Here is a 57,671-nt window from a genome sequence, read left to right on the forward strand (position 1 = left end):
TTCATAATCGGCGATTTGATCACGATATAGCTGAAGTACTTATCGATGCCGATTTGCGCATCCAGCATCTTCTCAATCACTTCCTGGTAGTGCTCAATGCTGCGGGTAATAAAGCGCAGCAAATAGTCGTAGCCGCCGGTAATCAAGTGGCACTCCATCAGCTCATCCACATCGCGTACCGCATTTTCAAATTTCATAAAATCTTCGCGGCGATGGCCAGAGAGCGTCACTTCAGTAAACACGGTGACGGAATCGGTAATTTTGGTCAGATTGATGTGGGCTTCATATCCGGTAATAAATCCAGCCTGCTCCAGGCGCTTCACCCGTTGCAAACAAGGGCTGGGCGAAAGTCCAACGGCATCGGCGAGATTGACGTTGCTGATACGGCCATCTTTTTGTAGTTGCACCAGGATGTTGATGTCGATGCGGTCGAGTTTCATTAAGCCGTTCATAGCACCCCTCATTGTTGACCAATCGCGCAGGCTGATACGATGGTATATCACGCTTTGACGTGACGGCGCCAGCGACTTCCGCACGTCACGTCATTCATTGGTCGAGTCAATAATTCCAGAGATATCAATGAGGAAGCCGGATTTATCCCAGGCGACCACTGGCGCGGGCCAGCGCAATATCAAAGATATGTAACGCTTCTTCCAACTGAGAATCTGTGGTCACCAGTGGCGCGAGGAAGCGCACCACGTTGCGATGCAGGCCGCATTTGATCAGCAGCAGACCTTCCTGGCAGGCGCAGTCGAGGATTTTCTGCGTCATCGCTGCGTCAGGGCGTTTGGTTTCGAAGTCGATGATCTCCACCGCCTGCATAAAGCCCACACCGCGCACTTCGCCAATACAGGCATACTTCTCCGCCAGCTGTTGCAGACGCGCGTTGAGCTGTTCACCCAGCTGATTGCTGCGCGCCAGCAGATTGTCATTTTCCAGCAGATCCAGCACCGCCAGCGCCGCCGCACAGCCCAGAGCGTTACCGCCATAGGTGCCGCCGAGACCGCCAGGCAATGGCGCATCCATGATGGCCGCTTTGCCGACTACGCCGGAAATCGGCAGACCGCCACCCAGACTCTTCGCCACTGTCACCAGATCCGGCGTAATGCCCAGTTGCTCGAAGGCAAACAGCGTACCGGTACGACCAAATCCGGTCTGCACTTCATCGAGAATCAGCACGATGCCGTGTTTTTCGGTAATGCGACGCAGCGCTTGCATAAAGTTCGCACCCGCTGGCAGGAAGCCACCGTCACCCTGAACAGGCTCGATGATGATTGCCGCCACTCGCTCCGGCAGGATCTGCACGGCGAACAACTGTTCCAATGCTTGCAGGCAGTCATCATCACTGACGCCATGGAAGGCATTAGGATAAGGCAGGCGATACACTTCTGAGGCGAACGGGCCGAAGTTCTGTTTATACGGCTGGCTCATCCCCGTCAGGGTGCAGCCCAGTAAGGTACGGCCATGGAAGGCACCGTCAAACGCGATAATGCCGCTGCGATTGGTGTGCGCACGGGCAATTTTCACCGCATTTTCTACCGCCTCCGCGCCGCTGGTGAAGAACACGCTTTTGAAATCTTCACCTTTACCCACCAGCGCATTCAGGCGCTGCGCCAGTTCGATATAACCCGGATAGGCAACAACCTGGAAACAGGCGTGTGACACCAGTCCAAGCTGTTTTGTCACCGCATTCACCACTGCCGGATGGTTATGACCCACGTTGAGTACCCCAATCCCGCCGACAAAATCGAGATAGCGATTGCCCTCAACATCCCACACTTCACTCCCTTTTGCCCGTTCAATCACCAACGGATGCGCGGTGACCACACCACGTGGCACATTCTGCTCACGTGCATCCAGTAACAGGCCGTTATCGCTATACGCTTGCTGCTCCGCCATGACATTCTGCATTTTCAAAATCCTCATCCACGTAACGTTCGGTTGGCTCAAGTATCGCAACCCGTTGGTTTCTCACGCTGCCGTAATCAGCAAAGCAGCGGCATTTCGTTTCAAAATCTTCTGCCAATCAGCAGGGAAATTCTGCACGCAGCGCGTGGCGGGCGATGGCCGTCAAAGTCTGAATACCGTGCGGGATCAGTGCGTCGTTAAAGTCGTAAGAGGAATGGTGTAAGGGCTGGCTGGGTGCCGACCCGATCCACAAATAGGCGCCCGGTTTTGCCTGCAACATAAAGGCAAAATCTTCTGACGTCAGTGCCGGTTGCCTGGCTTGTTCCGCAGGGATGCCCGCCTCGCGCAATGCCTCAAGCGCCACTTGTGCAGCCCCCGCATGATTGACCGTGGCCGGGTAATAGCGCAGATAGCTCACCTCTGCCTGCAGGCCGTGCGCCGCCGTGACATGTTGCGCCATTTCACGCAAACGACTTTCAATGATGTCCTGCGCCGCTGGGCTGAATGTACGCACTGTGCCGGTGATACTGGCTTCCGCTGGAATCATGTTGTGGGAGAAACCGCCCTGCATGCGCGTCACCGTGAGCAATCCCGGCTCGCAGGGATCAAGTGCACGCGCCACCAGCGTATTAAGTTGCACCACCAGCTCGCTGGTCGCCAGCAGCGTGTCGCGCGTCAGGTGCGGCTGTGCGGCATGGCCGCCACCACCTTTTACCGTGATATCAAAGCGATCCGCCGCCGCCATGATGGCGCCCGGTCGCGTCTGCACGTCGCCCAGCGGCAGTTCGGGCCAGTTATGCAGGGCAAATACCGCATCGCAAGGAAATCGCTGGAACAGTCCGTCTTCGATCATCGCTTTCGCGCCGGCAAGTCCCTCTTCTGCCGGCTGAAAGATAAACACCAGCGTGCCGTCAAAATCACGCTGTTGCGCCAGTTGGATAGCCGCACCTAATAGCATCACCGTATGGCCATCGTGACCGCAGGCATGGCAGACATTGGCATGCACACTTTTCCACGCCTGGGTGCCGTTATCCTGCATCGGCAGCGCATCCATATCAGCGCGCAGGCCAATGATGCGCGTGCCGTTGCCACGCTTCAGCACGCCCACAACACCGGTTTTTCCCATGCCACGGTGCACTTCAATTCCATGTTCTTGCAGCACCTGCGCCACAATGTCGCTGGTGCGTGTTTCCTGATACCCCAGCTCGGGATGGGCGTGCAGATCCCGTCGCAGAGCGACTAATTGTTCCAGTTCCATCTCAGTATCCCCGTTTGCGATCGATAAGACCGACCATCGGTTCGCCGCGTTGGTAGCGGCGCAGGTTGTCGAGCAGCGCCGCCACTGCGCTATCGGTTTGCGTCTGGCTGGCAATATGCGGCGTGAGCCAGATGGCAGGATGCTGCCAGAAAGGGTGTTCCGGCGGTAAAGGTTCGGGATCGGTCACATCGAGCACGGCTGCGCTCACTTGTCCGCTGGCCAGCGCCGTGAGCAGATCGTCATGATTTAACTGCGGGCCACGCCCCACCTGTACCAGTGCGGCTCCGGCAGGTAACTGCGCAAACAGTTCAGCGTTGAGCAAACCGCGAGTGCTGTCAGTCAACGGCAGCAAACACACCAGAATGTCGCTGTGTGCCAGAAACTCAGCCAGTTGCTCAGCGCCATGCCAGCAGCGCACGCCCTCGAGTTCACGCGGTGTTCGGCTCCAGCCCGCACAGTCAAATCCTAATGACACCAGCTGCTGCAAAGATGCCTGGCCGAGTTCGCCTAAGCCCATGACCCCCACCCGCCGCTGATGGGCGGTACGAATAGGGTGCGTTTGCCACGTTGCTGCGCGCTGCTGTTGGAAATAGCGCGGCATATCACGATGCAACCCCAGCACGGCAAAGGTGACGTACTCCACCATGCCTTGCGTCAGGCCGGGTTCGATCATGCGCACCACCGGCAAATGGGGTGGTAGTTGACTAAGGTCGAACTGATCGGCCCCCGCGCCCACCGACAGTAGCGCTTTGAGATTAGGGAACGTTGCCATGACATCTTCTGGCGGTTGCCAGGCCACCAGCAGTTCAACCTGTTCTGCGTCACCCACATCCGGCCAGATATGCATCTGCACATCCGGTGCATGTTCAGCCAGCCAGCGCTGCCAGTGGGCTCCGCGCGTGGCCTCCGATTTATAAACGATATGCATCAGGCCATCGCCTGGGTCATCAACCCAAACGCCTGCATCTCACCGGCTTGCGGTGACCACGGCGTTCCCAGATACATGGTGGTGGGCGCATCAACCTTGACCAGCCCCCGTTTTTCCAGCCAGCTCGCCAGCGGTAAAGCCGCATCGGTATCGATGCGCACGAACTCGCCGCGCAACCCCTGCATCAGCGCGGCAATTAACGCCTGTGCCGTCTCGATATCGCGCGCAATCACCGGGCCAATTGCCCAGCCGTGACCAAAGCGGCGCAGACTGGCAAACCCTTGCACCCGCTGCTGCGCATCCTGCAGCAATACCGTTTGATGATCAGCGATCAGCGTTTGCATCAACTGTGGACGCCACATACCGTGAGCCTGATGGTCTAATTCGGTAAGTAGATCGACGTCATTCGCCTCGACATTACGCAGCGTCAGACCGGTGGGGATACTCACCGCAGGCACGGCTGCCAGCTCACGTGTCTGGTGCTGCTGGATGCTGCCCGTCACCTTAAAGCCGAGCTTCTCATACAACCCCTGCCCCATTTCCGTCGCATGTAAACGAATCACGGCGTCCGGGAATTTTTCCATCACGGCCAGCATCAGTTGCTTACCAATGCCGCGCCCCTGGCAGGTGGGATTCACCACCACCAGACCAATGGTGGCGGCGTGTTCACCCCAACGCCAGCCAAAGGCGCTGCCGACAAATTTGCCCTGTTCTTCAGCGACCACGCCTTCACCCAATGCCAACGCCTGCTGCCAGTCTTCACGACGATGCGGCCACTTGAGCTGTTGGGTGATGGCATAGCCGTATTCAATATCGTCCTGCGTCATGGCGCGTAATGTGATCATCTGCTGCTCCTTTCTTGTAAAACGCCCCCGCGACGTAGCGGCGCAATCTGCTGCGCGAGCGGTTTCGCCATTGAGATGTGCGATTTATCGCATCGCTACGAATGCCGTGATGTTTATTCTGCTTTAAGCACTTCTTCGTGCTCATCCAGCCAACCCTGTCGCAGCTCCGGCACCGCCCGTTTAAGGCGCTCGAAGTACAGCTCACTGGTCGGCTTATCATAATCAGCGCGGGAAATTTGCGTGACGATACGGCCTGATTTCATCACCACGATATCATCGCAAACGGCGCGGACCGCATGCATATCATGACTGATAAACAGCACCGACAGCCCCAACTCACGACGCAGTTCGCTGATCAGATCCAGTACGGCGGCGGCGACCACCGTATCTAATGCCGATGTCACTTCATCGCACAGAATCAGATCCGGCTCCGCCGCAAGGGCTCGCGCCAGATTCACACGCTGCTTCTGCCCACCGGACAGCGCCCATGGGCGGCGCCACAACACTGAACGCGGTAGTTTGACCAGGTCGAGTAACTGATGCAGACGACGCTCAAGATCGGCCCCTTTCAGACCGTGGAACAGCACGAGCGGCCGAGTCAGAATACGTTCCACGCTGTGTGCCGGGTTCAGCGCGGTATCCGCCATCTGGAACACATACTGGATCCGCCGCAGTTCGTTATCCGGGCGTTTATGCATGTCGCCATTGATGTAGTGACCATTAAACAGAATATGACCGTGACTCGGGGCATTCAGGCCGGCAATCGCATGTGCCAACGTGGTTTTACCCGAACCCGACTCGCCGATAATGCCAATCGCTTGCCCTTTACACAGCTTAAGATTGATATCTTGCAGAATCAGCGTTTTCGGTTTGCCCTCACTATCACGTGGGCCATATCCGGCACTGAGATCGCGCACTTCCATCAGCGGCTGCACATCAGCCTCTGCGCAGGTCCAGCTGCTTTCTCGCTCTTTCTGGCGTGCAGCATCCATTAATAGTTGGGTATATTCGGCCTGCGGCGCACCAATCAACCGCTCAGTGGTGCCATATTCCGCCATTTTCCCGCGCAGCAGCACCAGAATGCGATCCGCCATCTGCGCCACCACCGCCAGATCGTGACTGACGTAAATCGCGGTCACACCGCGCTGTGCCACCACACGGCGAAACGCTTTCAGTACTTCAACCTGAGTAGTGACATCCAGTGCCGTGGTCGGCTCGTCGAGGATCACCACATCCGGATCGCCAATCAGTGCCATGGCCGTCATCAGACGTTGCAGCTGTCCGCCTGAGACCTGATGCGGGAAACGGTCGCCAATGGTGTCAGGATTCGGCAATGCCAGCTCGCGAAACAGCGTGATCGCCTTCTCTTTGGCGGCTTTGCGTTTCATGGTGCCATGGATCACCACCGGCTCGATAACCTGATCGAGAATACGCATCCCTGGGTTGAAGGAAGCAGCCGCACTTTGGGCGATGTAGGCCACTTTGTTGCCGCGAAATTCGCGCAGCTGGCCGGGCGACAGACTACGCACGTCGGTGCCCGCCAGATGAATGTTGCCCTCGGCGATGCGGCAGCCGTGGCGCGCATAGCCCATCAGCGCCATGGCGATGGTGGTTTTACCCGAACCGGATTCGCCGATCAGCGCCAGCACTTCGCCTTTTTGTACGGTAAAACGGATATCTGAAACCAGATCGATCTCTTCGCCCTTATCCGTCTCGGCGGTGACACGCAGGTTTTCAACGGAGATCACGGGCATGGCTGTATGGGGTGTCACGTTCATGCTCCCTCCTTCGCCAGCGTCAGCGGACGCATCTGCTGCAGGCTGTCAATAAACAGGTTGGCGCCGATGGTTAAACTGGCAATCGCCACTGCCGGCATCAATACCGCAGGTGAGCCGTTAAACAGGCCCTGCAGATTTTCACGTACCAACGTGCCCCAATCAGCATAAGGTGGTTGCACGCCTAAGCCCAGGAAGCTCAATCCGCTGAGTAACAGCACGATATAGACAAAACGCAGGCCAAAATCGGTGAGCATCGGATGCACCATATTCGGCAGAATGTCATGGATGGCCACATACCAGCGGCTTTCGCCACGCAGTCGTGAAGCACGGACGTAATCCATATTGCGCAAACTGCTGGCCATGGCGAACGCGATACGGAACGCACCGGGCCAGTAAGTGAAGACGGCAGTCAGAATCAGCATCGGTAGCGACGAACCAAACACGGCCACAATCATCAGCGACAGCACTTTGCCTGGCAGCACCAACATGGCATCGTTAATACGGCCCAGCAACTCCTCGAGCCAGCGTCCGGCCACAGCGGCCAACAGCGCCAGCAAGGTGCCGATCAGACTAGCACCCAGCGCAGCGGTCAACGCCAGACCGATGGAGAATTTCGCACCGTATAAGATGCGGCTGAGGATGTCGCGACCGAGATAATCGGTGCCCAGCAGGTTGTCAGCGGTCATCCCTCCTAGCATCGGGCCACCACCGATATCCTCTACGCTATGCGGCGCCAGTTGATTGCCGAAAAGCGCCATCAGTACCCAAAACAGAGAGATCGCCAGGCCAATGCGACCGGAGATCGACAGCGACTGAAAAATTCGTACAGGAAGCAGCAAGCTATTCATCAGCTCCTCCATTTTGGGTTAAAGGCGATAGTCAGGATGTCAGCAATCAGCAGCAGCACCAGATAACAGGCGGCGAACATCATCACGCACAACTGCACCACCGGCAGATCGCGGTTACTCACGGCATCCACCAGCGCACTGGCGAGACCGGGGTAGCTGAAGATCGACTCAATAATGATCACCCCACCAAACAGGTAAGACAGGCTGAGCGAAATGGCGTTGGCAATCGGTCCCACCGCATTCGGCAGCGCATGACGCAACACGGCACGCAGCGGCGAGACACCTTTCAGCAACGCCATCTCCAGATACGGGCTGTCGAGCTGATTAATGATCGCCGAACGCGTCATCCGTGCCATCTGCGCCACTAATACGCAGCACAACGTCAGCACCGGCAGTGCGTAAGCTTTCAGATAACTGACGAGATCCATATCGGGGCTGCCAAACGACATCGCCGAGACCCAATGCAGTTTGACCGCGAAGATCAACACTGCCACGGTGGCCACCAGAAACTCCGGTACCGCCACCGTCGCCATGGTGGCGATCACCAGAAAGCGATCCAGTGCTGAACCGCGATTCATGGCGGCCAGAATGCCGATCACCAGCGCCAGCGGGACGCAGATTACCGTGGTGATGCCCGCCAGTTCCAGCGTGGCAGGAATACGCTGTCCCACCAGTTGCGTCACCGGCAGATGGCTGGCAAACGAGGTACCAAAATCACCGTGCAGCATTCCGCCGAGCCAGCTGAAGTAACGCATCAACAATGGCTGATCCAGACCCAGCTGCTGGCGTAACGCCGCCACCGTTTCCGGCGTGGCGTTTTGCCCCAGGATCATCTGCGCGGCGTCGCCAGGCAGCAGGCTGGTGATAAAAAACACCACCGCCGAGACGATAAGCAAGGTCAGGATGCCCGCACCTGCGCGCCGGGCAATCAGAAACAACATGTATCGATTCATCGGCGTTCTCCTCTGACGGATGACGAATTAGGCTTTCAGCCAGGCGAACTCATGGAAGCGGTAACCCATCATCATGCCGCTTGGCCAGGCTTCGACGCCGCCCACTTTTTTACTGTACCCGTCGAGGGTACTGATAAAGGTGGGGATGATGGTGCCGCAGTGGTCATAGATCAGCTTTTGCATATCGCCATACATCTGTTTGCGCTTGCCCTGATCGCGCTCACCGCGTGCGGCGACCACCAACTGGTCAAACTGATCGTTCTTCCAGCCAGATTCATTGTTGGCCGCGCTCGACATATAGAACTGAGAGAACAGCATATCCAGCGTTGGACGCGGGTTGATCGAGCCATAGCCCACCGGATCTTTGGTCCAGTGCGTTGACCAGTAGCCGTCATACGGCACGCGACGTACCTTAACGTTCAGCCCGGTGTTACGTGCCACTTGCTGGATTAACTGGCCCCCTTCCACCGCACCTTCTATGTTGGGAGTGGTGATGATCTCCACCGTTGCCCCTTTCATGCCGGCTTTTTCGATGTGGAATTTGGCTTTTTCGGCATCCAGTGGACGCGGTTTGAGATCGGCGTTAAACAGCGGATGCCACGGCGGCACGGGTGTATCGTTACTGATATCGCCATAACCCTGTAACACGGTTTTCAGCACAATTTCACGCGGCTGTAGATACTTCATCGCCAGCACGAAATCTTCACTGCTACCCGGCTTCATGTCGGTGCGGATGATCAGGTTGGTGTACATGCCCGCCTTACTTTCCAGCACCGCGAAGTCTTGCGTGGCTTTCAAACGATTACTGTCGGCTGCGCTCAGGGTCGATACGATATGCAAGTCACCCGACATTAGCGCATTGACGCGTGCCGCCTGGTCGGTGACGCCCAGCAGTTCGATTTCGTCGAGATGTGGCAGGCCGGGCTTGTAGTAGTTCGGGTTCTTCACGCCAACAGAGCGTACGCCCGGCGTGAACTCTTTCAATTTGAACGGACCCGTGCCAATACCTTTGCTGAAGTCTTTGGTGCCATCCTGCACAATCAGGAACGGGGCACTGGCGAGCATATAAGGCAAATCAAAGTTGGCGCTGCTCAGTTCCAGTGTGACTTCGTTATCGTTCACCGCCGTGAAGGTTTTGAACTGATCGGCCAGCTTAAAGGCATTGGAAGCCACGGCGGGATCTTTGTGGCGGCTGAGTGAGTAAATGACGTCTTTCGCGGTGAGGGCTTTACCGTCGTGGAACGTGACCCCTTTGCGCAATTTAATGTGCCAGGTGACACCATCCGAAGACTCCACGGATTCCGCCAGCCCCGGTTGAATCGCCAACTTTTGGTCGAGTTCGGTCAGGCCGCTATAGACCATAAACTGGCGGGTGTAGTCACCGCTGTTATTACCTTTGGCAGGATCGAGTGTATCGGTAGCGGAGGCGTTGGACATGGCTGCACGCATCTTGCCGCCTTTCACCGGTGTTTCAGCCGCAAAGCTCATCTGCGGAAAACCTATCAAGCCACTGCTCATGACTGCACCAGCAGACAACAACTTCATCAGGCCACGACGTGACAGAGATCCCTCAGTCAGCATGCGTGTCAGGGCCGGATTTACAGCGTCAGACTCTTTATCGAATTTACTCATCTGCACACCCTCAATATGAAAAGTTGTTTGTTTTGATAATCGAGCGTCAATCACATCGCCATCAATGTGGCCCCGACCAGACCGGATAGCGCCCGCATGAATGCCAAATCAATGACACCTTAGGATGTGCATTTATGCGCCCCCTCGAGAGAGTCCCCCCGGCGCGCATCAGTAGCGACCTGAAGAATCCCATCGTAGAGTGCACATTGATGCGCACCAGACTAACTATCAGGAGAGCCGATCCTTAGCCTTGTAATACAGCCCCGCGAGAGGCAAAAACCAGGGTTTCCCGTGGTAACCTGGCAGCGCAGGCCATGCATCGCGCTGCCAGGGGTTTTCGTTACGTTTTTCTGCCAGTAAATCCGCCATCACCCGCCCCATCCACACCGACATCTGTGTGCCATGGCCGCTGTAACCCAGTGAATAGAACACGCCATCGTGCTCACCCGCATGCGGCAGGCGATCGGACGTCATATCCACCATGCCGCCCCAGCAGTAATCGATGCGCGATTTGCCCAGCTGCGGGAACAGCGCGGTCATCGCGGCGCGCAACACTTCGCCGCTGCGCGTATCCGAGGTCGGATTGCTGACGGCAAAACGTGCGCGCCCCCCAAACACCAGGCGACGATCGGCAGTGGTACGGAAGTAGTTGCCGATGTTCAGCGAGGTGACGTAGGTGCGATCTTTGGGCAGCACTTGTTCAATCAGCGCATCACCCAGCGGTTCAGTCACCACGATAAAGCTGCCTACCGGCACGATGCGGCGCTGGAACCACGGGAATGGCCCTTCATTCGATACGCCGGTGGCCATCATGACTTTTTCCGCGATGATCTCGCCCCTGGCGGTGGTGACGCGATGACGGTAGCCATCCAGACGCGTCAAGCCGGTCACCGCGTGATGCGGAAAGATCTTCGCTCCCGCGCGGGCCGCCGCATTGGCGAGACCCATGCCGAACTTGCCCATATGCATCTGGCCACCACGTTTTTGCAGTAAGCCACCGTGAAAGGCATCGCTGCCCACTTCACGGCGAATCTCATCTTTACTGATCAACTCGATTTCCGGGTCAACGGTGTCACGCATCAGTTGCCATGCGCTGCGCAGCCCGGGGAAGTGCGACGCTTTGCTGGCGAGCTTGAGCTTGCCGCACAGGCGAAAATCACAATCAATCTGCTCTTCCCGCACCAGTTGCTGGACATAACTCACGGCGTCGTCAAAAGCACGGTAGAAGCGACTGGCTTGTTCGATCCCCTGGCTGGCCACCAACGAAGCAAAGTTTTGCGACACGCCGGTATTGCAGTGCCCACCGTTACGCGCGGAGGCCTGACTCATCACGTTGCCACTTTCCAGCACCACCACGTTGATACCCTGTCGTGCGAGATTCAGCGCGGTTGAGATGCCGGTAAATCCGCCGCCAATCACCACCACATCCGCAACCGTCGGCAGTGCGCCGCTCGCTGCGCCGGTAAATTCCGGTGCGGTGGCTTGCCAGAATGATTCGAGTTTCATCGCCGCCTCCGGGCTTAGAGTCCAACCACAGCGGGCAGACCGCCGATGTCTTTAATCTCGGTGTATTCATACGCTGGGTTGGCCGGATCGTGACCGCGATTGACCCACACTTTGTTTTTGATGCCCATGTCGTAGCAGGTCATCAGGTCATAGCGCAGGCTCGACGAAACGTGCAGGATCTCTTCTGGACCACAATTCAACTTGTCCAGCATGTACTCGAAGCCTTTCATCTGTGGCTTATACGCACCCACTTCTTCCGCGGTGATGGTCATGTGGATCGGTGCACCGAGACGCGGCACATGGTGCGGAATCAAATCGTTCATAGAGTTGGTGAGCAACACCAGCGGAAACTCTTTCGCCACTTTTGCCAGCCCAGCCGGCACATCGGGGTGCGGTCCCCAGGAGGCGCAATCGGTGTAGATAAAATCACTGTCTGCCTGGCTCCACTGCACGCCCCATTTTTTGCAGGTGCGCTGCAATGCATCACTCACCACATCGTAGTAAGGCTTCCACGCTCCCAGCACCTCATCGCGGCGATAGATGGCGAAATCGGTGGTGAATGCGAGCATCTCCTGCGGGGATACACGATCCTTAAAGCAGCGTTCAGCCGCTCCCGCCATGTCAAAGTTAATCAGGGTGCCGTAGCAATCAAAGGTGATGAATTTCGGTTTAAACAGTGCCATGACGCGACCTCGTCGTTGTCTAATACGTGAATTTAAAAATCGATTAATACACTCTTCTGGCGCTGACAGGCCTGAAATGCCTGACGTCCCAGATCCTTGCCAATACCAGAGCCAAGGAAGCCTCCAGTAGGAATAATAAAATCACCGGAGCGGCCATAACGGTTGATCCATACGGTGCCAGATTCGATGGCACGCATCGCTCGCATGGCACGCGGCAGGCTCAGCGTATGCACGCCCGCACACAATCCGTAAGTCTCATGCGCGGCCAGCGCCAGACCTTCCTCTTCGCTGTCGAACTCCTGCACGGTCAGCACCGGGCCAAAAATCTCTTGCTGCACGGCTGGGTTGTCTGCCGCCACACCACACAGCAAGGTCGGTTGCCAGAACCACCCGCCATCGGTGTCGGCAAAACGCTCACCGCCCACTAACACTTCCGCGCCCTGCGCTTTGGCTTCAGCAATCACTGATGCCACCTTGTTGCCCTGCCGCTCATCGATCAGCGGCGCATAACGGCTGCTGTCTTGCCAGGTGACACCTGGCTGCGGCTGCTGACACAGCGCCACCAGGCGATCCAGCAGCGGTTGAGCGATGCCACGTTGCACAATTAGGCGAGTACCCGCGACGCATGCCTGTCCACCGTTGGCGGTGAAACCGCGCAGGATGCGCTGTGCCAGCACATCGATATCGCCCGCATCATCGAACACCAACTGTGGGCTTTTACCCCCTAACTCCAGCGTGACAGGCTTCATGCCATGCTGTGCTGCGTCACTCATGATGCGAGCGCCCGTCATAGTGGAACCGGTAAACGAGACTTTGCGCACCAGCGGATGGGTGACAAGGGCGCTGCCGGTCACTGCGCCACTGCCCTGCACAATATTCAGAATGCCCGCCGGTAAACCGGCCTGTACCGCCAGTTCTGCCATGCGCACCGTAGAGAAAGGTGTCAGCTCCGAAGGTTTCAGCACCACGGCATTACCCGCTGCCAGTGCTGGACCGCATTTCCATGACGCCATCGACAGCGGGAAATTCCACGGGGTAATCGCGCCAATCACGCCGTACGGCTCCGAAATCAGCATGCCGAGGCTGCTTTCTTGCGTCGGGAACAGATCGCCACTGTATTTGTCTGCACACTCGGCATAGAAACGGATAGCTTCTGCAGTGAACGGAATTTCATGCTGTACCACATCGCTGATCGGCCGCGTCGACCCCAACGCTTCGAGCTGAGCCAGTAACGGATCGCTTTCAATCAGATCCGCCCAGCGGCGTAACACTTTGCCACGTTGCCGTGGTGGGCAGCTGCGCCAGCCACTGGTTTTTAGCGCTTCATGAGCCAGGGTGACAGCCCGATCAACATCACTGGCCTGGGCTTCGCTCAGCTCGGCATAGACTTTGCCATCAGACGGCCGTTTTACGGCGAAACGTGCGCCCTGGGTGGTGACATGCTGGCCACCAATATAATGGCCAATGGGGAGAGAAACTTTTTCAGGGTCGAAACTTAACATGGAAAATTCCTTATTTGTTACACCCATCACATGTGCGCCAATTAACGATTTGCACTGCATTTATCTGTCACGTTAATAAGCTAATGCAGAAAGTATGCCAGCCCAGTAAAAAATAAAAATGCGTAAAAAACAGTCCAGAAAAATTTTCTGCCGTATTGGAGAGGGAAAATTTGCGGAATTGCCGAAGGAATAAACAGATGATTTACTTCACAAAATTCGTGCATCCCTACGGTGCAGCTCGCACAAAACTTGCACTAAAACGGTGATGAGCCGGAAAATTATGACGGTGCGCACAAAATAAAACAGCGCCGGGAACCTGAGGCCGCCGGCGCTGATTATGAAATTGATGATGAAAGTCATTATGCGCAATAAATTGCACGGCTACCTATTTGTAGCGGCACGATTTAACGCGCATTGCTGTATTTATAAACTGCCCATATGAAACGTTTTCTGCTCAAGATACTCTTCAATACCATAGCGAGAACCTTCACGTCCTAATCCTGATAATTTAATTCCGCCAAAGGGGGCCGCATCTAATGAAATCGCACCGGTATTAAAACCGACCATGCCAAACTCTAATGATTCCGCCACGCGCCAGGCTCGGCGTATATTCTCCGTAAAGAAATAAGCGCCCAATCCATAAGGTGTGTCATTCGCCATGCGTATCGCTTCCTCTTCCGTATCGAAGACAAAAAGCGGTGCGACCGGGCCGAAGGTTTCTTCATGCGCAATACGCATACTGCTGGTGACATTACCCAACACGGTCGGTTCAACAAAGGTGCCATTCGCTGCACTGATCCCGCCACGCAGTAAGGTGGCGCCCTGGCTAAGCGCATCATCAATATGGCTGTTCACTTTCTCAACAGCGCGATCGTTAATCAGTGGCCCAATCGTGCTACTGGGTTCAAATCCATCCCCCACTTTAAGGGTTGCCACTGCCTCAAGCAGTTTCTCGCTGAAACGATCATAGATGCCGCGTTGCACCAAAATGCGGTTGGCACAGACGCAGGTTTGTCCGGCATTACGGAATTTACTCGCCATCACACCAGGGATGGTGACATCGAGATCGGCATCATCAAACACTATCAAGGGGGCGTTACCGCCCAGTTCAAGGCTCAGACGCTTGATGCTGTCGGCACTTTGTTGCATCAGCAACTGGCCAACACGTGTGGATCCGGTAAAGGAGATTTTGCGTACCGTGCGGCTGGCGGTCAGTGTGCTGCCGATCTCGGTCGGCAATCCGGTGAGCACCTGGAGAACGCCAGAGGGAAAACCTGCCCGCTCTGCCAGCACCGCCAGTGCCAGGGCCGACAGCGGTGTCAGTTCAGAAGGTTTCACGATGATCGGGCAACCGGCGGCCAGCGCAGGTGCCACTTTGCGGGTAATCATCGCAATCGGGAAATTCCACGGTGTGATCGCGGCGGCCACACCAACGGGCTGTTTCAGAACCAGAATGCGGCGGTCTTCGCTGGGCGCCGGAATGGTATCGCCATAGATGCGGCGAGCCTCTTCAGCGAACCACTTCACAAAGCTGGCGCCGTATAACACCTCGCCTTTCGCTTCTGCCAGCGGCTTGCCTTGCTCGGCGGTCATGATGATCGCCAGATCGTCCGCATTATCGAGAATCAGCTGATGCCACTTATCCAACAGCGCGGCGCGCGATGCATTCGGGGTTTTGCCCCAGCTGACACGCACCGACTCAGCATAATCTATCGCCTGTTCAGTTTCGGCTGCACCCAGTGCCGGAATAGTCGCAATCTGCTGTTGAGTGGAGGGATCGATGACCGGCAACGTGGCGCCCGCGTGAGCGTCTTGCCAGCGTCCACCAAACAGCGCCTGTTGGCGCAACAGCTCTGCATCTTTTAATTGTATCCGCGACATTTTCATCCCCTTTATCCTGTTCATTTCACTGTAACGTGGCGCAGCAGTGCAGGATGTTTTTCTACGGGGTGGAAACTGGGCTGGGATGCGTTTTAAGGCGACAAAAGAAATTTTATGCTGCACCGAATGCGTCATCAATTACGGTGCGATTTGTGGCCAGGTGCGCATGAATGCGTCGTCGTTTACGGTGAGGTTTGTGGCCAGGTGCGCATGAATGCGCACCCTACGGGGAATGTTGGGTCACCCTTCATGGCGACCTGTGGCTTAAATCTGGAAATCGATAGCGGGTTCAGACTCCGTTTCATAAGAGAGCGCCTGACGCTTAATCTCTTCCAGCGACAGATTGGCATTACACAGTTCCAGAAACTGCCAGACGTAATTGCGTTGCAGCTGGCCACGCTTCAATCCCAGCCAGACGGTGTTGGCATCAAACAGATGATGAGTGTCAATTTTCACCAAATCCTCACCCTCATAGATGTCACATGCCTGATCAGCCAGAATGCCGACGCCGAGACCCAGCTCAACATAGGTTTTCACGACATCAGAATCCTGCGCGCTAAGCACGATATCCGGCTTGATGCCCGCCGCCTGGAACGCGCGGTCAACACGTGAGCGACCCGTGATCCCCTGACGATAGGTGATCAATGGATGGCGGCTCAGGCTAGCCAGCGTGATCGGCTGATGCTGTAACAGTTCATGGTCGTGTGGCACCAATAACGAGTGGTGCCAGCTAAACCACGGGAATGCCGCGAGGCTGCTGTTGTTCACCAGTTGCTCGGAGGCAATACCAATATCAGCTTCACCCGCCAGCAGCATGGCCACAATTTCCTGCGGCGAACCCTGATTGAGTTCAAGACGAACATTAGGATAGAGCTGTCGGAATGCTTTAATCACACGCGGCAGACTATAGCGGGCCTGCGTATGCGTGGTGGCAATCGTCAGCACGCCGCTGGTTTCATTGGTAAACACATCCGCCAGGCGACGCACTTTGCCTGCTTCATCAAGAATGCGTTCAGCAATGGTTAACAGCGCCTTGCCCGGTTCAGTCATGCCCAGCAATCGCTTGCCGCGACGAATGAAGATCTCGACGCCGAGTTCATCTTCCAGATCGCGAATATGGCGGCTGACCCCAGATTGTGAGGTAAACAGCGTGTTCGCCACTTCTGTCAGGTTGAATTCGCAACGTGCTGCTTCACGTATAATTTTAAGTTGCTGGAAATTCACACCCTTTTCTCCTGTTCCCTGCCCTGTTTCGTCCATGTTATGAAGTTGGTGTCATTGCAGGAAATAATAAAAAACGGTGTGTTATGCAGAATAGTAATAAGGGGGGTGTGATATCCCGACGCGTTTGCGGGTGTTTAACCGTGAAGGCTTTACCCCAGCCGGAGATAGCTGGGGTAAAGAAGAAGGGATTAACCGACCAACATCAACTCGCGTTCTTCCGTCATCGGCTTATTCAGCAGTGACAGCAGGATGTTTTTCACTGCCTGCGCGGAAGGTGACAGTGGCAGGCGCGCAGAGATATTCAGTGAGAGCGGCAGATTCAGCGATGGGCTATTAATACGTGCCATCCACGCGTGAGTTGAACTCACCAGGGCGCGAGCCGCTGATTCCGGCAGAACGGTCACCCCCATGCCGCTGGAAACTGCGGCGGTCAGGGTTGAAATTGACTCGATTTCGCCGATGATTTTTGCGCTCAGACGACGCAGAGAGAAAGCTTCATCAACACGTTTGCGCACCGCGCTGTAGTCACGCGGCAAGAACAGATTCATCTGCGCGACATCAGCGAGATCAACGGTAGCGCCCGGGCATGCGGTCGCACCGACCAGATACAACTCTTCTTTCATCAATGGAATGCTGTTAATGCCAGCTGTCGGAGCACGGTCATACAGCACCGCCATATCCAACTGACCGTTCATCACTTTTTCATTTAAAGAGGTGCCGCTGTTCTCATGCAGATACACCAGCACATCCGGGAATTGTTCACGTACCGTTTGCAGCAGTGGCATTGTCAGCGAAGAAGCGGCGGTGCCCGGTGCCAGACCAATTGATACCTGGCCATTTAACGCCTGACCCGCGTTGATGACGGCTGTTTGCGCCTGTTCGCACTGGCGCAGAATAGTACGAGCATGAGCATAAAGAATTTTGCCCGCCTCGGTTGGCGTTACGCCACGTTTGGTGCGAATCAGCAACTGCTGATCGAGTTCGTTTTCCAGCGTCGCAACTTGCTGGCTAAGCGCAGGCTGCGCGATGTGCAGCACTTCTGCTGCCTGAGTCAGGCTGCCGATATCGACGATTTTTACAAAGTACTTCAGTCGTCTTAAATTCATATTGCCTCCGTCAATCCCCGAATAACCCGTTTGGGTGTCTCAGCCTGCTGGCTTGTGTTCATGAAGTTGCAATATGCAGGCCAGGTTTATTCGAAGCGTGAAAAAGCAGTGCCAGAATATTCCTAACGGCACGGAAAATAAGCCTTTCTGATTACCTCTTAAGAGTTAATAAGCTGAGCGCATGACGCAGAGTGATTAAAAACGAATCAGAATGCACCACCATGGTGCGTAAATTGCGTGGCAGGTGTGCAAAAAAGTGATGACCCAAAGCGTTGTAGTGGTGCAGAAGTCGCAGAAAGTGACCTAAAACGGTCAGAACGAAAGCAAACGCGGGGAAAGGAACAGGATCAACCAGTGGGAAAACTTATTGTGAGGCAAGGCAGCTAAAGCGTGACAGGACTCAAGAAGCGGAGTTTTGATTCCAGCACGTTCAAGGCGATATGTTCACTCATTCGCGCTGTAAAACTGAAAAGGCCGTTCAGCCTGGGGTATATAGATAACGGAGGGAGATGAACGTAAAAATGAATTGTTTTACACCCTGCTCAAAGCAGATACGCTAAGTCATTCGCGCTGTAACAAGGCTGGCAGGCCGTTTAGATCTGAGAGCACAGATAACCGCTGAACATGTCATCCATGAAAAAATAAAAAGTTTACAACCCACCCGGAGCAGATACGCTAAGTCATTCGCGCTGTAACAAGGCGGCAAGATTGTTCATCCCCGGGAGCATAGGCCACTATGTGACCGGGGTGAACAAGCGTAGCCAACGCAGTTACAGCGCGAAGGACGACGCGTATCAGCGTTTTTTGCGGTTGCGGTGCATATCGATGGAAACTGCGGCAACAATAATGATGCCTTTAATGATGTCCTGCACGTAAGCATCCACACCGACGAAGGTGAATCCACTCTTAATCAGACCCAGAATCACCGCACCAATCAGCGTGCCGGTAATACGGCCCACGCCACCCATCAGGCTGCTACCGCCGATAACGGCTGCGGCAATCGCATCCAGCTCGTACGCCATACCCATACTTGACTGGCCGCTACTGACGCGCGCCGCCAGCACCACACCCGCCAGACCAGAGAGCGCACCGGCAATGGTATAGACGATGATCAGGTATTTATTAACGTTAATCCCTGACACTTTGGCCGAGGTCATGTTGCCGCCAATGGCATACACATACTTACCGTAACGCGTATGCTTCAGAGCGATATGGAACAGGAAGGCCACCACCAGGAAGATAATCACCGGCATTGCACCCTGGCCGATGGAGGTAAAGCCATCTGACAGGAAGCTGATCGGGTTACCTTGCGTGTAGTACTGCGCCAGACCACGCGCCGACACCATCATGCCCAGTGTCGCGATAAATGGCGGGATACCGGTTTTGGTAATCAGGAAACCATTCATCACCCCACACAGCAAGCCGACACCAATACCCGCCACAATCGGAATGACTGCGGGCAGGTTGACCAGAGAAGGATACATCGGTGTCAGACTGTCAGAGGTTTGTGCCAGGCTGGCCGCCACCACCGCGGTCAGTGCAATCACCGAACCAGACGACAGGTCAATCCCCGTGGTGATGATGACTTGCGTCACACCCACCGCGATAATGCCGATGATCGCCACCTGTAACACAATTAAAACCAGACGGTTGGTGTTGAGCAGGAAAGATTGGTCACGTACGTACCAGCCTGCAATTTCAAAGATTAGGGCAATACCTAACATCACCACAAAGATGCCGGTATCTTTCGGCAGCTTATGGCGCAGATTGCCAAAGAAGGATGTCGATTCCGCGGCCTGCGGGGCCGTAATTTTTACGTTGCTCATAGATGTCTCGCGCCTCACTCGGATGCCAACGACAAAATGGTTTCCTGATTGGCCTCTTCTTTATCGAGGATGCCAGTTATACGTCCGCCGTGCATAACCATCACGCGGTCGCTCATGCCCAGAATTTCCGGCAACTCAGACGAGACCATAATGATGGCCACGCCACGGTTCGCCAGTTCGCTGATTAAGCGGTAAATCTCGGCTTTTGCCCCGACGTCAATACCGCGCGTCGGTTCATCGAGGATCAGAATCTTCGGTTGTGCCAGCAGCCAGCGCGCAATCAACACCTTCTGCTGATTACCGCCACTGAGGTTGTTGATGATCTGATCCATGGTCGGCGTTTTAATATTGAGCTTGCGGATCTGCTCCATGCAGTCCTGCGCCATCTTCATGTGGCTAACGAAACCGGCTTTACTGACATAATCCGGCATGTTGACGATGCTCATGTTCTCCATCACCGACAACACCAGGAATAAGCCGGACTTTTTACGGTCCTCGGTCAGGAACGCCATGCCCTTCTCTATCGCCGTGGAAGGCGAATCAATTTTGACCGGTACGCCATCGATCAGCACTTCACCGCTGTCGAAGCTTTCCATACCGAACAAACTTTCCATTACCTCACTGCGACCCGCTCCGACCAGGCCGGCAACGCCGAGGATTTCACCCTTGCGTACCGTGAAGTTGATATCGGTGAAACGGTCTTTACAGGTGAGGTTGCGCACCGTCAGCACTTCTTCGCCGATCTCACCATTGAATTTCGGGAACAGCTGCGTCAGTTCACGGCCCACCATCTGGGTAATTAATGACTGACGAGTAAATTCAGAGGTGCTGTTGCTGCCCACCCATGTTCCGTCACGGAAGATGCTGATCTCATCGGTGATGGTAAAGATTTCATCCATCTTGTGGCTGATATAGATGATGGCTTTACCCTGTGCACGCAGGTCGCGGATAATGGTGAACAGATGCGCCACTTCGGTTTCCGTCAGTGCCGAGGTCGGTTCGTCCATAATCACAATGTCGGAGTTCCACGACACCGCTTTGGCAATTTCCACCATCTGCTGAGCAGCGATACTCAGCTCGCCAACCATACGATCGGCCTTTAAACGGATATTAAGTTTGTTGAGTAATTCCTGCGTTTGCTTGTTCAGCAACGCGTGGTCAACAAAGCCGTACTTCATCGGTTCGCGACCGAGCCAGATGTTCTCAGCCACAGTCATGTAAGGCACCAGATTCAGTTCCTGGTGGATCATGGAAATGCCAGAACGCAGCGCATCCATGGTGTCCTGAAACTGCACCGGCTCCCCTTTAATGCGAATGGTGCCCTTATCGGGACGATACATCCCGATAAGGCATTTCATTAAAGTGGATTTGCCCGCGCCATTTTCACCCATCAGGGCATGTACCGACCCCGGTTTAATGCGTAGTGAGACATTGTCGAGTGCCTTCACTCCGGGGAAGAACTTGCTGATGCCTTCGGCTTCAAGCGCAAAAGCGGTCATACATCACCTCCGTACGGCTGAGTCGGGAACGATTATTTCTGGTTACGAGATTCGAACTGCGCCATGTTGTCTTTGGTGATCAGCTGGTAAGGAATGTTAATCACCTTCTCCACTTTCTCGCCTTTCGCCAGTTTCACAGCAGCCTGTACGGCGCCTTCACCCTGACCTTTAGCATCCTGGAATACTGTGGCGACCATCTTGCCGTTCTTCAGCATCTGCAACGCATCCGGCGTACCATCCACGCCCGCAATCAGGATGTGGTTCGGGTTTTTGCCCAGCGCCTGCAGCGCACCGATCGCCATTTCATCGTTGTTAGACGCAATCGCCTGAATGTCATCGCCTGCGGTCATCCAGTTGCTCACGACGTCCACCGCGTCGTTACGGGTGAATTTCGCGGTCTGTTTCTGAACCACTTTGATGCCCGGGTATTTAGCCACTACCGCTTCAACACCTTTGGTGCGGTCACGGGTGGATTCGTTAGCCAGATCGCCCATCAAAATGGCGACGTTGCCTTTACCGTTCATCGCTTTTGCCAGTGCTTCCATTTGCAGACGGCCCGCCAGCTCGGAGTCAGAGCCGACGTAAGCCATTTTGTCGGTCAATTCACCTGCCGGTTTGCGGTTAACGAAGATCAGTGGCACCCCCGCTTTAGAAGCCGCATCCATCAGCGGTTTAACCGCATTGGTATCCACCGGGTTAACGATGATGGCGTCAACGCCCTGACCGATGAAGTTCTGAATTTGTTGCAGCTGCTGGGAAACGTCGCCTTTCGCATCTTCGACCTGACCCTTAACGCCATCTTTGGTCATCTCTTTCTGCATCGCGGTGCGCAGAATGGTGAGGAAGTTATCGTCAAATAGCGCCATAGAGACGCCCACCTGAAGGTCTTTTGCCATAACAGCGGCAGGTAACATGCAAGCTAACAGGGAAGTCACTAACGCTTTTTTGAATTTCATAGGTAACCCTTCTTATTCGTTAACATGCTCAGTTGGGCTGATACGACGAATGAAAAATATTTTTTACATTCACTCAACGGCACTGGCGTTATTTATCTGGTTGTAGAGGTAAGGCTTCTGGTCTAACGCTATCGTTTCGGTACTGCTCTTTCCTGCAACTATCTACTTATCAAAAGGTTATTTTCAAAATGCTGTTTCAGACTTCAAAACTGATTTCACCCGTGATGATAAGCAGTTCATTTGTTTCATCTGATCAGCATTTGAAATTTTCATCATAAAAGCACTGAAATGATTGTTTTAAAATCGGCAAATAACAAAACTTTGACATGCATCTAACATCTCAAAGGAAATGCGCTTAAAGTGAGATCTTGCTGGCAGTTTGAAATCTGAACGTTCAAGGCAGAAAAACAGCATTCCGCTGCTTTTACGCGCACTTAAACCAGAAGTGTGCGATAGGGCTTTGACAACAGGGATCGGCATCGCTAATATGCGCCTCGTTCACACGATTCCTCTGTAGTTCAGTCGGTAGAACGGCGGACTGTTAATCCGTATGTCACTGGTTCGAGTCCAGTCAGAGGAGCCAAATTTAGAGAAGCCCGCTCAGGGAAACCTGAGCGGGCTTTTTGTTTTCAAGATGTGTTAATGACAATTGATGCCGCCCCTCATTAACTCTTCGACCTACACCCTCATTGCTTAATGCCATGTTGCAGAACGGTCAAAACGAAAAGGCTGCTCAAATTTCCCTGAGCAGCCTTTCCATTTATGTTTTGTACCTTCTTTATATTACCGCGCCAGCGAAGCCGCCTGGCTCAGCGTCATGTTGCGCGTTTCCGGTGCCAGCCACACTGAAACCAGCAGGCCAATAAAGGAAACCATCGCGGCAGCATACATGGTGTATTCGATACCCAGATTTTGCAGGGAGATCGGCACCAGCCAGGTCCCGGCCGCAGAACCGATGCGTGACATGGATGAGCCCATACCGACGGCAAAGGCACGCACTTCTGTTGGGAAGAGTTCGTTGGGATACACCAGTTCCAGCACCTGCGCGCCGCCGATAAACACCGCGTAAGCACCAAACATCACCAGTACCAGCATTTCAGAACCGTGCGAGAACATGCCTAACGCCAGCAGTGCCAGGCTTGACCACAAGAAGCTGTGAATGATCAAACGGCGGCGGCCCATGCTGTCAATCAAGCGGGTAGCGACAATACAGCCCACCACAAACAGTAAAGTGATAGCGATCGAACCCAGTGATGCCCATTCGCCGTCCAGATTCAGCGCTTTCAATACCACCGGTGCGAAGGAATACACCGCAAACATCGGCACGACAGCAGCACTCCAGAACACCGAGACAAATAACATACGTTTGCCGTAGCCAGAGCGAACCAGATCCTTCAGCGTAACTTTGGCTTCCACCGACTCAGCTGGCATATTTTTCAGCGAGAATTCTGGTCCGTAGACTTTCTTGATGATCTGCTCGGCTTCATTAAAACGACCTTTGCTGACTAACCAGCGTGGCGATTCCGGCGTGCCAATTCGCAGAGCGAACAGGAGTACCCCCAGCACTGCCGGGCTGGCCAGTACCAGACGCCATGCTGAATCTCCGCCAATCGAGAGGATCAGGTTACCCACAATGTAAGCTAACGCCGCACCAGCGAACCAGAGAATGGTTAAACCCGCCAAACGTTTACCACGGTGTTTCTGCGGCAGGAATTCAGTGAGCAGTGACCCGGCAACCGGATATTCCAACCCCACTCCGACACCCACCAGGAAACGCAGGATAAACAGCGTGAGTGCTGATTCCGCCCAGAAAGTGCCCACCGACCCCAGAATAAACAGGATGGGTCCGACGAAGAACAAACGACGACGACCCACAATATCGGTCAACCATCCGCCGAGGAAACCGCTACAGAAAGTACCGAGCATCGCTGAAGCCGCCACCATGCCCTGCCAGAAGGTATCAAGTTGCAGGTGCTGTGAAAACTGCACGATCGCCACGCCGATGATACTCAGCACATAGCCATCCAGGATCCAACCGCCACCCGCGCGCAGTGACATTAACTGGTGAAAATTATTAAGGGGAACATCTTCAATGGATAAATTGGTGTTGCTCATAACAGGGTCTCTCCTGAATTATTCATTTCTCTGCAGGCGCAGCGATCTGTCCAAATCAAAAATGATTTGGCGGAACGTTAAAGAAACAGAAAAAACATCATTAATTGATTGAGGTATTTCCTTTAAAAAGAAACTGATCTTGAAATTGAAAAACCCTGCGTTTAATCCCTGAACATAAATAATGAAATTAAGCATGACCCACTTGAAGGGTGTCTATCTTCATCATTGATTAGCGGTGTACTGACCCAATACGCATTTGTTCGCTTTTGTCTGTTAATCACAGGTTAACTCCATGTTCAAACTATGCTGAATTTCAGGTGGTGTAAACATGTCCAGGACACCCAAAACTTGAGATTGTGATCATCTCCAAAATTCATCATGAAAAATAATTCGAAAAAGTTATGAATATAAATATATGATATGTATGATTTTATTTTTTAATGTCGGTAAAATTTTACTACTTTACTGTATTTCCTTTGTATTTTTCATGTATGCAAAAAGTTACGTGCTGGGATGAGTTTTTGCGGAATGGAATGCAAGGGTGACAGAGAGAACAGATGCACAAGCGCGTGAAAAACAGTGCGCGAGAACGCACTGTTTTTCACGGATGGAGGGTTAAAAATGGGGTTTAAACGACAAACTCGTAATGCGAGCCATCGGGAAGCTCAATGTTAAGGCGGAGTTTTCCTCCTGTAGCTTCAACATAACGCTTAAGCGTCGAGAGTTTTAAATCCCGGCCGGGTTTCTCCATTCCTGCAACCGTAGGCTGTTTAATATTTAATTGTTGCGCGATCTCCACTTGAGTTTTTTTTACTCTTTCACGCAATTCAGCAAGGTGGATATTCAGTAATACTTCTTCAGCCATGGCGTTAGCTTCAGCCACCACTTCCGGCCTCTCAGCTGCAAGAATTTGTTCAAGTGTTCTGCCCATACCGTTACTCCTTTCTCTCTTCGCGTTGAAGATGATGCGTGAATTCTTTATCTGCGAGCGGGATCAGCCCGGCATAAAAACGCTTTTCATTGCCACTCTTATGACCTGCGCAAAGCACTACACCGCTGCGCCAGGGATCAAATGCGTAAAAAGCCCGGATAGGAACACCTTTGCTTCGAATACGAAGCTCTTTCATATTGCTAAAACGAGAGCCTTTTAGGGTGTCAGCGTAAGGCCTGCATAACGCTGGGCCTGCTTGCTGCAATACGATTAATGCAGACAAGACGCATGCTCGGTCAGTGTCATCTTGCGCCACCAGCCAATCATCAAAAGTGTCCGTTGTTACTCTCTGCCACAGGATACGCTCCTGTCGATATAGGTCAAATGCTATATAGGTTAAAGGCGATAATCAGTGTGGCGAAGTATGCCGAATCAGGCACTTTATCTGTAATGACCTGTCGATAGAGATTCCAAAAAAATGCCCGCTCAGTTGTCCTGAGCGGGCGTGGCCCTCATCAACGAAAACGCTAATCCACGGCAGGCGGTAAAGGTGCCAGCTCCAGGCTGCTGCGGAAATCGCTGCCTTGATAGTCGCTATCCAGCAGGTTACGCCGACGCAGTTCGGGAAGCAGTCCGTTTAACAGCAAATCTTGCTGGTCTGGGCTCCCCAGACCGTGCAGGGAAATCACGTCCAGTACGCCCGCATGATAACGCTGTTCAATAGCATCGGCGAGTTGCTCTGGCGTACCCGCGACAAACCAGTGTCCCGTCTCTTCTGCTTTGATAATCAGCTCACGTAGCGTTAACCCTTCCAGCGCATATTGGCGGAAAATGGCGGCTCGTCCCTGCCGGCGATGCACCTGCTCCAGCGGTGGAATTAAAGCAGCTGGCAGGGGCTGGTCAAGCGGCACTTCTGTCAGATTCACCTCGCCGCCCAGCATATCCGCGACACGCAATCGCCCCTGTTCATCATTAATGCGGTCATGTTTGTCGCGTAAGCGGCGTGCTACGTCCGCATCGCTCTCACCAATGATGGAATGGAATGAGTTCATGATCAGCGGTGGGTTATGCTCGCGGCCAAAACGTCGCGCACGCTGCTGCACATCAGCCACAAACGTCTGTGCCGCTTCAAAGGTGGGCTGCGAGGTGTAGATCACCTCGGCGTAGCGCGCACCCAGCGTGACACCCGCCTCAGATTGCCCGGCCTGAAACTGGACGGGGCGACGCTGCGGGGGCGGCGGGACATTCAGTGGGCCGGCGACCTGGAAAAAGTCACCACGATAATGGATAGGATGCAGTTTGCGAGGGTCAAGGCGAATGCCACCGCTTGCCATGCGCTGTACTGCCGCCCGTTCATTGGCGTCATACAGCGCGTTCATAACTTCGATAAACTCGGTGGCGCGTGCATAGCGTTCCTGTGGCGGCGGCAACTGGCCTTCACCAAAATTCTCCTCACCGACCGAGGATGTCACCGCATTCCAGCCTGCTCTGCCGCCGCTGATATGGTCTAACGTGGCGACCTGACGTGCCAGATTATAAGGGTGTAGCCAACTTGTGCTGACAGTGGCGATCAGGCCAATCTGCGACGTCACCTGACTTAACGCCGCTAATGCGATAAGCGGATCCTGTGTGCCCGTCGTACCCGCTAAACCGGCCGGATCGATCTGTAGCAAATCAGCGGTGAACAGGCCGGTGATTTTCTCGCGCTCCGCGATTTTCGCCAGTTCAATAGCACGCGTGATCCCCACGCCAGGTTGGTGGTCATTGCCCGCGGAGATCACACTGCTGGCACCCACTAATGTTTTGAGTTTGCGACGATATGTTTGCGACACCCTAATCTCCTTTAGGCCTGGCGGATGAAATCGGCCTGAACGGCCTGAAGTGCGTCTGCATCAATCAGCAGACGTAACCCGGTGCGTGCCAACACGCGTGCGCCAATCAGCAACGCCTGATAGCCGCGTTCCGAATTGGCAGCTTCACGGAACGGCACGGTATGAAAAATCAGATCATCCGGGCCAATTTTCAGCCAGGGGTGCGCCGTGGGCACCGCATGGCTGATGTCCCCGGCATCAGTTGAGACTTTATTGCGCTGCGGCGAGAGATCGACCTGCTCACCCGCCGCACGTAACTCCTCCAGCAACAAGACATCCAGTGCGGGATTGAGTTTGAAATCACGCGGACCAATTTGATGGTCTATCTCTACGCGAGCGCCCGTCGCCAGCGCCACCCCTTCTGCGATCGCTCTTAGCTTAGGTTCAAGAGACTCCACCACCTCGCGGCTATCGGCACGAATGTAGTAGTGCGCCGAGGCGTATTCCGGAATGACGTTCGGTGCCTGGCCGCCATTGGTGATAATTCCGTGTACGCGCACGCCATCCGGCAACTGCTGGCGCAAAACACTGATGCCGTTGTACAGCAGCACCAGCGCATCCAGCGCATTAATACCTTCATGCGGCGCACTGGCTGCGTGCGAAGGTTTGCCATAGAAATGGAAGTAGAGATGATTGTTCGCCAGCGTCGATTCGGTGAGGCGCGTTTTACCTGAGGGATGCACCATCAGCGCCACATCGACGTCATCGAGTAGCCCGGCTTCGACAAAACGCTTCTTCACATTGCCTTTGGGTCCGCCGGGACCCGCCAGCCCGCCCTCTTCCGCTGGCGTCCCTAACACCACAACACGACCGCCGGTTTGTTCCAGTACCTGAGACAGCGTAATAGCTGCTGCGACGCTGGTGGTGCCGATCAGGTTGTGTCCGCAGGCATGGCCGATGCCGATCAGCGCATCGTATTCTGCCAGGAAGGCAACGGTTGGCCCCGGCTTACTGCTGGCTTTCACCGCGTAGAACGCGGTCTCATGACCCGCAACGTTGCGCGTCACTTCAAAGCCCTGCTCAGTAAGCAATCGCGTCAACTGCTCACTGGCAAAGTATTCGTTGTTACCGGTTTCCGGCTTAGCAAAGATCGATTTCGCCACTGCAATATACGCGGCGTTGTGCTGTTCGAGATGGGTTTCCAGCGTAAGCTGAAGGGTGTTCAGCGGCATAACGAAGTCTCCTGAATCAAGGCAATCGAATGCCCTCACTCTAAGCGCGTTACCTGCTGATGTTTATCAAGAAATAGTGATAAGGATTGCGGGAAAAGGCACAACTGATTTCGGGTTCACTTCACAAATTGCGCCGCTACGGTTATTTCGCAGCGGCGCGAGCCTGCCACGCCCGAATTAGGCTGCCTGAAGGCTGCAGCGTGAAAATGGTTAGCGTGCTGGGCATAATCTACAGTTCGCAGCGCCTAAAAGTCGGTAGACAGGCAATGTATCGCGCGAAAACTAGTGTCGCTTATCGATGTACTGCACCAGTCGATCGCCAACCCACTGAATGCCACACACCAGCACAATCAACACAGCGATCACCGCAATCATCACTGAAGTTTCAAAGCGTTGATAACCGTAGCGGATTGCCAGGTCTCCCAGCCCGCCCGCACCAATCGCCCCGGCCATCGCTGATGCGCCGATCAATGCCACCAGCGTCACCACAAACCCCGAGAGTATGCCGGGCAGCGCTTCAGGAATCAGGACATCCCAGACGATACGTAGCTTGCTGGCCCCCATTGCGCGCACCGCATCAATCAGACCGCGATCCACATCACGCAGCGAGACCTCTGCCACGCGAGCAAAATAGGGCGTTGCGGTGATCGACAGCGGAACAATCGCCGCCCAGGTCCCCAGTGACGTGCCGACCAGAAAGCGGGTAAACGGTATCAGCGCCACCAGCAAAATAATGAACGGCAGTGAGCGAAAACCGTTGATTACCAGACCTAACACCCGGTTAATCGCGCGATGTTCTGCAATGCCGCCCGCGCTGGTTATCACCAGAATCAACCCCAACGGTAAGCCGGTCACCAGCGAAAACAACCCTGAAATCAGCGTCATTAATAACGTTTCGCCCAACGCGTTGAGCAATAAATCAATCATTACTGGCGACATAACCGACTAACTCCACTTGCGCCTGCTGCCCGCGCAGCCAGCTGAGAATCTGTTGCTCATCGGACACGTTGGCGACCGGAAGCGCGATAAAGAAACGCACTACGGCGTAGTGCTGAATATGGTCGATGCCGCCCTGTAGTAAGCGGAATTTGCCCGGCAACGCCGCGGCGAAACGGGTCAGCAGATCGCCCTGCGCGTCTTCGCCAGCAAAGTGCACGCTGTAGATGGCTTCCCCCTGCCTCTGCTCGGTAACTCGTGCGGCCAACGCTTCCGGTAGCTGCGGCAGCAAACCCCGCAACAAGGTGCGTGTCAGTTCGGATTGCGGATGGGCGAACACCTGCCACACCGGGCCCTGCTCAATGATCTCCCCCGCATCAATCACCGCCACGCGGTGTGCCACCGACTTGATGACTTCCATTTCGTGAGTGATAAGCAGAATAGTGATGCCCAGCTTTTGATTGAGCGATTTCAGCAAGGCAAGAATGGAACGGGTGGTTTCAGGATCGAGCGCAGAGGTTGCTTCATCACACAGCAGCAGCGCCGGGCTTGCCGCCAGTGCGCGGGCAATGCCGACACGCTGTTTCTGTCCGCCCGACAGCGCCGCCGGATAGTGATGCGCCTTATCCGTCAGACCGACCAGTCCCAGCAGTTCCGTCACGCGCTGTGCACGCTGCACCTTATCCAGACCGGCAATTTTCAGCGGCAGCGCCACGTTTTGTGACACGGTTTTGGCCGACAGCAGATTGAAATGCTGGAACACCATACCGACGCGGCTGCGCACCGATTGCAGTTGTTTTTCCGACAGGCCGGTAATTTTCCGGCCTTCGATTTCAATGACGCCTTGATCAGGATGCTCAAGTCCGTTCAGACAGCGAATCAACGTCGATTTGCCCGCACCACTGCGGCCGATCAGGCCGAGAATTTCCCCCTTCTGCACCGTCAGTGAAATATTGCGCAGCGCCTGAGTTTGGCCAAAGCGACGTGAAACACCCTGTAAGCGCACCACACTGCCGCTTTCGCGAGCAAAGCGTTCACGGTCTTGTGCATTCTCTACCACGCCACGCGTCAACGTGCTAAAGGGTGCTTCGGCTCCTGAGAAAATCGTCATGCTTAATCCTTACCAGGCCGTTTCGCCAGTGCCTTTAGTGCTCGCCAGCAGTAAAGCGTTAGCGGTGAACAAGGATTTATTTTTGGCAGATGCCAGGTGTGTGTGCATAGTTATTTCCTCATCGTTATTATGGCGTCAGGTAAAACCGACGGCTGTGATGAACAGTTAGCCGCAGTATACGCAGATGCTTATTCCTGCATTATGATTTATCCAGGAATGCTATTCCTGAAAAGAATAAAAACGCGCAGCCGCTCGCATCGCCACAAGTGAGAGAGTGGCTGTGATACCATGCCGTTTTGATTGACCTGTATTGAGCGCTATGTCGGACACTACAACGAAACGTAAAAATGACCCGGAAGGGCTAAAAAAACGCATCCTTGCCGGTGCCCTAAAGACCTTCGCCGAGTTTGGCATGCAGGGTGCACGCCTTGAGCAGATCGCTGAACATGCGCAAACCACCAAACGCATGGTGGTGTACCACTTCGTCAATAAAGAGAAGCTGTATATTGAGGTGCTGGAGCAGGTGTATCAGGCGATTCGCGAACATGAAACCGGGCTGAATCTGGCAAAGATGGAGCCCGAGCAGGCGATGATTAAACTGGTCGAAGCCAGCTTCGATTATCACGCCACTCATCAAGATTTTATGCGCCTGGTGTGTACGGAAAACTTGTTGCGCGGACGCTACATCGTGCAGTCCGAGCGCATCAAAGCACTGAACAAAAGTACACTGGACCTGCTGGATGACATCCTGACGCGCGGTCAGCAGCAAGGCATCTTTATGGATGGCCTAAATACCGTGGATGTACACCGCTTGCTAAGCAGTATCTGTGTGCACCACGTCGCCAACCGTTACACCTTCCATTTCCTGTTCACTCCTGAAGATACGGAAGAGGACAGCATCCGTCGTAACCGCCAACTGGCCGTGACCGCAACGCTGCGCTACATCTGCAAGGCGCCTTAAACCTGGGCAGTGCTGTGATGGTCTACGCTTAAAGCTTTGGGACCGTCACAGACCTCAGAATAAGGAACGCCGTAGTGAATAGAGATTCCCTCCTTTATCCCCTTCGCAACCCACAAAATACCGAGCACGACAGTGCGCTGTGGAACTGGGCGCAAAACACGGTGGTGGGCCAGCGTGAACAAGTCCATCAGCCGCAAAACGAAGCCGAACTGCAACAGCTACTGAGTTCGTCAACAGGCAAAGTGCGCGTGATTGGCAGCCGTTTATCACCCGGCCGCATGCTGTGTGTGAATACTGACGATTTGTTACTCGATCTTAGCGCCATGCAAGGTGTATTGGGAGAAGATGAGAGCAGCATCACTTTCGCGGCAGGCACGCTGCTGCAGCAGGTGTTCGACGCCCTCACCGCACGCAATCGCATGTTAGGCTGTTCGCCTGGCGTGATATCCGTGCAGACGCTGGCGGGCGCGATAGCAACGGGCACTCACGGCCAGGGACTGGACCAGAGTTCACTGGCGGATGAAGTGATAAGCATCCGTATGGTCATGGCCGACGGCAGCGTGCGGGAGTTTCAACGTGGCGATAGCGATTTCCCTGCGGCGCAAACCTCATTAGGCTCACTGGGGATTGTGACCGCCATAACGATGCGCACTGAGCCGTTTCGCCTGTTTACCTGTCATAAATTCGCGGTGTCTGCCGATACCCTGGAGCAGGATCTGCCGCACTGGAATCAACAATATGAGCTGAGCAAAGCCTGGTGGTTTGTGGATGACAACCTGATGCACGTCTGGAATGCCAACCCCGCCAGTGAAGCAGATGTTCAGGCGTGGCACGCCAATGGCGGCGAGGTGATCGAGCATGGCGAGGATACCGACAGCAGTCTGAATGACACCATCGATCAGACGCTGGCGCACATGCATCGTGATACGCAGATCGAAGGTAAAGGCGGCAAACAGTTCCGTACGGTAACGCGTTTTCGCGATTTCACCGACCTGAGCGGCGATATCTACCAGCTGTTTTGTCGCGGTATTGCCGTGCCGCAAATCAATGTTGAAATTGGCGTGCCGCTGGACAGAACCCCGGAGATTATCAGCAAAATCAAAGCCTGGTATACGGAGAATCATCCGCACATGCACTACCCCATCATCCTGCGCTGCACCGGCGCGTCCGAAGCCTGGCTCAGCCCGGCTTATCAGCAGCCGACCTGTTTCTTTGGCTTCGTGGTCTATTACGCCGATGACGGTTCGCTGTCCCAGGAAGGCCTGCACTTCCTCACCGAAGTGGAGAAATTGCTGGCCGCAGAAGGTGGGCGACCGCACTGGGGCAAATATTACGATCCACAGCGCTACAGCTGGCGTGAAATTTATCCGCAGTGGGATGCCTTCCGCGCGGTGCGTGAACAGCTCGATCCGCAGTGTCGTTTTAGCAATGACTATGTCACGGCTTTATTTGATTAAATTTTGACGGGGGAGATTTATGTACGCCTGGGTAACACTTCTGACGCAGCCCGACTATTTTATCGGCGTGAAAGCACTGCACCGTTCATTAAAACGCAGTGAAACTGCATGGCCATTGATTGTGATGGTGACCGATACCATTGATACCGAAACACGTGAGGCCTTGCAGGAACTGGGATGCGTGATTCATCCCGTTGAACCCCTGATGCCGAATGCCGAGCTAGAACAGCATTATGCCTCAGCCCAATTTGGCGAGGTGTGGAGCAAATTGCGGGCATGGGAACTGACGGGCTGCGAGCGCGTGGTGTTTTTGGACGCGGATATGCTGGTGCTGCGCAACATGGATGAGCTGTTCACGCTGGATCTCGGAGATCACGCGCTGGCTGCCTGCCACGCCTGTCGCTGTAATCCCAACAAAATCGCCAGCTATCCCGCCAGCTGGCAACCGGAGAACTGCCATTATACCTGGCAGGATCGCGGTGAAGCGGCACCCGCTAACCTTGATCGCTATCTGAATGGCGGCTTTTTAGTACTGGAGCCGGATCAAGGCGTATTTAGCTGGTTGCAGCAAAAAGTTGCGGCCATCACGGATTTACGCCGCTATCCGTTCTCTGAACAGGATTTGCTCAATGAAGTGTTTGAGCATCGCTGGCTGCCGCTGCCATATATCTACAACGCGTTGAAAACGCTGCCGTTCCAGCACAGCGTGATGTGGAAAGAGGATGAAGTGAAGAATCTTCACTTTATTTTGGCTAAGCCGTGGAAGCGCGATCTCAACCAGCCCGAAAGCGAACGCGACCGCTACTATGCGCTGGATAAACTGTGGTGGGAGTTAGGGGTCAATTAACATTATCGCCTCAGAAACGCCTGAGGCATGCGGCTCACAAATACGGGCCTCTGCAATATTGCGGAGGCCCTTATTTGCCAACAGTTTACTCGCGAGTTTTGGCAATTCGTTCTAGTGCCACCTGAGCCAGAAAACCTGAACGGGTTTTAAATTCCGGATGGGTAGCGACACAACGGTCAATCCGGTCAATTAACAACTTCGGCAGAGTGACATTAATCTTCTCTGAACCACCTAAAATGCGTGTGACATCTACTTCTACCAACACCCAAACATAACCTGTATAGGCGGGATTTTTCATCACGCTTTTTAACTCTGAAACCGCGGGAATATCCTGCTCCAACTCAACCATCAATTCCAGATGACCAATAATGGCTTCTCTCGCGTTTTTTACCGCTTCTTCCAGCGTATCTCCGGCTGAAAAGCAGCCAGGTAAATCAGGAACCGTGACACCAAACGCCGTGCTTTCATCACCCGCTTCAATCGCAATCGGATAGAACATAAGGAATACCTCTCTCAGTTTAATGAACTGCAAGCCCGGCCTGTTTACGGATGCTTTTTACCGTCTTAATCGGCAGATCTTTTTTGGGGTGCGGAATCGTTACCAGACCTTTCTTGGTAGGATGCACAAAATGATGATGGCTACCGTTAATCCGAATCAGCTCCCAACCATCGGCCTTGATCTCAGCCATTAATGACCTGCTATCCATGTCCATTCTCTGCTTCGTCCTGAAAGCAGAAAGATAACTCCAATAACCCTAAATTGCAATGCTCGGGGTTACCAGAGTTATCTTTTAATTTAAGTTAGATTTATATACTGATTAAGGTGATGGTTAAGAAAAGGCACACTTCAAAAAGTGCGCCTTTTAAGGTTTAACGCCAGCCCAGCTCAGGTGCCACATGGGTCAGGATGCTTTCCATCACATGCGCACAGTAATCGACACCCAACTGGTTCGGGATAGTGAGCAACAGCGTATCGGCTTCGGCAATCCCTTCGTCCTGCGCCAGCTGTTTAATCAGCAGCTCTGGCTCTGCTGCATAGCTGCGACCGAAGATGGCACGGGTTTTCTCATCAAGGAAGCCCACAGAGTCTTGATCCTGGCCACTGCGACCAAAGTAAGCACGGTCAATATCATTAGTCAGCGCAAAGATACTGCGGCTCACTGAAACACGCGGTTCACGCTGGTGTCCAGCCGCTTTCCAGGCTTCACGGTAGGCACGAATCTGTTTCGCCTGCTGAATATGGAACGGCTCGCCGGTTTCATCATCCTTCAGCGTCGAACTTTGCAAGTTCATGCCCTGCTGTGCTGCCCAAACTGAGGTTGCATTTGAACCGGAACCCCACCAGATGCGCTCACGCAGGCCTTCTGAGAACGGCTCCAGACGGAGCAGGCCCGGCGGATTTGGGAACATCGGCTGCGGATTCGGTTTGGCAAAACCTTCACCGCGCAGCACTTCCAGCAGTTCCTCAGTATGGCGACGTCCCATATCAGCATCAGTTTCGCCCTCTTTCGGGTTAAAACCAAAGTAACGATAGCCTTCGATCACCTGCTCCGGGGAGCCGCGGCTTAATCCCAGCTGCAAGCGTCCGTTAGAAATCAGATCTGCCGCACCGGCATCTTCCGCCATGTACAGCGGGTTCTCATAGCGCATATCGATTACGCCAGTACCTATTTCAATGCGGTTGGTTTTGGCACCGACTGCCGCCAGCAGTGGGAAAGGCGAGCTTAACTGACGCGCAAAGTGGTGTACGCGATAGTAGGCGCCATCCGCGCCCAGCTCTTCCGCCGCCACGGCTAAATCGATGGATTGCAGTAAAACATCCTGAGCGGAACGGGTCGCTGACTGCGATGACGGGGTCCAGTGACCAAAGGACAAGAAGCCAATCTTTTTCATAGTGAAATTCTCCAGGGGGGCCGCACTGGCCCGCACGTGATGCATTACGTTTCGATGGAGAAAGGTTACGCCACGCAAGAGGTGACTGATAGCCAATAGTTTTCGCGCGCTTCATCAACTTTTTTGCATAAGTCATAAAAACACGGTCTTTGTGTTTATCACGGTGATCAATCATCGTGCGCAGAATTTTCCCGGTTTTGCAGGTTTAGGGTATCCGCATGGCAAACGACTATATCAACGCACAGCAGCGCGAAGTGGTGCATCAACTGGGCCGCAGCTGGCTGTGGCGCAGTGAACTGCCCACCTGGGCTTTGATGGTGACGGTGTACGGCGGCTGGTTCGCCTGCGTGATTTACTGGCAAACGCTGGGACTGTTCGTGACTACCCTGCTGCTGATCGTGTTGACCACCTGGTATATGTCGCTGCAACATGAGCTGATCCATGGACATCCCACGCGCTTCCCACGGCTCAACCAGCTGTTTGGCATTCTGCCGCTGGCGGTGTGGTACCCCTATGGGCTGTATCGTGATTCGCATCTGGCCCATCATCGTAATCACACTCTGACCGAACCGGATGAGGACCCGGAAACCTATTACCTGTCACCGGAACGCTGGGCGCAGCTCAAACCGTGGCAACAGCGCGTCATCCATCTGCGTAATACCTTTCCCGGTCGTTTGCTGTTAGCACCGTTGCTGGATATCGTGGCTACGCTGAAAATGATGCTGCTGGCGCGGGGCCGTGCCGCGGTTTCAATGTGGGTAATTCATTTGACGCTGCTGGCTGGGCTTTTTTACTGGATGCAGCAGCAAGGATTGTCGCCGCTGTGGTTTGTGGTTGCGGTCAGTTATCCAGCGCTGGCACTGACGAAAGTACGCTCCTTTTACGAACATCGCGCAGAAGAGGCGCCACTGGCACGTTCTGTTAACAACGAAGCCGCGTGGCCGTGGCGTTTGCTATTTCTGAATCTCAACTATCATTCTGTACATCACGATCTGCCCGGTTTGCCATGGTACGGCCTGCGCAAAGTCTATTTGCTGTATCGCGACGGCTACCATCAGCGCAATCACGGTTTCCGCGTCGCCGGTTATGGCGAGTGGTTGCTGCGCTTCTGGCGCAAACCGGTCGATGTAAACGCCCATCCGGGAACGAACAAGGATGCACAGCATGCCGATCATTTCATTGCCAATGTACGACATCCATCATCCGACGACGCTTGGCCTGACCACAGCGCTAACGACGCTGTTGACCCAACGCGACGTGCTGGCTGAGGTTGAGTGGCACAACGATCTCTTACCCCACTGGCGCGACGACAATGTGCTGTTGAGCCAAACCTGCGGCTATCCGCTGGTCGCTTTGCTGCCTGATGTGCAACTGGTTGGGGCATTTCAATCCAGCGCACAGGGTTGCGAGGGATTACGCTATCGCAGTTGGTTGGTGGCGCGTAAGGAGGATGAGGATCTCACTTTGCGTGATTTTCGCGGTCGTCGCGCGGTGTGCAACAGCGAGGATTCGCACTCAGGCTATAACTCACTGCGCTATGTGATCGCCCCACTGGCTCGCGCTGGCACGTTCTTTAGTACGACGCTGCTGAGTGGCAGTCATCGTCAGTCTTTGTCCGCGCTGCGTGAACAGCGTGCGGATATTGCGGCGATCGATTGCATCACCTGGGCACTGCTGCGTGCTCACCATCCTGAAGAATTGGCCGGGTTAGAGATCATCGGCGAAACCCCGCTGTGCGCCGCCCTGCCACTGATCACCTCCGCGAAAACAGATGCCGCCACCCTTGAGCATTTGCGCAGCGCCCTGACCGAACTCACTACGGATAAGAAGTATCAGCCGTTGCTGGCACAGAGCCTGATCAGCGGTTTTGCGGTGCCAGAACGCGCATTCTACGATGAGGTGCAAGCGTGGGAAGATCAGGCAGCGGAATACGGTGTGACGGCGTTGTGATAGGAGGGTTAGCGACCAGATATTTTGTATGTCTGTCTGGTGCCCTGCGGTTAAATGATGCGCGATAAATCGCGCCGCGACACCTTGTGCGGCGCTTTAACAGATTATTACGCCACCTGCGAACGGCGCTGGGCGGCAAACTGGTTCTCCGGCTCGGCTAATCCCAGGTTCGCACGCAAGGTTTCCCCTTCATACTCGGTGCGGTAAATACCGCGCGCCTGCAGCAGCGGGATCACCTGTTCAACAAAATCATCAAAGGCATTCGGTGTGCCGCCGCGTACGATAAAGCCGTCGGTTGCACCTGCAAGGAACCACTGCGCTAGTCCGTCTGCCACCTGCTGTGCAGTGCCGAGGAAACTCGGACGCGGAGTGGCTTCCTCCAGCGCGGCCTGACGCAAGGTTAAACCGCGCTGGCGCGCACTCTGCTTAATCTTATCGGTGGTGCTGCGGAAGCTGTTTGCGCCGAGATCGCCAATCTCCGGGAAGGGTTCATCCAACGCATATTGGCTGAAGTCATGGTGTTCAAAATAACGGCCCAAATACTCCAGCGCTTTATCGATGGTCACCAACTCGGCGGTTTGCTGGTAACGCTGCTCAGCTTCCTGTTCGGTGTCACCAATGATCACACTGATGCCCTGGAACACACGAATATCATCGGCATCACGGCCGCGCGCCACTAAGCGACGGCGCACGTCTTCACGGAATTCTCGTGCCTCTTCCAGCGTCTCCTGGCGGGTGTATATCGCATCCGCTGCTTCTACCGCAAAGGCTTTCCCCGCTTCCGAAGCGCCTGCCTGAAACACGATGGGGCGTCCCTGCGGTGAGCGCCCGACGTTGAGCGGCCCCTGAACCGCAAAGTATTGACCTTTGTGATTCAGAGTATGCAGTTTGCTCGCGTCAAAGAACTGCCCGCTGGCTTTGTCGCGCACAAAAGCACCTTCTTCCCACGAGTCCCACAGCCCTTTCACCACCTGAAGATATTCGCTGGCCACACGGTAGCGCTCATCGTGCTCAGGGTGCGTCGCACGGGAAAAGTTTTTCGCGGAACCTTCCAGCGGGGAAGTCACCACATTCCAGCCCGTGCGCCCATGACTGAGATGATCGAGGCTGGCAAACTGACGTGCTACGGTAAACGGCTCGCTATACGAGGTGGAAAGTGTCGCCACTAATCCGATGTTTTTCGTCACCAGCGATAACGCCGAGAGCAGCGTTATTGGCTCAAAGCGGTTAAGGAAATGCGGGATTGACTGGGGTGTAATGTACAAGCCATCGGCAACGAAAAGAAAATCGATCTTTGCTTGTTCGGCTTTGCGCGCCAGATCCAGCACGTAATCCACATTGATGCTGGCATCCGCCACCGCGTCAGGATGACGCCATGCCGACATATTGCCGGATACACCCTGGATGATGGCGCCTAACCGCAGCTGGCGTTGTGTCTGACTCATGTCGTGCTCCTCTTATACGTGTGCGGGCTGCCAGTCAGGGATGACCGGCAGCGCCTGAAGTAGTTTTTGTGTCCACGGATGCTGTGGGGCGGCAAAGACTTGCGTTAGCGCCCCGCTTTCGACGATTTGACCGTTTTGCATCACCAGCACGCGATCCGCCAGATGCTGGATCACGCCAAGGTCGTGAGAGATAAACAGCAGTGCGGTGCCATGCTCGGCCTGCATCTCTGCCAGCAGATCCAGCACCTGTGCCTGCACCGACACATCCAATGCGCTGACGGGTTCATCCGCCACTAACAGTGCCGGATTGGGGGCGAAGGCGCGGGCAATCGCCACGCGTTGCCGTTGCCCACCTGACAGCTGTTGTGGATAGCGTTGCAGAAAGCGATCGCCAAGCTGCACTTCATCCAGCAGTTGCCGCACGCGCTGACGCCGTGCGTCGCCATAAATCCCCACGCTGTCGAGACTTTCACCGATGATTTTCTCGACCGTGTAGCGTGGATCGAAAGAGCTGAACGGGTCCTGCGCGATCAGTTGTAAACGCGCACGGCGCGCGCGACGGGCTTTCTCTGGCAGGCGGTCCCAGCGTTCGCCTTCAAGTTGCAGCGTGCCGCTATCGGGTTCGGTTAAGCCCATCACCACTTTCACTAACGAGGTTTTGCCCGATCCAGATTCTCCGACCACACCCAAAGTTTCCCCGGCATGCAGTGTGAAATTGATGTTGTTCAGCACCTGCCGATCGCCATAGGCTTTATTCAGGTTAATACCCTGCAGCAACGGTGCATGACCCGGCTGTGGACGTGGCGGCAGCGGCGTGGGTTCTGCAGCACTGAGCCGCAACCCACGGGTGGTCGGTGTTGGCACCGCGCGCAACAGGCGTTGCGTCCAGGCATGCTGAGGGCGTTGCAGCAGCGGGCCGCTCTCACCCTGCTCTACCACTTCGCCATCACGCATCACCAGCACACGATCCGCCAGCTCAGCCACCACCGCCAGGTCGTGGCTGATCAGCAGCAGGCCATGACCCTCGCGACGGCGTTGTGCCAGCAGCTGCAAAATCTGACGCTGCACGGTCATATCCAGCGCGGTGGTGGGTTCGTCAGCAATCAAGAGCATCGGACTGCCCGCCAATGCCGTGGCAATCAACGCGCGCTGGCGCTGGCCACCGGAGAGTTGGTGCGGATAGCGCGCCAGGCGACTCTCGGCATCATGAATACCTGCCGCTTTCAGCAGGGACAGACTCTTCTCCTCAATCCCTTCACGATGCCCAGCGGCATTCAGTGCATCACTCAGCTGTTGTCCAATCCGGCGCAACGGATCGAGTGAAACCAGCGCATCCTGCAATACATAACCGATGCGCCGACCGCGTAGTGCGCGCCAGTCAGCGCGGTTAGCCTTGCGCATATCGCGACCATCAATCATGAAGCGCTCTGCACTGATCTCCGCCCCCTCGGGCAACAGGCCAAGCAAACTGCGTGCGGTCAGGGTTTTACCCGATCCAGATTCCCCTACCAGCGCCACGGATTCACCTGGCCATACCTGTAGGTTGAGATTTTTCACCACCTGCTGTGGGCCAAAGCGAATGCTGAGATTTTGAATATCAATAAATGGCTGGCTCATGCGCTTCTCCCTTCAAAACGGGCCTGCCAATAGCGGCCCAGCGTGTTCACCGCAATCACCGTCAGGGTGATAAATACCCCCGGCCATACGGCAATCCACCAGGCATTGCGCAGATAGTTACGCCCTTCCGCCAGCATCAAGCCCCATTCGGCGGTCGGCGGTTGCGGCCCCATGCCGAGAAAGCTCAATCCGGCGGTGCCGATAATGGCAGTGCCGAGACCCAACGTGGCCAAGGCCGGCACTTGCGCGATGGCATGTGGCAAAATATGGCGAGTGATCAAAGTGAAGCGTGACAAGCCAAATGTGCGCGCCTGCTCGACGTAGCCAGAGGTCATCACCGTATAGGTTTGTGCACGCACCACGCGGGCAAAACGCGGCACCGACGCCACGCCAAGTGCAATGATCAGATTATTGGTGCCCGGTCCGGTAAAGGCGATCAGCATCAGTGCCAGCAGCAGATCCGGAAAGGCGGAGATCACGTCCACCGCACGGCTTAACAGCTCATCGATCACACCACGCGCCAGCGCGGCAAGCAGACCCAGTAAGGTGCCAAACACCACCGCCAGGGCCATGGCGGCTACGCTGATCAACAGCGAATAGCGGCTACCGTAAATGACGCGAGTCAGCAGATCGCGTCCAAGCTGATCGGTGCCCAGCCAATGTGTGGCGGAAGGTGGCAACTGGGCATTGACCGGATCGGCTAACAGCGGATCGCTGTGGGTGAGCACACCTGGTGCTATTACCGCGATGGCGAGTAAAACCAGGTAAAGCAGTGCCAGCCAGACAGCGCTGGGTAATGTGGCGGGTAGCCTTTGCAGTGCGGCAATCATGATTTGTTCTCCCCACGCAGACGCGGGTCGATCCACAACGACAGGATATCGACCAGCGTACTCATCACCACGTAGATCAGCGCCGAGAGAATCGCCACCGCCAGCACCACGGGCAGGTCTTTGGCTAACACGGCATCAACGGTCAGCTTGCCGAGGCCTGGGCGACCAAACACCTGTTCCGTAATCACCGCGCCGCTCAGCAAGCCCCCCACCAGCCAGCCGGTTAAGGTCACCGCCGGTAATGCGGCATGCCGCAGCGCATGGCGTAAACGTATGGTGGTTTCCCCCACGCCCCAGGCGCGCAGTGTCAGTGTGAACGGGGCATCCAAAGCGCGCTCCAGTTCACGTCGCAGCAGCTGTGCAACCACCGCACCTTGTGCCAGTCCCAGCGCCAGCGCGGGCAACACCAGCGAAGATAACGATCGATCGCCAGCCACCGGGAACCAGCGCAGCGTGAAGCTGAAAATAAACAGCAATACGATGCCCATCCAGAAAGAAGGCGTGGACGCCAGCAGTAGCTCAACGCTGTTGGCAACACGGCGCCCGATACGGCGATGTGCCGTTCCCACAGCAACGGCCACGGCGAAAATAATGCTCACCAGCAGTGCCGCCAGCGTGAGCTTGATGGTCGGCCACAGCTGGGTCGCCAGCAGATGGCTGACTTCTGTGTTGAGCATGTAGGAACGGCCAAAATCGCCGTGCAGTACTCGCCACAGGTAGTGCAGATACTGCCACCACAGCGGCTCGTTCAGCCCCCATTCGGCTCGGATCGCTGCTTCAATCGCCGGGGTGCGTACCTGCTCACCAATCAGCAAGCTGACGATATCACCGGGTGCTAAATGCACACCGAGGAAGGCCAGTGAGACGGCAGCCCACAGCACCAGCACACCTCCCAGCAAGCGGCCGATAATGCGGCGCGACAGTTCACCGCGCCAAAGGGCCGGCTTACGCGGTCGTGGTGCGCGGGTTACGATGCTTTCCAGACTCATCTTCGCCTCCTGATTAATGGTCACTTAGCCAGATGTCGTAAGCGTTCTCCGGCATCTGCTTATAACTGCGGAAACCTGCACCCTGCACATAGCGGGCTGCCGCAATCTGGTCTTCCGGTTCATACAACGGAATCGCCAAAGCCTGCTGCGCCAGTGCGTAGTGTTGCAGCTGGCTGTAGAACTTGCGGCGTTGGTTGATATCCAGGGTGGCGGCAGCCTGATCGAGCCAGCCGTTAATTTCCTGACTATTTACCCGGCTGTAGTTGATCGCCCCGCCGGCATTGACCGGGCGGTAGTGGTTTTCAATGTCGATACCGTCGGTTTCGGTATTTGAGTTAGCGATAGAACCGAAGTGGCCGCTGTTACGCACCTCGGCATAGGTGCCGGAATCGACATAACGCAGTTTGATTTCGACACCGAGACGTTGACGTGCCTGTGCCTGAATCGCCTGTAGCAACACATCACGCTGATCGCGCACCGTGGCCTGCGCCTGAATTACTTCAATGCTCAAGCGCTGACCCGCTTTGGCGCGGAAACCGTCACTATCACGCGTTTGCCATCCTGCATCATCGAGCAGTTTATTGGCCGCCGTCGGGTTGTTGCCGTACTGCCCTTCCAGATCGTTGTTGTAGAGCGGGTCCACGGGTGAGGTGATGCCCCACGCTCGGGTACGTTCGCCGCGATACACCGACTTCAGCAACGGATCGATATCCAACCCTTGTAGCAGCGCCTGACGCACCTTCACATCCTGCGTAGGGCCATACTCCACGTTGAGAAATAACGAATAGGGTGTACCGGTGTTGAGGGCGTGCTGATAGGTGAAATCCGCACTGTCTTTAAACTCGCTGGCATCATTCCCCGAGATGCCTTCAATCACATCCAACTGTCCGGAAAGCAACGCGCCGGTACGTACCGAGGATTCTGGCAGGAAGCGGTACGTCACCCGTTCCAGATATGCCGGACCCTGGTGATGTGCCGTCGCCGGAGCCCAGTTGTAGTGTGGATTGCGCACCAGTGTTAGCTGCTGCCCCTTTTCGTAGCTTTCGATGATAAAAGGTCCGGTCCCGGCGATATCTTTACCGCCCGCTTTGAGCTGTGGGGAGTGCCAGCTAGCGGGAGCCAGAATCTGCAGCTTTGCGGCAAACGAGAGGAATGGCGCATAACCCTCTTTTAGGGTGATCACCACGGTGTCGTTATCGGGTGTCTCAACGCTGGCAATGCGTGCGCTCAGGGCGCAAATGCTGGTTCCGGCGCAGTATTTTGGATCCTGAACCTGGCGGAAGTTGTCCGCCACCGCGCGGCTATTCAGTTTCTCACCGTTCGAGAAAGTGACGTCAGGACGCAGCGTGAATCGATAGGTTTTCGCGTCCGGGCTTACTTCGTAATCCGTCGCCAGCCACGGCACAAAACTGCCATCGGTGCGGCGCGCCAGCAGTGATTCCCACACATTACGCAGTGTGACTTCAGCTTTTGACTGCCCATTTAACTGCGGGTTTAACGGTGCCGGTTCAGTTTCTACGCCATAGGTGAGTGAACCGCCACTGCGCGGTTGTTCTGCGGCCAACGTCGCCGTCGTGATCAACAGGCACGCCAGCCCCAGTGCGAGCGTGATTGAATTCGCTTTCATAATGTCCCTGTTATTTTAACTGCGGTAAATCAGGCAATATTGGCGATGGGCTGCGGGTGGAATTCCTTTTTCAGGAACACCAGAGCTTCGCCCAATGCATTGGTTCGGTGATAGAAAGGCTGATAGCCACGACGCAGATAAAGCTCGCTCAGCCATGGATGTTTAGTGGCCGTCGCCAGATAGACACCTGGCGCTTTCAGTGTCTGTTTCAGCAGTGTGTCTTCGGCGTAGCTGATGATTTCACGGCCATAACCCTGCCCCTTGTAATCGGGGTCCACAGCAAACCAGTGGATAAACGGTAATGAAGAAGGCGCATCCGTCTCTTGCTGCCATGAAAAACGTACCGTCACGGTCGCCACTGCTCGCTTCCATTTGCGCAGCACCAGCACCGTTTCCTGTTCAATGACACGACGGACTTGCTCCACGTTGCCCTGCGAGATGGTGAAATGCACATCCAGCGCCACCAGCGAGGCGTACGCCCGTTGTAACAGGGCAAATATTTCTTCGGCATCGTCGGGGGTTGCGACCTGAATAGATTGGCTCATCTGCGGGTTTCCTGAATTAATCTTCAGGGAATTATTGAAATCCGGGGAATTAAAGTAAAACGAGAATAGTGGCAATCGATTTGTTAATTGTGGGAAATAACACCCTCGATTATTCGGCATGCAGCATAGCGGCAAAATTTATCGCGCGCCGATGAGCATTAAAGCTGCTTTTCATACACGCGCAATAAATCATGCCGCTACAAATCGTTTTTATGGATCAGTGTTTGCTTAACCACACATCGTAAACGCTTTCCGGCATCTGTTTATAACTGCGGAACCCATAACCGTGCACATAGCTGGCGGTGGCCAATTGATCTTCCGGTTCGTACAGCGGAACCGCTAAGGCCAGCTGCGGCAGTGCGCGCTGTTGCAGTTCACTGTAGAACTGACGGCGCTGTTGCAGGTCCAGCGTTGCGGCCGCCTTATCCAGCAAGGTATTGATACTGGCATCGTTGACGCGACTGTAGTTAATCGCCCCCCCCTGGGCTATCGGCCGATAGTGATTCTCAATATCTACGCCATCGGTCGGCGTGTTGGAGTTAGCAATGGTGCCGAATTTGCCGCTTTTTCGCACGTCCGCATAGGTGCCGGAATCCACATAGTTGAGCTTGAGGTCGATGCCTAAACGTTGACGCGCCTGTGCCTGAATCGCCTGTAACAACACGTCTCGCTGGTCACGCACCGTGGCCTGTGCCTGAATCAGTTCAATGCGCAGGCGTTCGCCATTTTTAGTGCGGAAGCCTTCGCTGTCACGCGTTTGCCAGCCCGCTTCATCCAGCAGCTTGTTAGCAGCATCCGGGTTATTGCCGTATTTACCTTCTAATTCATTGTTGTACAACGGATCAATTGGCGAAGTAATGCCCCATGCGCGCGTACGTTCACCGCGATACACTGATTTCAGCAGCGGGTCGATTTCCAGCCCCTGCAACAGTGCCTGACGCACTTTCACATCCTGGGTCGGACCGTATTCGACGTTGAGGAACAGCGAGTACGGCGTACCGGTATTGAGCGCGTGCTGGTAGGTGAAATCGCTGTTGTCTTTGAACTCACCGGCATCGTTGCCGGAAATCCCTTCAATGGCATCCACCTGGCCAGACAATAGCGCGCCAGTTCGCACCGAGGATTCTGGCAGGAAGCGATAGGTGACGCGGTCAAGATAAGCTGGCCCCTGATGTTTAGCGGTGGCTGGTGCCCAGTGGTATTTTGGGTTCTTGACGAAGGTTACCTGCTGGCCCTTCTCATAACTTTGCAGAATAAATGGCCCGGTGCCCGCAATCTCTGGGCCGCCGGATTTCAGCTGCGACGATTTCCAGCTGGATGGAGAGAGGATTTGCAGGCCAGCGGCGAAGGAGAGGAACGGCGAATAAACCTCTTTCAGCGTGATCACCAGCGTATGATCGTCTGGTGTTTCAATCTTGTCGATGTGCGATCCCATCAGGCACAGGCTGGTGCCGGCGCAGTATTGCGCCACCTGAGTTTGACGGAAATTTTCAGCCACCGCGTTCGCATCCAATTTTTCACCGTTGGAGAAGGTGACATCGCGGCGCAGGTTAAAGCGGAAAGTTTTGCTATCCTCGCTGACCTGATAGCTTTCGGCCAACCAGGGCACAAAGCTGCCGTCAGGACGGCGTGCCAACAGCGATTCCCAGAAGTTACGCAGTGTGATCTCGGCTTTGTCCTGGCCGTTCAGCTGCGGGTTAAAGGTGGTGGGTTCGGTTTCTACGCCCACCGTCAGGCTGCCACCGGTCACCGGTTTATCGGCGGCAACAACGTGAGGTGCGCCGCTGAGCAAACTGAGGCCCAGTGCCAGAGAAATTGCATTTATTTTCATATTATCCTTGGTGATAGCAGGTGTTATTTTTAATCAGTCCGATTTCGGTCTGTTTTTAATTTCCGCTAAATTATTAAAATCCGGATAAATAAATGTAAAACGACAATAGTGGCAAAGGTTGTGATGAAATGATTTAAGGCGGGAAATAAAACCGTAAGGTCGCTATTTATGGCGATCTGCAATCCGGCGCTGTCATGCGTACTTTACGAGTCATGATCTGAAAGGGCATTAAGTGGCGGCTTCCCTGCCGCCGATGAAATTACTCCGCACGCGCCGCAATAATCTCCTCGGCTACGTTGCGTGGTGCTTCAGCGTAATGCGCAAACTCCATACTGTAAGTGGCACGGCCCTGCGACATGGATCGCAGCGTGGTGGCGTAGCCAAACATCTCCGATAACGGCACTTCCGCACGGATGATACGAGCGCCAAAGCGTTCGTCCATGCCTTGCAGCGTACCGCGACGTGAGGACAGATCGCCCATCACGCCACCCGCATACTCTTCTGGCGTCTCCACTTCCACCTGCATCACCGGCTCAAGGATCACCGGGTCAGCCTGTTTTGCAGCGGCTTTGAAACCGAAAATCGCCGCCATACGGAATGCCATTTCCGAGGAGTCGACGTCATGATACGAACCAAAGGTCAGCGTAGCTTTAAGGTCTACCACCGGATAACCCGCCAGTACGCCGCTGTTCAGCGCTTCACGAATCCCCTTCTCCACCGAAGGAATAAACTCGCGTGGCACTACGCCGCCTTTGGTGGCATCTTCAAAGGCAAAACCGGCGCCTGCTGCCTGCGGCTCCAGCGTCAGCACCACATGACCATACTGACCTTTACCGCCTGACTGACGCACAAACTTGCCTTCCACATCGCGAACCGTCTTACGAATGGTTTCGCGATAGGTGACCTGTGGCCGACCAATGTTGGCTTCCACACCGAATTCACGCTTCATGCGATCAACGATGATCTCCAGATGCAACTCACCCATACCGGAGATAATTGTCTGCCCCGACTCTTCATCGGTGTGCAGGCGGAATGACGGATCTTCTGCGGCCAATCGCTGCAACGCCAGCCCCATTTTCTCCTGATCTGCCTTGGTTTTCGGCTCAATCGATAGCGAAATCACCGGGTCCGGGAACTCCATGCGTTCCAGCGTGATCACCGCATTGGGATCGCACAGCGTTTCGCCCGTCGTCACCTCTTTCAAACCGACACAGGCGGCTATATCACCCGCACGAATCTCCTCGATTTCGATGCGATCGTTAGCCTGCATCTGCACGATACGTCCGATGCGCTCCTTACGCCCTTTCACCGCATTCCACACGCTGTCGCCTTTGCGCAGCACGCCTGAATAGACGCGGACAAAGGTCAGTTGGCCCACATAGGGATCGCTCATCAGTTTGAAGGCCAGCGCCGAGAACGGTTCATCGTCATCAGCATGGCGTTCATCGTGTTCGCCTTTTTCGTTCACACCGGAAACCGGCGGCACGTCCAGCGGTGAAGGCATCAGCTCAATCACGGCATCAAGCATGCGCTGCACACCTTTGTTCTTGAACGCGCTACCACACAACATCGGCTGGATCTCGCCAATCAGCGTACGCTGGCGCAAGCCCGCGATGACCTCTTCTTCGCTGAGGTCACCTTGCTCCAGATAGCGATCCATCAACGCTTCACTGGCTTCCGCCGCAGCGGCCACCATATTCTCACGCCATTCGGCAGCCAGCGCCTGCAACTCATCAGGGATCGGCGCATAGCTGAACGTCATGCCCTGGCTGGCGTCATCCCAATAGATGGCGCGCATCTTGTTGAGATCCACCACGCCTGCGAAGTGCTCTTCCGCACCAATCGGAATCACAATCGGCACCGGGTTGGCATGCAGACGATCTTTCATCATCTGTACCACGCGGAAAAAGTCCGCGCCCTGGCGGTCCATTTTGTTAACGAAAGCAATGCGTGGCACATGATACTTGTTGGCCTGGCGCCACACGGTTTCCGATTGCGGCTGCACGCCACCTACAGCGTCATACACCATGACGGCGCCATCCAGCACGCGCATCGAGCGTTCTACTTCGATGGTGAAATCCACGTGTCCGGGCGTGTCGATGATGTTGATGCGGTGCGGCGTGAAGCTACCGTCCATTCCCGGCCAGTAACAACTCACCGCCGCCGAGGTGATGGTAATGCCACGCTCCTGCTCCTGTGCCATCCAGTCGGTGGTTGCCGCGCCATCGTGCACTTCACCTAACTTGTGGCTCATTCCGGTATAAAACAGGATGCGCTCCGTTGTGGTGGTTTTGCCGGCATCAATGTGCGCGGAGATGCCGATATTGCGATAACGTTCGATAGGTAGGGGTCGGGGCATGATGCGTCCTTAGTCTGTTCGACTGGAAAAGTGGGCGGGCACCATTGCCCGCCGCTGCGCAACAGCATAGACCTATTGTACGAGTAAATACGAACAGTTTGAGCCTTTTTTAGCCATCGAAAAAATCTTGCAATAGATTCAGCATTTACGGGCTGGCAAGCTTATCCCAGGCGATTTATGGTAAAGGTCTCACTCTCAACGGGAAATCTAACCATGCGCATTCTGGTTGTCGGCGCCGGAGCCACCGGCGGGTATTTCGGTGCACGTCTGGCGCAAGCAGGACGTGATGTGACTTTTCTGGTGCGCGAGCGCCGTTTTCAGCAACTGCAGCAAAACGGCCTGGTGCTAAAAACGCCGGGCGGCACAGAAGTGATTCAGCCACAGTTGGCGCAAACCGGCAAGCTTACAGGCCAGTTTGATCTGATCATTCTGACGGTGAAAAGCTTCGGGCTCGATCAGGCTATCGCGGATATCGCACCCGCCGTCGGGCCAGAAACCCTGATCATGCCAATCCTCAACGGCATGCGGCATATCGATACGCTGCGCGCACGCTTTGGCGACAAGGTGATTGGCGGCCTGTGCAAAATCAACGCCACGCTGGGTGAACAAGGTGAAGTGGTGCAGATGACGCCACTGCATATTCTCTACTACGGTGCACTCGATGGGCACAATGATGCACGTCTGCAACGTGTCGATGAGACGCTGAACATCGCGCAATTCGATACGGTCTTTGCTGACAACATCATCAGCGAATTGTGGGAGAAGTGGCTGCTGCTAAGCACCTTAGGGGCGGTGTGCTGCATCGCGCGGGGTAATACCCAGCAGGTGTTGCGGTCTCAAGGTGGTGAAGCCTTGTTGCAGGGAATTTTTACTGAAGTGCTTTCAGTGCTTGGTGCTGACGGCTATCAGGAACGGCCAGCAGTCACGGCAAAGATTTATGAGACGCTGAATAATCCTCAGGTGGCGATGACCTCTTCAATGTATCGCGATTTAACCCAGGGTTATGAGATTGAGGCGGATCAGGTGATTGGTGATCTGCTGGTGCGAGGCGCACGCAGTGGCGTGGTGACGCCGTTGTTGAATGCGGTGTATGTGAATTTGCAGGTGTATTTACAGAATCGCAGCGCATAGTTGCGCCACGTTAGCCGCTGCGGTTTTCGGGCCAGGTGCGCATAAAAGCGCACCTTTGCGCGGTTTGTAAGGTCGCTGTTGCTGGTGACCTGATGGTTAACATCCGTCGTACAACATGCACACCCTACGGGGATTGTTGGGCCACTGTGGGTGGTGGCCTGATGTTCAAAGACGTGACTGCACGCCTTTGAGTTGCATCAAGCGCTGCCAGCCTGCTTCAACTTCATCCGGGATATCCACATGCCCGAGGAAACCTTTGCCGCGCGGACCGTAGCCGTTTTCATCATCGCGCAGGCGCTGGATCTCACCCATCAGCAGGGAGAGAAAACGCTCCATCGACCACAATCCTTGCGGCGGCGCACCGATAATGCGCAGCATACCGGCATCCATCATCACCTGCGGAACAAAAACCGGCCAGCTGATAAATTCAGGCGCATCGGTGCGGTCGCTCCACTGGTAGCGGAAGGTTTCCCAGGTGCGTCGCTGCATCAGTGGATCCTGCACCAGCAGCACATGCTGCGGCTGCCACTTCTGCTCATCCAGCAGTTTTTGGCTGAAGGCGGCATTCTCACCACAGTTACGTGAGGCGGTTTCCAGCAGCAGCTGATCGTCCGGCAGTGCGGCAAAAACCCGCGCCATGTCGCCCAGCAACTCTGCTTCGCTTTTGCCTTGGGTAGAAATCTGACGATAAAGCGGATGATTAGCAATCATCTCCGCCAGTAGCACCGTGGAATGACCGATACCGCCGCTGATCATCAGAGGCAGCTGATACTTCTTCGCCAGCGCAATCACACCTTCAACGTTGGGCAGTACCGCGTGACCGGCAAGAATTGCCAAATCAACCTCGAGCGTGCCATCTGTCGGCATGTGGTCAAGCGCCAGCCAGGCCGCAAGCGTATTGATATCCTGAATCTGTTGGCTATTGAGCTGCATCGCGTTCTCCTCGCATTAACACTGGCAGTGTAGCGGCTTAACTCCGCGACAGCAGAGAAAAATTTGCTACACTCGCCGCTATCAGATTCAGGAGAGTTTATGACTGCGCGTTCCGTTACCCTCGATGATGTCGCTGCACTGGCGGGGGTTTCCTACCAGACCGTTTCCCGTGTGCTCAACCATTCCGTGCAGGTTTCGCCACGCACGCGCGCCAAAGTCGAAGCCGCGATGCAACAGCTGAACTATGTGCCCAACCGCGTGGCACAGCAGCTGGCAGGAAAAGCCACGCGCACGCTGGGGCTGGCAACCAGCGATCTGGCATTGATGGCCCCGGCACAGATTGCCTCTGCGATCCATGAACGTGCCGCCGCACAGGGTTACCATCTGGTGATCGCCATGGCGAATACGGCCGGAAATGCCCAGGACACGGTGAATGAACTGCTGGCGCAGCGCGTTGATGCGCTACTCATCAACCTGCCGCTCGATGCTGAACAGGCGGCGCAGGTGCAGCAGCAGTGCGGCAGTAAGCCTGTGCTGTTTCTCGATGTTGAACAACATGCTGCTGTCAGCCAGTGCCAGTATCAGAGTGAATCGGGTGCGCAGCAGGCAGTCGAGCATCTCGTCGCGCTGGGCCACCAGCAGATTGGCGTGCTGAATGGGCCTGAGAGTTCGGCTTCGGCGCGGGCGCGCTTCACTGCATGGCAACGGGCGTTATCGTCACACCAGTTGCAGCCGATATGCGTACTGCATGGCGACTGGAGCGCGGCATCCGGATATCAGGCGCTATTGCAGTTGCTGCCGGATCGCCTGCCACAGGCACTGCTGGTGGCGAACGATCAGATGGCGCTTGGGGCGATGCGTGCACTGCACCAACACGGCGTGAAGATTCCTGGAGAGATGTCGATTATTGGTTATGACGACACTGCCGAGAGCGCGTGGTATCAGCCGCCGCTCACCACCGTGCGTCAGGATTTGCAGCAGTTGGGTGCGGTATCTGTGGACCGCTTGTTAGCGGAACTGGCCGGAGAAGCGGTACAGCCTCTGCCGCTGGTAACCGAGCTGGTATTGCGCGAAACGACAGCTGCGCCGACGCAAGACGATGTGGATATGGCGGAGATCGCCGTTCAGTTGCAGGCATTAGCGCGACAATTAAAACCCAAAGCCTGATCAGGTTAAAGCAGCACAGGCTACTGCGCATGCCACGACAGGCAATGCGTGGCGGAAGCCGTTACGCTGCAAAAAATTTGGGACCTTACGGTCCCAACATTTTTACTGCGGCTTTGGTTCACCCATCGCTTTCAACTTCTTCGACAGCTCGCGACGCTCTTTCGACAAGTCAGCATTTTTGATGATGTACTCATCGACGCGGTCTTCATAGTCCACACGCATGGATGCAATGATTTCCTGAATCGCCTCAACGCTCATGCCTGGTTTGATGTACTCGCTCAGGTTGTCCAGCAGCAACACACGTTTCTGGTTATCACGGACTTTCTTCTCGTTATCCACGATTTCGCGCTGCAGTTTGTTTTTACGACGAAACATACGTACAAACTCCAGCACGTCCTGAAATGATTGCTTGGCATTTTCCATGTTGGCACCTTTCTTTGAGCCTGCCGCGGCAGGCGGAATAGTCATACACCCTAGATAGTTCAAGGCGCAGGAAGGCAGCAAATGTACACATCCCCGCGAGCTTACATCAGTAAGCGACCGGGGTGTGTGAATGTAGCTAACGCACCTGCGTCTTGAAGTATGACGGGTGAGCTACAGCTTAGCGGCTTGCTAGCTGAGTTCGCAATTTTCACAGCTAATTTCGGACTGGCACTTATCTTAGCGCAAAGAAAGGGTGATTCACATTAAGTCATTGCCTGAGAAAACTATTTGCGCAGTGCCAGACGGACCAGGTCCGTAATACGCTCCAGTTGACGCGCCTGTTCCAGACTCAACCACACGTAGCCATAGATCGCCGTGGTCTCTAAGCGCCCGCTGCGGTTGGCAATCAACTGCTCCAGCTCCTGGGTGATCTCTTCCAACTCATGGCTGTTGGCGATCACGCCTTCCGTCTCCCCTTTCACCATCAATGTGGCCAGCGCGTTCAACGTGTCTTCAGTCATTTTCTGACTGCGGCGCAGCGTCGGGGCATTGAGCAGCAACAGGTGACTCTCACGTGATGACCACCATGCATCAATTTGCATCTGCATCGTGTTAACCATATTACGGTTGATGGTCTGAATCGCTTCAAACACCGATTTAGGAATACGCGTCTCTTTGCTGGCCGGTTCCAGCAGCGCGCGCATCTTAATGACGCTGGTCAGCTGTTTCTGGAATGGTTTGTTTAGTCGGGGTTTTTCCAGCAGGTTAGCGGAAAAGCCGGTGTGATGCAGTTTCGCCATCGCCAGAAATGAATCGGACAGCTGAATCCGCCAGTGTGTGTAGGCGCGCTGAGCGAGAATCGCACTAAACAGCAGCGCCATAATCGAACCCAGGATCACATCGCCGCCACGCCACAGCGCCACGGTGAAGTCACCGGCCGGTGCACCCACCACCACGCCGAGCGTGATACCAATCAACAGCGCCATATAAGGGTGCTTACCCAGCGTCAGATAGCCGCAAATAATCATCACCACGAAGCACCATGACAACATCATCGGCAGTGAGATCAGCTCCAGTTTCAGAGCAATCAAACCCGATGCCAGCCCGGCAAAAGTGCCGCTGATACGTTGGATCACACGCGGAAACACATTCCCCCAGGTTGAGATCGGCCCCATCACCACCACCAGGGTGATCAGCGGCCAGGTTCCTTCCGGAATATCCGTCAAACGCACAAACAGAAAACAGAGCACGAAGGCAATAGCGATGCGCACGCCGTGCACAGCGCGATAGTGGCGGTAGAACCAGAACTCAATGGCAGAGATGGGTTTGTCGGCGCGTAACATGGTGGTCCGGAAACGATAAAAATTTGCGCGCTATGTTACCCTGGCACGGCACGAACATTGAGTGCTGCGCAGCACTATTTCCGCTCTTTTTTTACGATTCAACAAGTGCGCTACATCTTATTTTCTCTTATGAAACATTGAGGTAACGCACTGATGATATTAGTCGGCTGAACGCACTGGAATGTACATGTCCACCAGCCAGTCGCCACTGTCGGAGCCGTCGGAAAGGTAGTGTTCGAAGCAAGGGCGGTTATCCACCTGCCAGTCGGTCTGCGTCTTGAGGTGATCAAACAGGCTGTGCCAGCGGTGAAGAAATCGTTATTCATCACTTCCATGCGCGCATGAAAATATGGCCCGCCGGGTAGCAACCCTTGTTCGATGTCGTCGCCATAGGAGGGCACCGCATCGGCAGGCGCGGTGATCACCGTTTCAACCCGCAGTTCTTCCGGCGGCAAAACTTCAGGATTGCCGTAATAGATGGCCAGCCACTCGCCTGTCATGCCATGCTGCTCGACCCAGCTTTTAAGCTGGTTAAACCCACGCGGCACGGTTTCCTGCCAAGGTCCCTGTAGATGGTAGCCCAGCCAGCTTTGAGGATTGCGTTCAACGATAGATGCTTTCATACCTTTGCCTCCGTTCAGCAGCAGAAAGCTTCACTGTTTCACTCCCATGCTGTTGAGCCATGGGAGCGACTCAGCTATCCGCTGCGGATTACAATTTCTGTTTTACGTAGTCACTGATACGCGTGATGATGCCGGCTTTATCCACACCTTGTAAGGCATATAGTGGATAGCTCGCCAACTGCTTATCTTTATCCATCACCTGGATTTCACCCACCTGCTCACCGGCTTTCAGCGGTGCTTCCAGGTCTTTGCGCTCAATCACATATTTCGCCATGACGTTTGAAACTTCGGTGCGCGGCAGAGACAGATAAACATCCTGAGTGGTGCCGACATCCACTTTGTGCGGATTGCCGTACCAGACGTTTTCGGTGCCGATTTTCTTACCTGCATGGAACAGTTGCACGGTATCGAAGTTGTTCTGGCCCCACACCAGCAATTTACGCGCCTGCTCTTCACGCCCTTTCGAGCTCTTACCGCCCATGATCACCGCAATCAGGCGATGACGACCAACAATGTTCGACGCGATGATGTTGAAACCTGCCGTTTCAGTATGGCCTGTTTTCATGCCATCAACGTGAAGGTTTTGATCCCATAACAAACCGTTACGGTTATTTTGCGTGATCCCGTTCCAGCTCAGGGTTTTCTCCGCGTACATGGCGTAGAAATCCTGCTCACCATTGATGATGGCACGCGACAGCACCGCCAAATCACGCGCGGTGGTGTGCTGGCCGGGTGCATCCAGGCCGTGCACGGTTTCAAAATGGGTATGCGTCAGACCGAGTTTTTGTACGTAGTTGTTCATCATATTGACGAAGCTGTCCTGGCTGCCCGCCACATAATCCGCCAGCGCCACACAGGCGTCGTTGCCGGAGTCGATGATTACGCCACGCATAAGATCGCGTACCGTCACTTTATCGCCGGGCTTGAGGAACATCAGTGAGGAGCCTTTGAACACCGGATTACCTGCAGCCCAGGCATCCTTACCCACGGTGACCACATCGTCACGGGTGATTTTTTTCTGATCAACCGCGCGATCCACCACGTAGCCGGTCATCAGCTTGGTGAGGCTAGCCGGATTACGCTCTTCATCGGGATTGCCGGCAGTGAGGATCTGGCCCGTGGTGGCGTCCATTAACACCCACGAAGCCGCATCGATCGGCGGAGGTGTCATTGGGAATGGCATGCTGTCATCAGCGTGTGCCAGTGATGCCCAAACAATCATTCCAGATACAGTTACCAGCAGACGCCTTTTCAACACTTCTTCCTCAAATCAAAAAATGAATTTACCGCCGCACGTTTTACGGCAATTAACGCCAGGATAGTTGAATAAATTGAAAAAAAGTATGAACTGCGGACAAATGCTGTGCGCCTTCCCGCAGTGGCGGTAAACAAGGTTGTGCTGCCTGCTGCACACGACTATTCTGTGCGTTGATTTTCTATTGCCAGGATACTGCCGTGCCCGCCTCTGAGTTCACCTTCTTGTTCCACGATTACGAGACCTTCGGTAAGAGCCCCTCACTGGACCGTCCGGCGCAGTTTGCCGGGCTGCGCACCGATAAAGATTTCAACGCCGTAGGTGAACCGCAGGTGTTTTACTGCCAGCCCGCCGATGACTATCTGCCGCAGCCGGAAGCGGTGATGATCACCGGCATCACGCCACAGGTCGCTAAAGCGCGCGGCGTAACAGAAACGGCATTTGCTGAACGAATTCATGGGCTGTTTACCGAGCCACAAACCTGTGTGATTGGTTACAACAACGTGCGCTTCGATGATGAAGTGACGCGCAATATCTTCTATCGCAATTTCTTCGATCCTTACGGCTGGAGCTGGCAGAACGGCAACTCACGCTGGGATCTGCTGGATGTGATGCGCGCCTGTTATGCCCTGCGTCCGGAAGGCATTATCTGGCCGGAAAACGATGACGGTTTCCCCAGCTTTAAACTGGAACATCTCACCAAGGCCAACGGCGTGGCGCACGAACAGGCGCACGATGCGATGTCGGATGTGTATGCCACGCTGGCGATGGCGAAACTGGTGAAAGAGAAGCAGCCGAAGTTGTTCGAGTTTCTGTTTACCCATCGCAACAAGCAGAAACTGATGAACCTGATTGATATTCCGCAGATGAAGCCTTTGGTGCACGTCTCCGGCATGTTCGGTGCGGCACGTGGCAACACCAGTTGGGTCGTTCCGCTGGCATGGCATCCGGATAATCGTAATGCGCTGATTGTGGTGGATCTCGCGGGCGATATGTCGCCGCTGCTGGAACTGGATGCGGATGAACTGCGCGAGCGGTTGTACACCAAACAGAGTGAGTTGGGTGATCGAGTAGCAGTGCCGATTAAGCTGGTGCACATTAATAAATGCCCGGTGTTAGCCCCGGCGAATACCTTACGCCCTGAAGATGCTGCACGCCTGAATATAGATCGTGAGCGCTGTCTGGCGAACCTGGCGCTGCTGCGTCAGCATGCCGAAGTGCGCGAGAAAGCAGTGACGCTGTTTGCTGAAGCGGAGCCGTTCAAACCTTCCGATGATGTCGATGCGCAACTGTATGACGGCTTCTTTAGCGATGCGGATCGCGCGGCAATGAACATTGTGCGTCAGACGCCGCCGCAGAATCTACCGGCGCTGGATTTGACCTTCGACGATAAACGTATTGCGAAATTGCTGTTCCGCTATCGTGCGCGTAACTTCCCCGGCACGCTGGATGATCAAGAACAGCAGCGCTGGTTGCAACATCGCCGTGAAGCACTGAATGCCGATCGCGTGCAGGCGTTCCTGTTAGAGCTGGAGTCGTTAGCGAGCTTGCATGAGGATAATGCGGAGAAGATGGCGCAGCTGAAAGCGTTGTATTTGTATGCGCAGGAGTTGGTGTCTTAAAGTTTGCCAGGCGGGTATCAATGCGTTATCCGCCCAGTAAGTGCGCATAAATGCGTTATTCGAATCAGTGCATCATGCGACAGGTATGCATAAATGCTTCATTCGAATCGGTGCACCATTCGACCCGGTACGCATTTATGCGTACCGGGTTAAATACGCACTCATTGACTTAAGTAAGCGGCATTACGCCATTTATGACGACCGCTTAATACCTTAAATCATCCCCCACACCAGCCAGGTCAGTGCAAAGCCACTTAACCCCATCAATGTGGTGAGTACGGTCCAGGTCTTAAGGCCATCGGCGACTGACAGCCCCAGATAACGCGTTACCACCCAGAAACCAGCATCGTTAAC

50 protein-coding genes, 1 tRNA gene and 1 pseudogene (2 of these 52 only partly in view) are annotated in these 57,671 nt (G+C 54.9%); 9 read left to right on the forward strand and 43 right to left on the reverse strand.

Translation table 11 applies throughout. The annotated features are described in order from the left end of the window. The 18 genes from VI01_RS11330 to VI01_RS11415 form a co-directional block, all read right to left on the reverse strand. Window positions 1-452, reverse strand: partial view of an Lrp/AsnC family transcriptional regulator gene (locus tag VI01_RS11330; RefSeq protein WP_045815175.1) — the 5' portion only. Its footprint begins 61 nt before the window's first position; 452 of the gene's 513 nt are visible here — the first part of the coding sequence; its start codon is at window positions 450-452; its stop codon lies off the left edge, out of view. A gap of 142 nt (window positions 453-594) precedes the next feature. Then, window positions 595-1,911 (reverse strand): 4-aminobutyrate--2-oxoglutarate transaminase, encoded by a 1,317-nt coding sequence (gene gabT, locus VI01_RS11335; protein ID WP_038646221.1) that lies wholly within the window; start codon window positions 1,909-1,911, stop codon window positions 595-597. A gap of 115 nt (window positions 1,912-2,026) precedes the next feature. Continuing rightward, window positions 2,027-3,160 carry a M20 aminoacylase family protein gene (locus VI01_RS11340; protein ID WP_197079591.1) on the reverse strand — a complete coding sequence of 378 codons (1,134 nt, stop codon included), beginning with the start codon at window positions 3,158-3,160 and terminating at the stop codon, window positions 2,027-2,029. Window positions 3,161-3,167: 7 nt separating this feature from the next. Further along, complete coding sequence (locus tag VI01_RS11345; protein WP_045815177.1) at window positions 3,168-4,094, reverse strand: glyoxylate/hydroxypyruvate reductase A; 927 nt, start codon at window positions 4,092-4,094, stop codon at window positions 3,168-3,170. After that, window positions 4,094-4,939 (reverse strand): GNAT family N-acetyltransferase, encoded by an 846-nt coding sequence (locus VI01_RS11350; RefSeq protein WP_045815178.1) that lies wholly within the window; start codon window positions 4,937-4,939, stop codon window positions 4,094-4,096. Before VI01_RS11350 ends, VI01_RS11345 begins: the two co-directional genes overlap by 1 nt. Before the next feature lie 113 nt (window positions 4,940-5,052). Next, window positions 5,053-6,717: an ABC transporter ATP-binding protein gene (locus VI01_RS11355; protein ID WP_045815179.1), complete on the reverse strand. Its 1,665-nt coding sequence runs from the start codon at window positions 6,715-6,717 to the stop codon at window positions 5,053-5,055. Further along, window positions 6,714-7,565 (reverse strand): ABC transporter permease, encoded by an 852-nt coding sequence (locus VI01_RS11360; protein ID WP_045815180.1) that lies wholly within the window; start codon window positions 7,563-7,565, stop codon window positions 6,714-6,716. The genes VI01_RS11355 and VI01_RS11360 overlap by 4 nt, the downstream gene beginning before the upstream one ends. Next, on the reverse strand, window positions 7,565-8,518 hold the full coding sequence (locus VI01_RS11365) for an ABC transporter permease (protein WP_038646208.1): 954 nt from the start codon (window positions 8,516-8,518) through the stop codon (window positions 7,565-7,567). The genes VI01_RS11360 and VI01_RS11365 overlap by 1 nt, the downstream gene beginning before the upstream one ends. Before the next feature lie 27 nt (window positions 8,519-8,545). Further along, window positions 8,546-10,150, reverse strand: a complete 1,605-nt coding sequence (locus tag VI01_RS11370; protein ID WP_045815181.1) for an ABC transporter substrate-binding protein — start codon at window positions 10,148-10,150, stop codon at window positions 8,546-8,548. Window positions 10,151-10,378: 228 nt separating this feature from the next. Then, the gene (locus VI01_RS11375) at window positions 10,379-11,656 is read right to left on the reverse strand and encodes an FAD-binding oxidoreductase (protein ID WP_038646204.1); all 1,278 of its coding nucleotides are present in this window, start codon (window positions 11,654-11,656) and stop codon (window positions 10,379-10,381) included. 14 nt (window positions 11,657-11,670) lie between these two features. Next, complete coding sequence (locus VI01_RS11380; protein WP_045815182.1) at window positions 11,671-12,339, reverse strand: haloacid dehalogenase type II; 669 nt, start codon at window positions 12,337-12,339, stop codon at window positions 11,671-11,673. Window positions 12,340-12,371: 32 nt separating this feature from the next. After that, window positions 12,372-13,841: an aldehyde dehydrogenase gene (locus VI01_RS11385; protein ID WP_045815183.1), complete on the reverse strand. Its 1,470-nt coding sequence runs from the start codon at window positions 13,839-13,841 to the stop codon at window positions 12,372-12,374. A gap of 423 nt (window positions 13,842-14,264) precedes the next feature. Next, on the reverse strand, window positions 14,265-15,722 hold the full coding sequence (locus tag VI01_RS11390; protein WP_045815269.1) for an NAD-dependent succinate-semialdehyde dehydrogenase: 1,458 nt from the start codon (window positions 15,720-15,722) through the stop codon (window positions 14,265-14,267). Between the two features lie 264 nt (window positions 15,723-15,986). Beyond that, window positions 15,987-16,946, reverse strand: coding sequence for an HTH-type transcriptional regulator Cbl (gene cbl / locus VI01_RS11395; protein ID WP_045815184.1), 960 nt, complete (start codon window positions 16,944-16,946; stop codon window positions 15,987-15,989). A gap of 188 nt (window positions 16,947-17,134) precedes the next feature. Continuing rightward, window positions 17,135-18,052: a nitrogen assimilation transcriptional regulator NAC gene (nac, locus tag VI01_RS11400; RefSeq protein ID WP_034824624.1), complete on the reverse strand. Its 918-nt coding sequence runs from the start codon at window positions 18,050-18,052 to the stop codon at window positions 17,135-17,137. A 794-nt stretch (window positions 18,053-18,846) separates the two neighbouring features. Further along, window positions 18,847-19,878 carry an ABC transporter permease gene (locus VI01_RS11405; RefSeq protein WP_038646197.1) on the reverse strand — a complete coding sequence of 344 codons (1,032 nt, stop codon included), beginning with the start codon at window positions 19,876-19,878 and terminating at the stop codon, window positions 18,847-18,849. 14 nt (window positions 19,879-19,892) lie between these two features. Continuing rightward, on the reverse strand, window positions 19,893-21,377 hold the full coding sequence (locus VI01_RS11410) for a sugar ABC transporter ATP-binding protein (RefSeq protein WP_034824628.1): 1,485 nt from the start codon (window positions 21,375-21,377) through the stop codon (window positions 19,893-19,895). Between the two features lie 32 nt (window positions 21,378-21,409). Beyond that, the gene (locus VI01_RS11415; protein ID WP_045815185.1) at window positions 21,410-22,333 is read right to left on the reverse strand and encodes a sugar ABC transporter substrate-binding protein; all 924 of its coding nucleotides are present in this window, start codon (window positions 22,331-22,333) and stop codon (window positions 21,410-21,412) included. A 507-nt stretch (window positions 22,334-22,840) separates the two neighbouring features. On the opposite strand from VI01_RS11415, the gene VI01_RS11420 reads away from it, so the two are divergent. Next, window positions 22,841-22,916, forward strand: a tRNA-Asn gene (locus tag VI01_RS11420). 200 nt (window positions 22,917-23,116) lie between these two features. Here VI01_RS11420 and VI01_RS11425 read toward each other — a convergent pair. The 7 genes from VI01_RS11425 to VI01_RS11450 form a co-directional block, all read right to left on the reverse strand. Then, the gene (locus tag VI01_RS11425; RefSeq protein WP_045815186.1) at window positions 23,117-24,448 is read right to left on the reverse strand and encodes an MFS transporter; all 1,332 of its coding nucleotides are present in this window, start codon (window positions 24,446-24,448) and stop codon (window positions 23,117-23,119) included. A 628-nt stretch (window positions 24,449-25,076) separates the two neighbouring features. Continuing rightward, complete coding sequence (locus VI01_RS11430; protein ID WP_045815187.1) at window positions 25,077-25,379, reverse strand: helix-turn-helix domain-containing protein; 303 nt, start codon at window positions 25,377-25,379, stop codon at window positions 25,077-25,079. Window positions 25,380-25,383: 4 nt separating this feature from the next. Continuing rightward, window positions 25,384-25,737, reverse strand: coding sequence for a type II toxin-antitoxin system RelE/ParE family toxin (locus tag VI01_RS24940; protein WP_075564099.1), 354 nt, complete (start codon window positions 25,735-25,737; stop codon window positions 25,384-25,386). A gap of 169 nt (window positions 25,738-25,906) precedes the next feature. Further along, complete coding sequence (locus VI01_RS11435) at window positions 25,907-27,211, reverse strand: NtaA/DmoA family FMN-dependent monooxygenase (RefSeq protein WP_045815188.1); 1,305 nt, start codon at window positions 27,209-27,211, stop codon at window positions 25,907-25,909. Between the two features lie 11 nt (window positions 27,212-27,222). Then, window positions 27,223-28,422, reverse strand: coding sequence for a M20 family metallopeptidase (locus tag VI01_RS11440; RefSeq protein WP_045815189.1), 1,200 nt, complete (start codon window positions 28,420-28,422; stop codon window positions 27,223-27,225). 282 nt (window positions 28,423-28,704) lie between these two features. Beyond that, on the reverse strand, window positions 28,705-29,361 hold the full coding sequence (locus VI01_RS11445) for a methionine ABC transporter permease (RefSeq protein ID WP_045815190.1): 657 nt from the start codon (window positions 29,359-29,361) through the stop codon (window positions 28,705-28,707). Further along, the gene (locus VI01_RS11450) at window positions 29,342-30,469 is read right to left on the reverse strand and encodes a methionine ABC transporter ATP-binding protein (protein ID WP_052696997.1); all 1,128 of its coding nucleotides are present in this window, start codon (window positions 30,467-30,469) and stop codon (window positions 29,342-29,344) included. The genes VI01_RS11445 and VI01_RS11450 overlap by 20 nt, the downstream gene beginning before the upstream one ends. 319 nt (window positions 30,470-30,788) lie before the next feature. Between VI01_RS11450 and VI01_RS11455 the strand changes: the two genes are divergently transcribed. The 3 genes from VI01_RS11455 to VI01_RS11465 all read left to right on the forward strand — a co-directional run bounded on the left by VI01_RS11455 (window position 30,789) and on the right by VI01_RS11465 (window position 33,734). Continuing rightward, window positions 30,789-31,430 (forward strand): TetR family transcriptional regulator, encoded by a 642-nt coding sequence (locus tag VI01_RS11455; protein WP_045815191.1) that lies wholly within the window; start codon window positions 30,789-30,791, stop codon window positions 31,428-31,430. A 74-nt stretch (window positions 31,431-31,504) separates the two neighbouring features. Then, window positions 31,505-32,887 carry a D-arabinono-1,4-lactone oxidase gene (locus tag VI01_RS11460; protein ID WP_045815192.1) on the forward strand — a complete coding sequence of 461 codons (1,383 nt, stop codon included), beginning with the start codon at window positions 31,505-31,507 and terminating at the stop codon, window positions 32,885-32,887. A 19-nt stretch (window positions 32,888-32,906) separates the two neighbouring features. Further along, window positions 32,907-33,734 carry a glycosyltransferase family 8 protein gene (locus VI01_RS11465; RefSeq protein ID WP_045815193.1) on the forward strand — a complete coding sequence of 276 codons (828 nt, stop codon included), beginning with the start codon at window positions 32,907-32,909 and terminating at the stop codon, window positions 33,732-33,734. Between the two features lie 85 nt (window positions 33,735-33,819). Here the strand turns inward: VI01_RS11465 and VI01_RS11470 are convergent, their stop codons facing one another. From VI01_RS11470 to VI01_RS11480, 3 genes are all read right to left on the reverse strand, one after another. Beyond that, window positions 33,820-34,233 carry a type II toxin-antitoxin system HicB family antitoxin gene (locus VI01_RS11470; protein WP_045815194.1) on the reverse strand — a complete coding sequence of 138 codons (414 nt, stop codon included), beginning with the start codon at window positions 34,231-34,233 and terminating at the stop codon, window positions 33,820-33,822. 19 nt (window positions 34,234-34,252) lie between these two features. After that, window positions 34,253-34,441, reverse strand: coding sequence for a type II toxin-antitoxin system HicA family toxin (locus VI01_RS11475; RefSeq protein WP_034824653.1), 189 nt, complete (start codon window positions 34,439-34,441; stop codon window positions 34,253-34,255). A 163-nt stretch (window positions 34,442-34,604) separates the two neighbouring features. Then, window positions 34,605-35,627 carry an LLM class flavin-dependent oxidoreductase gene (locus VI01_RS11480; RefSeq protein WP_045815195.1) on the reverse strand — a complete coding sequence of 341 codons (1,023 nt, stop codon included), beginning with the start codon at window positions 35,625-35,627 and terminating at the stop codon, window positions 34,605-34,607. A 218-nt stretch (window positions 35,628-35,845) separates the two neighbouring features. Here VI01_RS11480 and VI01_RS11485 point away from each other — a divergent pair, with 218 nt between their 5' ends. After that, window positions 35,846-36,895 (forward strand): fatty acid desaturase, encoded by a 1,050-nt coding sequence (locus VI01_RS11485; RefSeq protein ID WP_045815196.1) that lies wholly within the window; start codon window positions 35,846-35,848, stop codon window positions 36,893-36,895. Next, the gene (locus tag VI01_RS11490) at window positions 36,792-37,577 is read left to right on the forward strand and encodes a phosphate/phosphite/phosphonate ABC transporter substrate-binding protein (protein WP_369801872.1); all 786 of its coding nucleotides are present in this window, start codon (window positions 36,792-36,794) and stop codon (window positions 37,575-37,577) included. Before VI01_RS11485 ends, VI01_RS11490 begins: the two co-directional genes overlap by 104 nt. Before the next feature lie 107 nt (window positions 37,578-37,684). On the opposite strand, the gene VI01_RS11495 is transcribed toward VI01_RS11490, so the two are convergent. From VI01_RS11495 to fusA, 8 genes are all read right to left on the reverse strand, one after another. Beyond that, window positions 37,685-39,022, reverse strand: coding sequence for an LLM class flavin-dependent oxidoreductase (locus VI01_RS11495; RefSeq protein WP_045815197.1), 1,338 nt, complete (start codon window positions 39,020-39,022; stop codon window positions 37,685-37,687). A 12-nt stretch (window positions 39,023-39,034) separates the two neighbouring features. Beyond that, the gene (locus VI01_RS11500; RefSeq protein WP_045815198.1) at window positions 39,035-40,639 is read right to left on the reverse strand and encodes an ABC transporter ATP-binding protein; all 1,605 of its coding nucleotides are present in this window, start codon (window positions 40,637-40,639) and stop codon (window positions 39,035-39,037) included. After that, window positions 40,636-41,469, reverse strand: a complete 834-nt coding sequence (locus VI01_RS11505) for an ABC transporter permease (RefSeq protein ID WP_038646077.1) — start codon at window positions 41,467-41,469, stop codon at window positions 40,636-40,638. The genes VI01_RS11500 and VI01_RS11505 overlap by 4 nt, the downstream gene beginning before the upstream one ends. Then, window positions 41,466-42,458 (reverse strand): ABC transporter permease, encoded by a 993-nt coding sequence (locus VI01_RS11510; RefSeq protein ID WP_038646076.1) that lies wholly within the window; start codon window positions 42,456-42,458, stop codon window positions 41,466-41,468. The genes VI01_RS11505 and VI01_RS11510 overlap by 4 nt, the downstream gene beginning before the upstream one ends. A 13-nt stretch (window positions 42,459-42,471) precedes the next feature. After that, on the reverse strand, window positions 42,472-44,085 hold the full coding sequence (locus tag VI01_RS11515; protein WP_045815199.1) for an ABC transporter substrate-binding protein: 1,614 nt from the start codon (window positions 44,083-44,085) through the stop codon (window positions 42,472-42,474). 29 nt (window positions 44,086-44,114) lie between these two features. Next, on the reverse strand, window positions 44,115-44,630 hold the full coding sequence (locus tag VI01_RS11520; RefSeq protein ID WP_045815200.1) for a GNAT family N-acetyltransferase: 516 nt from the start codon (window positions 44,628-44,630) through the stop codon (window positions 44,115-44,117). A 217-nt stretch (window positions 44,631-44,847) separates the two neighbouring features. After that, entirely contained in the window at window positions 44,848-46,461 is a 1,614-nt protein-coding gene (locus VI01_RS11525; protein WP_045815201.1) for an ABC transporter substrate-binding protein, read from the reverse strand. A 259-nt stretch (window positions 46,462-46,720) separates the two neighbouring features. Continuing rightward, on the reverse strand, window positions 46,721-48,820 hold the full coding sequence (gene fusA, locus VI01_RS11530) for an elongation factor G (RefSeq protein WP_045815202.1): 2,100 nt from the start codon (window positions 48,818-48,820) through the stop codon (window positions 46,721-46,723). A gap of 213 nt (window positions 48,821-49,033) precedes the next feature. Here fusA and VI01_RS11535 point away from each other — a divergent pair, with 213 nt between their 5' ends. Next, window positions 49,034-49,951: a ketopantoate reductase family protein gene (locus VI01_RS11535; protein WP_045815203.1), complete on the forward strand. Its 918-nt coding sequence runs from the start codon at window positions 49,034-49,036 to the stop codon at window positions 49,949-49,951. Window positions 49,952-50,116: 165 nt separating this feature from the next. Here the strand turns inward: VI01_RS11535 and VI01_RS11540 are convergent, their stop codons facing one another. Continuing rightward, complete coding sequence (locus VI01_RS11540; RefSeq protein WP_045815204.1) at window positions 50,117-50,884, reverse strand: YdcF family protein; 768 nt, start codon at window positions 50,882-50,884, stop codon at window positions 50,117-50,119. Window positions 50,885-50,983: 99 nt separating this feature from the next. Here VI01_RS11540 and VI01_RS11545 point away from each other — a divergent pair, with 99 nt between their 5' ends. Further along, window positions 50,984-52,051, forward strand: a complete 1,068-nt coding sequence (locus tag VI01_RS11545; RefSeq protein ID WP_045815205.1) for a LacI family DNA-binding transcriptional regulator — start codon at window positions 50,984-50,986, stop codon at window positions 52,049-52,051. A gap of 102 nt (window positions 52,052-52,153) precedes the next feature. Here the strand turns inward: VI01_RS11545 and tmaR are convergent, their stop codons facing one another. From tmaR to dacD, 5 genes and pseudogenes are all read right to left on the reverse strand, one after another. Continuing rightward, on the reverse strand, window positions 52,154-52,474 hold the full coding sequence (tmaR, locus tag VI01_RS11550; protein ID WP_034824689.1) for a PTS system regulator TmaR: 321 nt from the start codon (window positions 52,472-52,474) through the stop codon (window positions 52,154-52,156). A 284-nt stretch (window positions 52,475-52,758) separates the two neighbouring features. Next, on the reverse strand, window positions 52,759-53,817 hold the full coding sequence (locus VI01_RS11555) for an FUSC family protein (RefSeq protein WP_034824691.1): 1,059 nt from the start codon (window positions 53,815-53,817) through the stop codon (window positions 52,759-52,761). A gap of 159 nt (window positions 53,818-53,976) precedes the next feature. Next, a complete protein-coding gene (locus VI01_RS25930; protein WP_369801873.1) occupies window positions 53,977-54,075 on the reverse strand; it encodes a hypothetical protein in 99 nt (32 codons plus the stop codon). Window positions 54,076-54,224: 149 nt separating this feature from the next. Next, a pseudogene (locus tag VI01_RS25935) lies at window positions 54,225-54,440 on the reverse strand (GyrI-like domain-containing protein); the annotation flags it as partial. Between the two features lie 88 nt (window positions 54,441-54,528). Beyond that, window positions 54,529-55,695 (reverse strand): serine-type D-Ala-D-Ala carboxypeptidase DacD, encoded by a 1,167-nt coding sequence (gene dacD / locus VI01_RS11565; RefSeq protein ID WP_197079587.1) that lies wholly within the window; start codon window positions 55,693-55,695, stop codon window positions 54,529-54,531. 200 nt (window positions 55,696-55,895) lie between these two features. Between dacD and sbcB the strand changes: the two genes are divergently transcribed. Next, window positions 55,896-57,317 (forward strand): exodeoxyribonuclease I, encoded by a 1,422-nt coding sequence (sbcB, locus tag VI01_RS11570; protein WP_045815207.1) that lies wholly within the window; start codon window positions 55,896-55,898, stop codon window positions 57,315-57,317. A gap of 213 nt (window positions 57,318-57,530) precedes the next feature. Here the strand turns inward: sbcB and VI01_RS11575 are convergent, their stop codons facing one another. Continuing rightward, window positions 57,531-57,671: the 3' end of a GntP family transporter gene (locus tag VI01_RS11575; protein ID WP_045815208.1), read on the reverse strand. The gene runs 1,212 nt beyond the window's last position; 141 of the gene's 1,353 nt are visible here — the last part of the coding sequence; the start codon falls outside the window, past its right edge; the stop codon is at window positions 57,531-57,533.

Origin of the sequence: Pantoea sp. SM3, from assembly GCF_000963995.1 — a bacterium.
In the GTDB taxonomy this organism is placed as follows: Bacteria; Pseudomonadota; Gammaproteobacteria; order Enterobacterales; family Enterobacteriaceae; genus Pantoea; species Pantoea rwandensis_B.

Bases quoted from the DNA above. Each gene is read 5' to 3' on its own strand.
- VI01_RS11485 (WP_045815196.1), top strand. From the start codon at position 35,846: ATGGCAAACGACTATATCAACGCACAGCAGCGCGAAGTGGTGCATCAA.
- VI01_RS11525 (WP_045815201.1), bottom strand. From the start codon at position 46,461: ATGAAAATAAATGCAATTTCTCTGGCACTGGGCCTCAGTTTGCTCAGC.
- VI01_RS11365 (WP_038646208.1), bottom strand. From the start codon at position 8,518: ATGAATCGATACATGTTGTTTCTGATTGCCCGGCGCGCAGGTGCGGGC.
- VI01_RS11355 (WP_045815179.1), bottom strand. From the start codon at position 6,717: ATGAACGTGACACCCCATACAGCCATGCCCGTGATCTCCGTTGAAAAC.
- VI01_RS11345 (WP_045815177.1), bottom strand. From the start codon at position 4,094: ATGCATATCGTTTATAAATCGGAGGCCACGCGCGGAGCCCACTGGCAG.
- nac (WP_034824624.1), bottom strand. From the start codon at position 18,052: ATGAATTTAAGACGACTGAAGTACTTTGTAAAAATCGTCGATATCGGC.
- VI01_RS11505 (WP_038646077.1), bottom strand. From the start codon at position 41,469: ATGATTGCCGCACTGCAAAGGCTACCCGCCACATTACCCAGCGCTGTC.
- VI01_RS11540 (WP_045815204.1), bottom strand. From the start codon at position 50,884: ATGCAGCTCAATAGCCAACAGATTCAGGATATCAATACGCTTGCGGCC.
- VI01_RS11465 (WP_045815193.1), top strand. From the start codon at position 32,907: ATGTACGCCTGGGTAACACTTCTGACGCAGCCCGACTATTTTATCGGC.
- VI01_RS11500 (WP_045815198.1), bottom strand. From the start codon at position 40,639: ATGAGCCAGCCATTTATTGATATTCAAAATCTCAGCATTCGCTTTGGC.
- VI01_RS11455 (WP_045815191.1), top strand. From the start codon at position 30,789: ATGTCGGACACTACAACGAAACGTAAAAATGACCCGGAAGGGCTAAAA.
- VI01_RS11555 (WP_034824691.1), bottom strand. From the start codon at position 53,817: ATGTTACGCGCCGACAAACCCATCTCTGCCATTGAGTTCTGGTTCTAC.
- VI01_RS11380 (WP_045815182.1), bottom strand. From the start codon at position 12,339: ATGGCACTGTTTAAACCGAAATTCATCACCTTTGATTGCTACGGCACC.
- VI01_RS11445 (WP_045815190.1), bottom strand. From the start codon at position 29,361: ATGTCGCCAGTAATGATTGATTTATTGCTCAACGCGTTGGGCGAAACG.
- VI01_RS11490 (WP_369801872.1), top strand. From the start codon at position 36,792: ATGCCGATCATTTCATTGCCAATGTACGACATCCATCATCCGACGACG.
- VI01_RS11410 (WP_034824628.1), bottom strand. From the start codon at position 21,377: ATGACCGCTTTTGCGCTTGAAGCCGAAGGCATCAGCAAGTTCTTCCCC.
- VI01_RS11440 (WP_045815189.1), bottom strand. From the start codon at position 28,422: ATGCCGCTGAACACCCTTCAGCTTACGCTGGAAACCCATCTCGAACAG.
- VI01_RS11495 (WP_045815197.1), bottom strand. From the start codon at position 39,022: ATGAGTCAGACACAACGCCAGCTGCGGTTAGGCGCCATCATCCAGGGT.
- VI01_RS11375 (WP_038646204.1), bottom strand. From the start codon at position 11,656: ATGAAACTCGAATCATTCTGGCAAGCCACCGCACCGGAATTTACCGGC.
- VI01_RS11425 (WP_045815186.1), bottom strand. From the start codon at position 24,448: ATGAGCAACACCAATTTATCCATTGAAGATGTTCCCCTTAATAATTTT.
- VI01_RS11430 (WP_045815187.1), bottom strand. From the start codon at position 25,379: ATGGGCAGAACACTTGAACAAATTCTTGCAGCTGAGAGGCCGGAAGTG.
- VI01_RS11475 (WP_034824653.1), bottom strand. From the start codon at position 34,441: ATGGATAGCAGGTCATTAATGGCTGAGATCAAGGCCGATGGTTGGGAG.
- VI01_RS11360 (WP_045815180.1), bottom strand. From the start codon at position 7,565: ATGAATAGCTTGCTGCTTCCTGTACGAATTTTTCAGTCGCTGTCGATC.
- VI01_RS11350 (WP_045815178.1), bottom strand. From the start codon at position 4,939: ATGATCACATTACGCGCCATGACGCAGGACGATATTGAATACGGCTAT.
- VI01_RS11370 (WP_045815181.1), bottom strand. From the start codon at position 10,150: ATGAGTAAATTCGATAAAGAGTCTGACGCTGTAAATCCGGCCCTGACA.
- VI01_RS11450 (WP_052696997.1), bottom strand. From the start codon at position 30,469: ATGACGATTTTCTCAGGAGCCGAAGCACCCTTTAGCACGTTGACGCGT.
- VI01_RS11515 (WP_045815199.1), bottom strand. From the start codon at position 44,085: ATGAAAGCGAATTCAATCACGCTCGCACTGGGGCTGGCGTGCCTGTTG.
- VI01_RS11470 (WP_045815194.1), bottom strand. From the start codon at position 34,233: ATGTTCTATCCGATTGCGATTGAAGCGGGTGATGAAAGCACGGCGTTT.
- fusA (WP_045815202.1), bottom strand. From the start codon at position 48,820: ATGCCCCGACCCCTACCTATCGAACGTTATCGCAATATCGGCATCTCC.
- VI01_RS11520 (WP_045815200.1), bottom strand. From the start codon at position 44,630: ATGAGCCAATCTATTCAGGTCGCAACCCCCGACGATGCCGAAGAAATA.
- tmaR (WP_034824689.1), bottom strand. From the start codon at position 52,474: ATGGAAAATGCCAAGCAATCATTTCAGGACGTGCTGGAGTTTGTACGT.
- VI01_RS11545 (WP_045815205.1), top strand. From the start codon at position 50,984: ATGACTGCGCGTTCCGTTACCCTCGATGATGTCGCTGCACTGGCGGGG.
- VI01_RS11415 (WP_045815185.1), bottom strand. From the start codon at position 22,333: ATGAAATTCAAAAAAGCGTTAGTGACTTCCCTGTTAGCTTGCATGTTA.
- gabT (WP_038646221.1), bottom strand. From the start codon at position 1,911: ATGCAGAATGTCATGGCGGAGCAGCAAGCGTATAGCGATAACGGCCTG.
- VI01_RS11535 (WP_045815203.1), top strand. From the start codon at position 49,034: ATGCGCATTCTGGTTGTCGGCGCCGGAGCCACCGGCGGGTATTTCGGT.
- VI01_RS11480 (WP_045815195.1), bottom strand. From the start codon at position 35,627: ATGAAAAAGATTGGCTTCTTGTCCTTTGGTCACTGGACCCCGTCATCG.
- VI01_RS11510 (WP_038646076.1), bottom strand. From the start codon at position 42,458: ATGAGTCTGGAAAGCATCGTAACCCGCGCACCACGACCGCGTAAGCCG.
- VI01_RS11385 (WP_045815183.1), bottom strand. From the start codon at position 13,841: ATGTTAAGTTTCGACCCTGAAAAAGTTTCTCTCCCCATTGGCCATTAT.
- VI01_RS11405 (WP_038646197.1), bottom strand. From the start codon at position 19,878: ATGAGCAACGTAAAAATTACGGCCCCGCAGGCCGCGGAATCGACATCC.
- VI01_RS11390 (WP_045815269.1), bottom strand. From the start codon at position 15,722: ATGTCGCGGATACAATTAAAAGATGCAGAGCTGTTGCGCCAACAGGCG.